This window comes from Streptomyces justiciae (assembly GCF_015163075.1).
In the GTDB taxonomy this organism is placed as follows: Bacteria; Actinomycetota; Actinomycetes; order Streptomycetales; family Streptomycetaceae; genus Streptomyces; species Streptomyces justiciae.
The window spans coordinates 57,107-109,009 of the sequence record NZ_JADDXU010000028.1 but is presented as its reverse complement, the minus strand read 5'-3'; the positions used below and the strand labels follow the sequence as shown (position 1 = coordinate 109,009).

The 51,903-nt window shown below is 70.3% G+C and carries 46 protein-coding genes and 1 pseudogene (1 of these 47 running past the window's edge); 9 read left to right on the top strand and 38 right to left on the bottom strand.

All coding sequences use genetic code 11. The annotated features are described in order from the left end of the window. Positions 1 to 114 precede the first annotated feature (114 nt). From IQ210_RS43995 to proS, 18 genes and pseudogenes are all read right to left on the bottom strand, one after another. On the bottom strand, positions 115 to 672 hold the full coding sequence (locus IQ210_RS43995) for a TetR/AcrR family transcriptional regulator (RefSeq protein ID WP_194084858.1): 558 nt from the start codon (positions 670 to 672) through the stop codon (positions 115 to 117). Between the two features lie 94 nt (positions 673 to 766). After that, positions 767 to 1,609: an RNA polymerase sigma factor WhiG gene (gene whiG / locus IQ210_RS43990; RefSeq protein ID WP_059198024.1), complete on the bottom strand. Its 843-nt coding sequence runs from the start codon at positions 1,607 to 1,609 to the stop codon at positions 767 to 769. A gap of 322 nt (positions 1,610 to 1,931) precedes the next feature. Next, positions 1,932 to 3,092 carry a DNA-processing protein DprA gene (dprA, locus tag IQ210_RS43985; RefSeq protein ID WP_194084856.1) on the bottom strand — a complete coding sequence of 387 codons (1,161 nt, stop codon included), beginning with the start codon at positions 3,090 to 3,092 and terminating at the stop codon, positions 1,932 to 1,934. Continuing rightward, positions 3,089 to 4,714: a YifB family Mg chelatase-like AAA ATPase gene (locus tag IQ210_RS43980; protein WP_194084855.1), complete on the bottom strand. Its 1,626-nt coding sequence runs from the start codon at positions 4,712 to 4,714 to the stop codon at positions 3,089 to 3,091. The genes dprA and IQ210_RS43980 overlap by 4 nt, the downstream gene beginning before the upstream one ends. A gap of 1 nt (position 4,715) precedes the next feature. After that, on the bottom strand, positions 4,716 to 5,078 hold the full coding sequence (locus IQ210_RS43975; RefSeq protein ID WP_079309729.1) for a YraN family protein: 363 nt from the start codon (positions 5,076 to 5,078) through the stop codon (positions 4,716 to 4,718). 118 nt (positions 5,079 to 5,196) lie between these two features. Beyond that, the gene (locus tag IQ210_RS43970; protein WP_003965949.1) at positions 5,197 to 5,505 is read right to left on the bottom strand and encodes a DUF2469 domain-containing protein; all 309 of its coding nucleotides are present in this window, start codon (positions 5,503 to 5,505) and stop codon (positions 5,197 to 5,199) included. A gap of 56 nt (positions 5,506 to 5,561) precedes the next feature. After that, on the bottom strand, positions 5,562 to 6,077 hold the full coding sequence (locus tag IQ210_RS43965) for an NUDIX hydrolase (RefSeq protein WP_194084854.1): 516 nt from the start codon (positions 6,075 to 6,077) through the stop codon (positions 5,562 to 5,564). Further along, positions 6,067 to 6,849: a signal peptidase I gene (gene lepB, locus IQ210_RS43960; protein WP_194084853.1), complete on the bottom strand. Its 783-nt coding sequence runs from the start codon at positions 6,847 to 6,849 to the stop codon at positions 6,067 to 6,069. Before lepB (IQ210_RS43960) ends, IQ210_RS43965 begins: the two co-directional genes overlap by 11 nt. Positions 6,850 to 6,957: 108 nt before the next feature. Further along, complete coding sequence (gene lepB, locus IQ210_RS43955; RefSeq protein WP_407699748.1) at positions 6,958 to 7,920, bottom strand: signal peptidase I; 963 nt, start codon at positions 7,918 to 7,920, stop codon at positions 6,958 to 6,960. Beyond that, a pseudogene (gene lepB / locus IQ210_RS43950) lies at positions 7,817 to 8,902 on the bottom strand (signal peptidase I); the annotation flags it as partial. The gene lepB (IQ210_RS43955) and the pseudogene lepB (IQ210_RS43950), both read right to left, overlap by 104 nt. Continuing rightward, positions 8,895 to 9,611: a signal peptidase I gene (gene lepB / locus IQ210_RS43945; RefSeq protein ID WP_194084850.1), complete on the bottom strand. Its 717-nt coding sequence runs from the start codon at positions 9,609 to 9,611 to the stop codon at positions 8,895 to 8,897. The pseudogene lepB (IQ210_RS43950) and the gene lepB (IQ210_RS43945), both read right to left, overlap by 8 nt. Before the next feature lie 47 nt (positions 9,612 to 9,658). Beyond that, positions 9,659 to 10,009 carry a 50S ribosomal protein L19 gene (gene rplS / locus IQ210_RS43940; RefSeq protein WP_079309735.1) on the bottom strand — a complete coding sequence of 117 codons (351 nt, stop codon included), beginning with the start codon at positions 10,007 to 10,009 and terminating at the stop codon, positions 9,659 to 9,661. A gap of 133 nt (positions 10,010 to 10,142) precedes the next feature. Beyond that, on the bottom strand, positions 10,143 to 10,976 hold the full coding sequence (gene trmD, locus IQ210_RS43935; protein ID WP_194084849.1) for a tRNA (guanosine(37)-N1)-methyltransferase TrmD: 834 nt from the start codon (positions 10,974 to 10,976) through the stop codon (positions 10,143 to 10,145). Continuing rightward, positions 10,973 to 11,518, bottom strand: coding sequence for a ribosome maturation factor RimM (gene rimM / locus IQ210_RS43930; protein ID WP_194084848.1), 546 nt, complete (start codon positions 11,516 to 11,518; stop codon positions 10,973 to 10,975). The genes trmD and rimM overlap by 4 nt, the downstream gene beginning before the upstream one ends. Positions 11,519 to 11,795: 277 nt before the next feature. After that, entirely contained in the window at positions 11,796 to 12,035 is a 240-nt protein-coding gene (locus tag IQ210_RS43925; protein ID WP_003973401.1) for an RNA-binding protein, read from the bottom strand. Positions 12,036 to 12,037: 2 nt separating this feature from the next. After that, positions 12,038 to 12,457: a 30S ribosomal protein S16 gene (gene rpsP, locus IQ210_RS43920; RefSeq protein ID WP_059198036.1), complete on the bottom strand. Its 420-nt coding sequence runs from the start codon at positions 12,455 to 12,457 to the stop codon at positions 12,038 to 12,040. Positions 12,458 to 12,733: 276 nt separating this feature from the next. Then, on the bottom strand, positions 12,734 to 13,330 hold the full coding sequence (locus tag IQ210_RS43915) for a hypothetical protein (protein WP_059198037.1): 597 nt from the start codon (positions 13,328 to 13,330) through the stop codon (positions 12,734 to 12,736). 261 nt (positions 13,331 to 13,591) lie between these two features. Further along, positions 13,592 to 15,007, bottom strand: coding sequence for a proline--tRNA ligase (gene proS, locus IQ210_RS43910; RefSeq protein ID WP_194084847.1), 1,416 nt, complete (start codon positions 15,005 to 15,007; stop codon positions 13,592 to 13,594). Between the two features lie 199 nt (positions 15,008 to 15,206). Here proS and IQ210_RS43905 point away from each other — a divergent pair, with 199 nt between their 5' ends. Both IQ210_RS43905 and IQ210_RS43900 read left to right on the top strand, forming a co-directional pair. Beyond that, on the top strand, positions 15,207 to 16,064 hold the full coding sequence (locus tag IQ210_RS43905) for an SAM-dependent methyltransferase (protein ID WP_194084846.1): 858 nt from the start codon (positions 15,207 to 15,209) through the stop codon (positions 16,062 to 16,064). Positions 16,065 to 16,146: 82 nt separating this feature from the next. Continuing rightward, positions 16,147 to 16,716, top strand: coding sequence for a hypothetical protein (locus tag IQ210_RS43900; protein WP_194084845.1), 570 nt, complete (start codon positions 16,147 to 16,149; stop codon positions 16,714 to 16,716). Here IQ210_RS43900 and ftsH read toward each other — a convergent pair. The 6 genes from ftsH to nsdA form a co-directional block, all read right to left on the bottom strand. Next, on the bottom strand, positions 16,713 to 18,650 hold the full coding sequence (ftsH, locus tag IQ210_RS43895; RefSeq protein ID WP_194084844.1) for an ATP-dependent zinc metalloprotease FtsH: 1,938 nt from the start codon (positions 18,648 to 18,650) through the stop codon (positions 16,713 to 16,715). The two genes, IQ210_RS43900 and ftsH, sit on opposite strands and share 4 nt — an antisense overlap. A gap of 103 nt (positions 18,651 to 18,753) precedes the next feature. Continuing rightward, positions 18,754 to 20,307 carry a signal recognition particle protein gene (gene ffh, locus IQ210_RS43890; RefSeq protein ID WP_132803625.1) on the bottom strand — a complete coding sequence of 518 codons (1,554 nt, stop codon included), beginning with the start codon at positions 20,305 to 20,307 and terminating at the stop codon, positions 18,754 to 18,756. An 81-nt stretch (positions 20,308 to 20,388) separates the two neighbouring features. Continuing rightward, entirely contained in the window at positions 20,389 to 22,836 is a 2,448-nt protein-coding gene (locus tag IQ210_RS43885) for a [protein-PII] uridylyltransferase (RefSeq protein WP_194084843.1), read from the bottom strand. 23 nt (positions 22,837 to 22,859) lie between these two features. Next, positions 22,860 to 23,198, bottom strand: coding sequence for a P-II family nitrogen regulator (locus tag IQ210_RS43880; protein ID WP_003997576.1), 339 nt, complete (start codon positions 23,196 to 23,198; stop codon positions 22,860 to 22,862). Continuing rightward, the gene (locus IQ210_RS43875) at positions 23,195 to 24,529 is read right to left on the bottom strand and encodes an ammonium transporter (RefSeq protein WP_194084842.1); all 1,335 of its coding nucleotides are present in this window, start codon (positions 24,527 to 24,529) and stop codon (positions 23,195 to 23,197) included. Before IQ210_RS43875 ends, IQ210_RS43880 begins: the two co-directional genes overlap by 4 nt. Positions 24,530 to 24,853: 324 nt before the next feature. Then, complete coding sequence (nsdA, locus tag IQ210_RS43870) at positions 24,854 to 26,347, bottom strand: transcriptional repressor NsdA (RefSeq protein ID WP_194084841.1); 1,494 nt, start codon at positions 26,345 to 26,347, stop codon at positions 24,854 to 24,856. Between the two features lie 433 nt (positions 26,348 to 26,780). Between nsdA and IQ210_RS43865 the strand changes: the two genes are divergently transcribed. Further along, positions 26,781 to 27,446: a bifunctional DNA primase/polymerase gene (locus IQ210_RS43865; RefSeq protein ID WP_194084840.1), complete on the top strand. Its 666-nt coding sequence runs from the start codon at positions 26,781 to 26,783 to the stop codon at positions 27,444 to 27,446. A 145-nt stretch (positions 27,447 to 27,591) separates the two neighbouring features. Here IQ210_RS43865 and ftsY read toward each other — a convergent pair whose 3' ends face one another. Continuing rightward, entirely contained in the window at positions 27,592 to 28,803 is a 1,212-nt protein-coding gene (ftsY, locus tag IQ210_RS43860) for a signal recognition particle-docking protein FtsY (protein ID WP_194084839.1), read from the bottom strand. A gap of 199 nt (positions 28,804 to 29,002) precedes the next feature. Here ftsY and IQ210_RS43855 point away from each other — a divergent pair, with 199 nt between their 5' ends. Together IQ210_RS43855 and IQ210_RS43850 are read left to right on the top strand one after the other, a co-directional pair. Then, positions 29,003 to 30,244, top strand: a complete 1,242-nt coding sequence (locus IQ210_RS43855; RefSeq protein ID WP_322658325.1) for a cytosine permease — start codon at positions 29,003 to 29,005, stop codon at positions 30,242 to 30,244. 47 nt (positions 30,245 to 30,291) lie between these two features. After that, positions 30,292 to 31,263: an LLM class flavin-dependent oxidoreductase gene (locus IQ210_RS43850; RefSeq protein WP_194084838.1), complete on the top strand. Its 972-nt coding sequence runs from the start codon at positions 30,292 to 30,294 to the stop codon at positions 31,261 to 31,263. Positions 31,264 to 31,386: 123 nt separating this feature from the next. Here IQ210_RS43850 and IQ210_RS43845 read toward each other — a convergent pair whose 3' ends face one another. From IQ210_RS43845 to IQ210_RS43830, 4 genes are all read right to left on the bottom strand, one after another. Further along, positions 31,387 to 32,802, bottom strand: coding sequence for a sugar porter family MFS transporter (locus tag IQ210_RS43845; protein WP_194084837.1), 1,416 nt, complete (start codon positions 32,800 to 32,802; stop codon positions 31,387 to 31,389). Between the two features lie 165 nt (positions 32,803 to 32,967). Beyond that, the gene (gene smc, locus IQ210_RS43840; RefSeq protein ID WP_194084836.1) at positions 32,968 to 36,552 is read right to left on the bottom strand and encodes a chromosome segregation protein SMC; all 3,585 of its coding nucleotides are present in this window, start codon (positions 36,550 to 36,552) and stop codon (positions 32,968 to 32,970) included. 216 nt (positions 36,553 to 36,768) lie between these two features. After that, positions 36,769 to 36,972 carry a hypothetical protein gene (locus IQ210_RS43835; protein WP_059198049.1) on the bottom strand — a complete coding sequence of 68 codons (204 nt, stop codon included), beginning with the start codon at positions 36,970 to 36,972 and terminating at the stop codon, positions 36,769 to 36,771. A 383-nt stretch (positions 36,973 to 37,355) separates the two neighbouring features. After that, positions 37,356 to 37,637 (bottom strand): acylphosphatase, encoded by a 282-nt coding sequence (locus IQ210_RS43830; RefSeq protein ID WP_059198050.1) that lies wholly within the window; start codon positions 37,635 to 37,637, stop codon positions 37,356 to 37,358. Positions 37,638 to 37,810: 173 nt separating this feature from the next. On the opposite strand from IQ210_RS43830, the gene IQ210_RS43825 reads away from it, so the two are divergent. After that, the gene (locus tag IQ210_RS43825; RefSeq protein ID WP_194084835.1) at positions 37,811 to 39,001 is read left to right on the top strand and encodes a CAP domain-containing protein; all 1,191 of its coding nucleotides are present in this window, start codon (positions 37,811 to 37,813) and stop codon (positions 38,999 to 39,001) included. 77 nt (positions 39,002 to 39,078) lie between these two features. Here IQ210_RS43825 and IQ210_RS43820 read toward each other — a convergent pair whose 3' ends face one another. Then, complete coding sequence (locus IQ210_RS43820; RefSeq protein WP_194084834.1) at positions 39,079 to 39,669, bottom strand: flavodoxin family protein; 591 nt, start codon at positions 39,667 to 39,669, stop codon at positions 39,079 to 39,081. A 108-nt stretch (positions 39,670 to 39,777) separates the two neighbouring features. Here IQ210_RS43820 and IQ210_RS43815 point away from each other — a divergent pair, with 108 nt between their 5' ends. Next, the gene (locus IQ210_RS43815) at positions 39,778 to 40,179 is read left to right on the top strand and encodes a winged helix-turn-helix transcriptional regulator (RefSeq protein WP_194084833.1); all 402 of its coding nucleotides are present in this window, start codon (positions 39,778 to 39,780) and stop codon (positions 40,177 to 40,179) included. Here the strand turns inward: IQ210_RS43815 and mutM are convergent. From mutM to IQ210_RS43775, 8 genes are all read right to left on the bottom strand, one after another. After that, positions 40,152 to 41,012, bottom strand: a complete 861-nt coding sequence (gene mutM, locus IQ210_RS43810; RefSeq protein WP_194084832.1) for a bifunctional DNA-formamidopyrimidine glycosylase/DNA-(apurinic or apyrimidinic site) lyase — start codon at positions 41,010 to 41,012, stop codon at positions 40,152 to 40,154. The genes IQ210_RS43815 and mutM overlap by 28 nt on opposite strands. A gap of 72 nt (positions 41,013 to 41,084) precedes the next feature. Then, entirely contained in the window at positions 41,085 to 41,888 is an 804-nt protein-coding gene (gene rnc, locus IQ210_RS43805; protein ID WP_194084857.1) for a ribonuclease III, read from the bottom strand. 19 nt (positions 41,889 to 41,907) lie between these two features. Continuing rightward, positions 41,908 to 42,081, bottom strand: coding sequence for a 50S ribosomal protein L32 (gene rpmF / locus IQ210_RS43800; protein WP_003951102.1), 174 nt, complete (start codon positions 42,079 to 42,081; stop codon positions 41,908 to 41,910). Positions 42,082 to 42,083: 2 nt separating this feature from the next. Further along, positions 42,084 to 42,734, bottom strand: coding sequence for a YceD family protein (locus IQ210_RS43795; RefSeq protein ID WP_059198056.1), 651 nt, complete (start codon positions 42,732 to 42,734; stop codon positions 42,084 to 42,086). Between the two features lie 142 nt (positions 42,735 to 42,876). Then, positions 42,877 to 43,923 (bottom strand): DivIVA domain-containing protein, encoded by a 1,047-nt coding sequence (locus IQ210_RS43790; protein WP_194084831.1) that lies wholly within the window; start codon positions 43,921 to 43,923, stop codon positions 42,877 to 42,879. Positions 43,924 to 43,980: 57 nt separating this feature from the next. Beyond that, positions 43,981 to 44,460, bottom strand: coding sequence for a pantetheine-phosphate adenylyltransferase (gene coaD / locus IQ210_RS43785; protein WP_322658354.1), 480 nt, complete (start codon positions 44,458 to 44,460; stop codon positions 43,981 to 43,983). A 26-nt stretch (positions 44,461 to 44,486) separates the two neighbouring features. Then, positions 44,487 to 45,104, bottom strand: a complete 618-nt coding sequence (gene rsmD / locus IQ210_RS43780; RefSeq protein ID WP_265584761.1) for a 16S rRNA (guanine(966)-N(2))-methyltransferase RsmD — start codon at positions 45,102 to 45,104, stop codon at positions 44,487 to 44,489. Between the two features lie 77 nt (positions 45,105 to 45,181). After that, positions 45,182 to 48,406, bottom strand: a complete 3,225-nt coding sequence (locus IQ210_RS43775) for a helicase-related protein (RefSeq protein ID WP_194084828.1) — start codon at positions 48,404 to 48,406, stop codon at positions 45,182 to 45,184. A 170-nt stretch (positions 48,407 to 48,576) separates the two neighbouring features. Here IQ210_RS43775 and IQ210_RS43770 point away from each other — a divergent pair, with 170 nt between their 5' ends. Beyond that, positions 48,577 to 50,400: an HSP90 family protein gene (locus IQ210_RS43770; RefSeq protein WP_194084827.1), complete on the top strand. Its 1,824-nt coding sequence runs from the start codon at positions 48,577 to 48,579 to the stop codon at positions 50,398 to 50,400. After that, positions 50,400 to 51,903 carry the 5' portion of a tetratricopeptide repeat protein gene (locus IQ210_RS43765; RefSeq protein ID WP_194084826.1) on the top strand. Its footprint extends 1,445 nt past the window's final position, so only the first 1,504 of its 2,949 coding nucleotides appear in the window; the start codon lies at positions 50,400 to 50,402; its stop codon lies beyond the right edge, outside the window. The genes IQ210_RS43770 and IQ210_RS43765 overlap by 1 nt, the downstream gene beginning before the upstream one ends.

Sequence of the window (51,903 nt, the reverse complement as noted above, 5' to 3'; positions counted from 1 at the left end):
ATCCCCCTGCCATGACTGCGGGCAGTCGTGCCGCTGGGGCGGCACGGGTGGGCGCAGGCGGCACCCCGCCGGCGCGGGCGAGCGAAACCGCCCCCGCAGCAACCCCCACCAACCTCAGCCGCGAACGCCCCGCAGAGCCATCGCCACCGCAGCCTCAGCGATCGCCGCAGGATCCTCCGCCGCCCCCAGCTCGATCCGCCGCACAGCAGCGTCCACAACCCCTTGCAGCAACATCGCCGCAAGCCGAGGCTCCGAATGCCCCATCTCCTCCAGCGCCTCACCGATCATCGCGACCAACCCCCCGTGCGCGGCCCGGATCTTCTCCCGAGCCCCCGCATCGAGCTCACTCGCGGAAATGGCGACCACGGCCCGATGCCGCCGATCCCCCACCAGCGCCAGCTGCCGCCGCACATACGCCTCGACCTTGGCCTCTGCCCCGTCCGCCGCGCCCATCGCCGCAGCGACCTCCGCCGCCCAGACCGGGAAGTCGACCTCGCACAGCTCCTCGACGACCGCGGCCCTCGACCGGAAGTACTCGTACACGGACGACCGCGCCAGCCCCGTCCGCTCCGCGAGAGCCGGGAACGTCAGCGCCTCCGTCCCACCCTCGGACAGCAACGACCGAGCCGCGTCCAGCAGGGCGGCTCGCTGCATCGACCGGTGCTCGGCCACGGAGGCCGCTCGAATCCTTGGCACGTCCACCACTTTACGGACGCACCGCCCCGGACGGGAGTCACTCTCGACCACGACCGTCCATCCGGCCAGGTCACCGACCGAAGCTCGCCAGTTTCGCCCGCAGTTGCAGCACCGACTTGGTGTGGATCTGACTGACCCGGCTCTCGGTCACCCCCAGCACGTTCCCGATCTCCGCGAGGGTCAGCCCCTCGTAGTAGTAGAGCGTGACCACGGTCTTCTCCCGCTCGGGCAGCGTGTTGATCGCCCGCGCCAGGAACCGCCGCAGCTCCCGGTCCTCGGCCACCTCCACCGGATTGTCGGCGGCGGTGTCCTCCAGCGTGTCCATCAGGCTCAGCCGGTCGCCGCCCTCACCCCCGACATGCAGCAGCTCCTCCAGCGCGACCACGTTGGCCAGCGACAACTGACTGAAGACCGCGTGGAGTTCATCCACGGCGATCCCCATCTCGGTCGCCACCTCACCCTCGCTGGGCGTCCGCCGCAACCGCGCCTCCAGCGTCGCGTACGCCCGCTCGACGTTCCGCGCCTTCTGCCGCACCGACCGCGGAATCCAGTCCAGCGCCCGCAGCTCGTCGATCATCGCGCCCCGGATCCGGGTGATCGCGTACGTCTCGAACTTGATCTCCCGGTCGATGTCGAACTTCTCGATCGCGTCGATGAGCCCGAAGACACCGGAGGAGACGAAGTCGGCCTGCTCGACGTTGGGCGGCAGCCCCACGCTGACCCGGCCCGCCACGTACTTCACGAGCGGCGAGTAGTGCAGGATCAGCTGCTCCCGCAGCCGTTCGTCCCCCGTCGCCTTGTACGACCGCCACAGCTCGTCGAGCGTCGAGGGAGCGGGGGGCCGCACGCTGCCACCGTCCCGGGCGGCTGGGGGGACCGCCGCCCGGTCGGACCCGGAGGTGTGCTGGGGCATTCGTCGCCTTGTGCCGTTCTGCCGTGAAGTGGGGATGGCTGGGTGACCTGTCGGTCTGATGCGGATCTGGAATCTCTGATGTGGATCTGGAGTCTCTGGTGTTGATCTGTGGTCGAGTCGCCGTTCCGTGCCGGAATCCCCGTGAGCGTAGCGTGACTGGAGTGTCGCGGTGTGCGAAGGAGCGGCCCCGAGCCGTGCGCAGATACGTTCCTCTCGACGCCCCGCCGAGTCACGCCGACGACTCAGCGTGACCGCGGGGAAACTCCAACTGCGGGAATTCCCAAGGCTGTAGGGGTTCCCCCGGACGGCCGAACACGCTCGGTCAACTCGGAGCGCGAGCACCACGGACGGAGATCATCGCCTGGCGTGTCAACTTCCAGCCGTCGCCGTGTCGTTCGACGTAACCAAGTGATCGGAGCTCGTACAGTCTCGCGACCGCCTCGTCCTCCGTCGTCTGCGCGCCCAGCCCGATGTCGACCGCGCTCGCCGCACGGCGTGCCGGCAGCGCGTCGAGAACTCTCCGCGCACCTGGTTCGAGAAGATCGCGCGGCAGCACAGGCCCTTTCCGCTCCGGCGCGAGCTCGCCCATGTCCCCGACCACCTCGACGACTTCCTCGGCGTCGGTGACGAGTTCGGCGTCGCCGCGCAGCAGTTCGTGCACCCCGGCCGAGAGGCCGCTGGTGGCCGGCCCGGGCACGCCCATGGTGTGCCGCCCGAGCCGTTGCGCGGCGCGCGCGGTGACGAGCGAGCCGCTGCGGTACGCCGCCTCGACGACGACGGTCCCTCTGGTCAGCGCGGCGATGACGCGGTTCCGCAGCACGAACCGGCTAGGCGTCGGATGGTCCCCCGGCGGCAACTCCCCCACCACCAGCCCCTGTTCCGCGATCCTGGTGATCAACTCGGTGTGCCCGCGCGGGTAGGGTCGATCGACGCCGCAGGCCAGCACGGCGACGGTGGCACCGCCGGCGCCCAGCGCCCCTCTGTGGGCGGCCCCGTCGACGCCGTACGCACCCCCTGACACGACCACCCACCCGCGCTCGGCGAGCCCGGCGGCGAGGGTGGCCGCCATGTGGGCGCCGTACTCGGTGCAGGCCCGAGCCCCCACCACCGCGACGGACCGCAAGGCCCACATCCGCAGGCTGGGCCGCCCCCGCACCCACAGCCCGAGCGGCCGGGCGTCTCCAAGATCGTCCAACTGCCCGGGCCACTCACCGTCCCCCGGACAGACGAACCTCACGCCGGCCTCGGCCGCGACCGCGAGATCGCCCCGCGGCTCGGCCCGCGCCGCGCGAGCCACCAGCCCGGCCCACCGCTTCCCACTCACCCCGGGCAACACCTCCCGCCCGTCCCGCAACCTCCGAGCCACCTCCCCCACCCCGAACTCCCGCACCCACCGCCCGGCAACCTCGTCACCGGGCTCGATGACCCGGGCGAGAAAGACTCGGGCGAGCAGCTCGCGGCCCGGGTCCTCCCCTCCGTTCATGTGAGCGCTCCGATGGCCATGGGGACGCCCCTGGGAACCCCGGTGCGCAGTTGCAGGGCCAGGGCGACGTCGGTGGCGTCGGGCCGTTGGTGTCCCAGCAGGTCGGCGACCGTCCAGGCGACGCGCAGCACACGGTCGAGTCCGCGGGCCGTCAGCACACCGCGTTCGAGGCTGCGCTCGGCCTCGTCCATCGCCCCGGGTAGCGCATGCCAGCGGCTGCGCAGCTCACGGCCGGGCACCTCGCTGTTGGTCCGCCACGGGGTGCCGACGAGCCGTGCCGCCGCGCGCTCCCTGGCGGCCCGCACCCGGTCGGCGACCACCGCCGTCGACTCCCCTCTGGCCCCGCGCTGGGCCAGCTGCGCCCGGGTGACGCGGTCGACCTCCACCCGCAGGTCGACCCGGTCGAGCAGCGGACCGGAGAGCCGGGCCTGGTACCGGCGGATCGCCGAGGGCGGGCATTCACAGAAGTCGTCGGTCTGGGAGAAGCGCCCGCAGGGGCACGGATTGGCCGCGAGCACCATCTGGAACTTCGCCGGGAACCGCACGACACCCGCGCTGCGGGCGATCACCACATGCCCCGCCTCCAGAGGCTGGCGGAGCGCGTCCAGCGCCTGGCTGTTGAACTCCGGGGTCTCGTCCAAAAAGAGCACCCCGCGATGCGACAGCGACACCGCGCCGGGCCGGGCGATGCCGGGGCCACCGCCGACGAGCGCCTGCATGGTGGCCGAGTGGTGCGGGGCGCAGTAGGGCGCGGTGTCGATCAGGGGCTTGCCCGGTGGCAGCAGCCCGGCCACCGAGTGCACCGCCGTGACCTCGAGCGACTCCTGCCGGGTCAGCCGGGGCAGCACCGCGGGCAGGCGTTCCGCCAGCATCGTCTTGCCGGCTCCCGGCGGCCCCTCCAGGAAGAGGTGGTGGCCGCCGGCCGCCGCAACCTCCACGGCGGTGCGGGCAGAGAGCTGGCCCACGACGTCGGCCAGGTCATGACCCTGGTCCTGCTGCGCGGCGCCCATGCTGTGCATGCCGGTGGCCGCGCCCGTGCCCGGCACCCGCAGCCCGGCGAGCAGCGGATCGGGACGGCCCTCCTCCTCCGGCTCCTCGTCGGGCACGGGTTCGTCCGCCAGGACGGCGATCAGCTGGCGCAGGTTGCGGATGCCCAGGACCGAGATGCCGGGCACCAGCGAGGCCTCTGCGGCGGCGCACTCCGGCACCACCACCTGCTCGTAACCGGCGTCGGCGGCCGCGATCACCGCCGGGAGGATGCCCCGTACCGGCCGCACCCGCCCGTCCAGCCCCAACTCCCCGATCATCACGATGTCCGCCAGCACCCGCGGATCGATCCGCTCGGCCGCCCCCAACACCGCGGCCGCCACCGCGAGATCGAACCCGCTCCCGCTCTTCGGCACCGACGCCGGGCTCAACCCCACCGTCAGCTTCTTGGCCGGCCAAGCGGCGCCCGAGTTGACCACCGCGGCCCGCACCCGGTCCTTGCTCTCGGTCAGGCTCTTGTCCGGCAGCCCTACCAGCGTGAACGCCGCGACCCCGGGCTCCAGATCCGCCTGGACCTCCACCACCACACCCTCGACGCCCACCAGCGCCACCGAGCACGTCCGCGCGAACCCCATCTCAGGCCACCCCCCGCGCATGCTCGACGACGGGTGCGCCGCGCTCCGGCAGGAGGACGCCGACCAGGTCGATGCGGACGCCACCCGGTGGCGCCCCTCCGTGGGCGTGGATCCAGCATTCGGCGAGGCCCCGCAGCCGCTCCGCCTTCTCGGGGGTCACCGCGGCCATCGGGTGCTCGAAGGCACCCGCCCGCCGTGTCTTGACCTCGCAGACGACCAGGACCTCTCCGTCCCGCGCCACGATGTCGATCTCACCGGTCCTGCCACAGCGCCAGTTGCGCTCCAGGACGGTCATCCCGGCCTCCGCCAGCCGCCTCGCGGCCAGCGTCTCGCCGTACTTGCCGAGTGCACTGCGTGCGTTCATGTCGGCACCACCTCCGGCGCCAACGATCACGCAGCCGAGCCACCCTTGTTGATCTTGGTGGACTACCCGGCGGTTGTGGAAAACTCAGCCACCCACACGAGCGGCCCCACTACCGCCCTCACCCGCCCGGCAGCTCCAGGTCACTCTTGTTGAGCTCCTCGATGTTCACGTCCTTGAACGTGAGCACCCGTACCTGCTTCACGAACCGAGCGGGCCGGTACATGTCCCAGACCCATGCGTCGGCCATCGAGACCTCGAAGAACACCTCACCCTGGACCGAGTGCACCTGCATCTCGTAGTCGTTGGTGAGATAGAAGCGCCGCTCGGTCTCGATCACGTACTTGAACAGACCGACGACATCGCGGTACTCCCGATAGAGCTTCAGCTCCATCTCGGTCTCGTACTTCTCGAGGTCCTCGGCGCTCATGGCATGTTCCCCTTCAGCCGTGCGATCCCACCATTGTGCGCCAGTCCCGTCAGCCCCTAGACGATTTCGGTGTCGAGGGTCACGGGCCCGGCCGGGGGACCTTCGTCGAGCAGCCTGCGGAGCAGCTCGGCGAGTCTGGTCGGATACACCGTCTCATGTGCCCGGGTCAGTTCCTGACACGTCCACCAGCGCGCTCCGGCGACACTGCGCCGTTCCAGATCGGTGAGGGCCGTCGCCGCCGTCGCCGTCTGCGTCGTCCGGGCCAGGAAGTACCACTCGTCCTGGTCCCAGCGGCGCCCCGCGAACGGGAAGGAGCACATCCGCCGCCACAGCACCGGCCCGAGCTCGACCTCGGTGATTCCGGTCTCCTCGGCGAGTTCCCTGAGAGCGGCCGCTTCACGAGTCTCGTCGCCCTCGACTCCGCCGCCGGGCGTGAACCACCAGTCGTCGCTCGGATCGTCCGGCTCATGGCCGTGCAGGAGCAGGATGCGGTCGTCGGGGTCGAGCAGCACCACCCTGGCGACCTTGCGCAGTCCGCCCTCGTAGGTGTCCGCCGCGGCCTCAGCGCGCACCCACGGGCTCCGTCCGGGTCCGAGCGGCACGACGCTTGCCGAGGCGCTTGGCGATCGGACCGTAGGCGCCACCGCCGAGCACGAGCACCGCGCCGCCGATGATCAGGGCGGTGATCGTCCGCAGCGGTCCCGGCGCGGACAGCGCACCGAGCTCCTTGAAGCCGCTCGGCTCCTTCAGCATGCCGTCCATGGGCCAGACGACGGCGTCGACGCGGGCGGTCACGGCGCTCACCGCGACCGTGCCACTGGCCGCGTCCGTGAGATGGGCGGAGGAGTCCAGGGAGCCCTGCCGCTCGTCACCGAGCAGGAACAGCCGGCCCTTGGGGACGGTCACCTCGGGGATGTTCTTCCACTCGGCCAGGCTGTCCTTGGGCAGATACGGTTCGTCGATCTGCTTGCCGTTGACGGTCAGCTTGCCCTTCGTGCAGCAGGAGACGGTGTCCCCGCCGACCGCGACCACGCGCTTGACCACGGGAGCGTTGCTCACCCAGGTCTTGTCGGTGAAGACGACCACGTCGCCCCGGCGGATGTCGCCGCCGTCGATGCGCTGCGCCAGCACCCGGTCGCCGGCGTCGATGGTGGGCGCCATCGAGCTGGTGGGCACGGTGTACGGCCGGTAGACCACCGCTCCCCAGGCGAACCCGCCGAGGAACAGCACCAGGCCCAGCGCGACGGCCAGCCCGGACAGTCGCTGTCCGGTCCGGCTGCCCACCGGGCCCGTGTTGGTGCCACCGCTGCGCGGGGCCGTACGTGTCGTGCTCTCGCCACCCATGGGTCCGCACCCTACCCGGCGGTACCGGAACCGGTCAGCCCCCTTCGGGGACCAAGGTCACCGGCTCCGTAAAGGTTTGCCTAGGTGAACCCGGTGCCTCGACGAAGGTCAGCGCGTCTCCACCGGCGCGATCCTGCGCCGCCGCCACAGCACCACCGGCACCGCGCCCGCGAGCGCCAGCCCCTGCGGGGCCACCGTCAGGGCGGTGGACGCCGAGGACTGGGTGTTCAGGCCGTCCTGGTCGAAGGTGTCCGGCACCGGCAGGGTGCCCCAGCGGTTGATCGGCCAGGCCTTGACGATGGCCCGTCCGACGACCTCGTCGACCGGGACCATGCCGTGGTACTTGTCGTCCTGGTTGTAGCGCGAGTCGCGGGAGTTCTGGCGGTGGTCGCCCATGACCCAGATGAAGCCCTTGGGCACCTTCACCTTGAACTGGCCGCCCATGTCGTCGACCGTGCAAGGGGTGTTGCCGGCGTAGACGTAGTCGCTCTCGTTCAGCGCCTTGCCGTTGACCTTCACCGGACCGGTGCCCTTGCACTCGACGGTGTCGCCGCCGACGCCGATGACCCGCTTGATGAGGTCCTTCTCCTCGGCGGACGGCATCAGACCGATCCAGCTGAGGAACGTCTGGACGGCGTTCGGCTCGGCGGTCGGTTCACCCGCCAGCCACTTGGTCGGGTCGTGGAAGACGACGACCTCACCGCGCTCGGGCTCGGAGCCGAACCACGGCGTCAGCTTGTCGACGAGGACCCGGTCACCCTGCTGGAGGGTGTTCTGCATCGAGTCGGACGGGATCGAGAACGCCTGCACCAGGAACGTCTTGATCAGCAGCGCCAGCACGAGCGCGATACCGATCAGGATCGGCAGTTCCTTCCAGAAGGAACGCGGCTTCTTCGGCGCGGGTTTCGACTCTTCCTGGCCCTGATCGGTCCTGGTCCCGTCCCCGTCTCCACCGGAGCCGTCGTTCGAGGTCACGACGCTGTCCGCGGCAGGGTCGGCCGCGTCCACGGGGCGTCCGCGGTGCTCCTCGCCGTCGTGTCCGGACCGTGCGCCAACCGCCACATCCCCCACGCCAACTCCTTACTCTGTGCCGCCGCCTGCCCATGACACGGTGCAGGCCCACCACTCCCATAACGAGCGGGAGTTCCGCAGGGGTCGGGAGTTGGACAGGTCCATTCGGATCGTCGGAGGCAACCCTATGCGACAGCGGGGGAGCAGCGGTCGACCCGGTCGCCGAGTCGGACACGGAAGCGTAGGTTTTCGGCTCCTTCAAGGTGGTCCAGTGCCCCAGGGGCCAGGCGATGACCATCGCCCGTCCCACCACCGAGTCCTCGGAGACCGTGCCGCCGTAGTCGGTGTCCTGATGGACGCGGGAGTCCGCGGAGTTGGCCCGGTGGTCGCCCATCACCCACAACCGCCCCTGGGGGACGGTGATGTCGAACTGCTGCGTGGAGGGAGCGTTGCCGGGATAGAGGTAGTCGCCCTCGGTGAGCGGGACGCCGTTGACGGTCACCCGCCCCTGTGTGTCACAGCACTTGACGCGGTCGCCGCCGACGCCGACGACGCGCTTGATGAGGTCCTTCTCGTTGTCGGACGGCAGCAGGCCGATGAAGGTGAGCCCTTCCTTGATCTGCTTGACGACGACGGGGTCCTCCTTCTTCACCGTCGTCTGCTCGTCCTTGAGCCAGCCGCCGGGGTCCTTGAAGACGACGACGTCCCCGCGCTGCGGCTTGGAGCCGAACCACGGGGTGAACTTGTCGACCAGGACGCGGTCGCCGATCTGGATCGTCTGCTCCATCGAGCCCGACGGGATCACGAAGGCCTGCACCAGGAAGGTCTTCAGCACCAGGGCTATGAGGACGGCGACACCGACGAGGAGCGGTATCTCCTTCACGGCGGAGCGCCTGCGGCGCCGCTTGACCTTGCGCTGGAGCTTGCGGCGCTCCGCGCGCGTACGGCCGCCCGCGGGGCTGGCGGCGCGCCGGACGCCGGTGGGGAGCAGGTTGTCGGCGGCGTCGCCGGGCACCCCGCGCGGTTTGCCGCGGTTACCCATGCGCACCGCCCGCGGCGGGCACGCGCGCGTAGGCGGCGGAAGGCTTGAGCCGGGTCCAGTGCGCGGTCGGCCATACGATCCAGTCGGCGCGGCCGATGACCTCGTCGACCGGGATCATGCCGCCGCCGGGCGAGCCCAGATGGTCGCGGGAGTCGCTGGAGTGGCTGCGATGGTCGCCGAGGACGAAGAGGGTGCCGTCGGGCACGACGACGTCGAAGGCCACCGTCGACGGGCTGTCACCGGGGTACAGGAACGTCGACTCGTCGACCGACCGGCCGTTCACCTCGATCCTCCCCTTCTTGTCGCAGCAGACCACGTGGTCTCCCCCCACACCCACAACGCGCTTGATGTAGTCCGCATCCCCGAAATACCCGGATCCGTCGAACACGACCACATCTCCGCGCCGCGGCTCGGCACCGAAACGGTACGCCAACTTATTTACGAGAACGCGGTCCCCGATCCTCAATCCGTTTTCCATGGATCCGCTGGGAATCTGGAAGGGTTGGGCCACGAAAGCATTGAGGAGCAGCAAAAACAGCAGGCAGACCAGCACGCTCAGGGTGATCCGCCCGCCGGGGAGCCACTCGGTGATCCGCGCCGGCAACGCGAAACGCGACCGTCCCTCCTGACCCTCTGTGTCCGAGATCTCCTCGGAGTCGGAAGGGCGGGAGGAGCGGTCGCGCTCCGTCTGCTGTGCTTCGGTGTCCATCGGGGCCAGATGCTATCCGGCCCCTCTGTGGAGCCCCGAACGCGAGATCAGCTCTCGCGCTTCTCCTTGATCTTCGCGGCCTTGCCGCGCAGCTCGCGCAGGTAGTACAGCTTCGCGCGACGGACGTCACCGCGGGTGACGAGCTCGATCTTCTCGACGATCGGGGTGTGCACCGGGAAGGTGCGCTCGACGCCGACGGAGAACGAGACCTTGCGGACCGTGAAGGTCTCGCGGACACCGGCGCCCTGGCGACGGATGACTACGCCCTTGAACTGCTGCACACGGGAGCGGTTGCCCTCGATGACGCGGACGTGGACGTTGACGGTGTCACCCGGGCGGAAGGCCGGGATGTCGCTGCGCAGCGACGCGCTGTCGACGGAGTCGAGCAGGTGAGACATTTCGTCTGCTTTCTTCGCCCATGCCACAGGTCATAGGCGGGAGCTAGGTGTATCGGAGGATGCTGTCCATGTCGGGGCGGGCGTCGTGTCCCCCTGTGGCAGGGGCGCACGCCGGACGACGCACAACAGCGACCTATTCTTCCACGTCGTCGACCCGACGCCAAAATCGGCCGTACGGCTCCCCTGCCGGGTCCGGCGCCCAGCCCAGGATGGAGAGCATCTCGCGGTCCTTCTTGTCGAAGGCCTTGGGGTCGCAGCGCTCGATGAGGTCGGGCCGGTTGGCGGTGGTGCGCTTGAGTGCCTCGTCGCGCCGCCAGCGGGCGATCCTGCCGTGGTGGCCGCTGAGCAGCGTCTCCGGGATCTCCCGGCCGCGCCAGGCGGGCGGCTTGGTGTAGACGGGGCCCTCCAGGAGGTTCGCCATCGCGCCGGGCGCGAAGGAGTCGTCCCGGTGGGACTCGGCGTTGCCGAGGACGCCGGGCAGCAGCCGCGCCACGGCCTCGGTGACGACCAGGACGGCCGCCTCGCCGCCGGCGAGGACGTAGTCGCCGATGGAGACCTCGTAGACGGGCATCCGGGTCGCGTACTCGTCGATGACCCGGCGGTCGATGCCCTCGTAGCGGGCCGGTGTGAAGACCAGCCAGGGCCGCTCGGACAGCTCGACGGCGAGTTCCTGGGTGAAGGGGCGCCCGCTGGGCGTCGGGACGATGAGAGCGGGTGCGTGCGAGCCCGTCTCATAGCCGTCGGCCAGCACGGAGTCCAGCGCGTCCCCCCAGGGCTCGGTCTTCATGACCATGCCGGGGCCGCCGCCGTACGGGGTGTCGTCGACGGTGTTGTGGCGGTCGTAGGTCCACTCGCGCAGGTCGTGGACGTTCACCTGAAGCTGTCCACGCGCGCGTGCCTTGCCGACGAGGGAGACGTTCAGCGGTTCGAGGTACTCGGGGAAGATCGTGACGACGTCGAGTCTCATGCGCCGTCTTCCTTCGAGGACGCGATCTCGGCCTGGTCGTCGATCAGCCCGGGCGGCGGCGTGATGACCGCCTTCTGCTCCTCCAGGTCGATCTCGGTGACGATCTCCTCGACGAACGGGATCATCACCTCGCTGCCGTCGGGCCGCTCCACGATGAAGAGGTCCTGCGAGGGCAGGTGCGAGATCTCGGTGATCCGGCCGACCTCCACGCCGTCGGCGGTGACCACGTCCAGGTCGATCAGCTGGTGGTCGTAGTACTCGTCCTCGTCCTCCGGCAGCTCCTCCGGGTCGACCTCGGCGATCAGGAGGGTGTTGCGCAGGGCCTCGGCGGCGGTGCGGTCCTTGACGCCCTCGAAGCGCAGGAGGAGCCGGCCGCTGTGCACCCGGCCGGTCTCGATGGTGAGGGGGCCGGTGGCGGCGGGGTCCGTGAGCAGGACGGCACCGGGGGCGAGCCGGAGCTCCGGCTCGTCGGTGCGGACCTCCACGGTGACCTCGCCCTTGATGCCGTGAGCACGGCCGATGCGAGCGACTACGAGCTGCACTTTTCGAAGATCTCCTGATCGTACGTACGACTACGGGCCGGGGACGGCCCCAAGGCCCTCCCCGGCCCGTGGGCCTGTCCAGCGGATCCTGTCGCAGACGCGGGGCTTGGCACGCACATCTGCCGCGTTGTCGTCAGTCGCCGACGCTCCGCGTCGACTCCCTCCTCCGCCTTGCAGCTGCACGCACCAAGCCCCGCTCGCCTGCGCTATTGAAGAAACCGCTGATTCCCTGCGACCTGATCCGCCGGACAGGCCCACGCCGGTGCTGCGATTGGCGTCAGCGGACGTGGTCGACGTCGACGAGGTCGACGCGGACACCGCGGCCGCCGATGGCGCCCACGACGGTACGCAGAGCGCGTGCGGTGCGGCCGTTGCGGCCGATCACCTTGCCGAGGTCGTCGGGGTGGACCCGGACCTCGAGCACGCGTCCGCGGCGCAGGTTGCGGGATGCGACCTGCACATCGTCAGGGTTGTCGACGATGCCCTTCACGAGGTGCTCGAGAGCCTCCTCGAGCATGCTCAGGCCTCGGTCGACTCGGACTCGGCGGCAGCCTCGTCCTTCTTCTCAGCCTTCTTCTTCTGGGTGATGGCCTCACCCTTGCCCTCGTCGTCGCCACCAAGGGCCTCGAACGAGGGGCGAGCCTTCTTGGGCTCGGCCACGAGCAGCGGAGCCGGGGCGGGCTCGCCCTTGAACTTCTGCCAGTCGCCGGTCTTCTTCAGGATGGCGAGCACGGGCTCGGTCGGCTGCGCGCCGACACCCAGCCAGTAGGCGACGCGCTCGGCGTCGACCTCGATGCGCGACGGGTTCTGCACCGGGTGGTACAGACCGATCTCCTCGATCGCACGGCCGTCACGACGGGTGCGGGAGTCGGCGACGACGATGCGGTAGTGAGGCGAACGGATCTTGCCCAGACGCTTCAGCTTGATCTTGACTGCCACGGGAGTGGATTCTCCTGGTTTTGACGTGGTTGGGCACGGCGAGATTGCCGCGTGGGGTTGCGGTACCCGAGTGCCCGATGGACGCGTCAGCCGGAGGAGAGAGGGGTCCTGTGCGACTGTCGAGTACAGCTAGACATTGTGCCACACCCCTCGGCTCGCCTCGGACCGAGGCCGGCGCAGGGCATGCCTGACGGGCACCCGGCGGTCCGGGTGCCCGTCAGAGGTGCCCCCACGACACCGGTCCCGGCACCCACGAGACGCCGGCACCGCGCGTGGCTAGGCCGCCCCGACGACCTCCGGGATGCGGAACGGCTTGCCGCAGCCGCCGCACACGATCGGCGCCTGCGCCAGCACCGACGGGACGACCCGTACGTTGCGCCCGCAGTCGCAGACCGCCTTCACGCGCACGCCGCCCCCGGAGGAGCCGTGCCGGGCGGCGGGGCCGCGGAAGGTGCGGGAGGTGTCGGCGGAGGTGGCTGCCGTGTGCGCCTTCAGGGCGCGCTGGAGGCGGTCGATCGTCGGCCGGTAGCGGCGCTTCGCCTCGGGGTTGAGGGTGACCAGCGAGAAGCCGCTGCTCGGGTGCGGCTCCTCGGGGTGGTCCAGGCCCAGTTCCTCGGCGATCGCGAGGAATCTGCGGTTGTGGTAGCGGCCGGCGCGGGAGGTGTCACGGACGCCGCGGGCGGCGGCGATCCCATGGACTGCCTCATGGAGCAGTCGCTCGAAGGAGAGTTCGTGCCCGCACGCGGACGACGACTCCCCGATCAGGGACTCTGGCGCGGCGAGATCCGGCAGCTCGGGGTGGTACCGCTGAATGTCGGCCCACGCCTGCGCCAGCTCGGCGGCGAGAACAGGTGGTGTCTGTGTCGTGCTCACGTAATGACAACGAGCCGGAGTGCCCCAGTGTTCCGATTCCGGGCCATCCCAAATAATTTGCACGTACCCGTCAGTTGCCGCTGATGCGTCCTGACGAGGGCGGGTGCGCTGATCTGCGGAGAAGCCTCACAGCTCGTACCAAGGCGGTACGTAGTCCGATATACGCACCGCCCTGTAGACGATGTCTGCGCGTCGCGACGAGTGGGGTCCTCGGATGCGCAAGAGGCGTTTCGGTCGCTCTCCCGCCGGAAGGGCGCTACCTCAGTAAGCGCGCGCGACGACCGCGACGTTACCCGGCGCGTCGTCGGCGTCCGGCACCGACCCGTCCTCGGCGACCAGACACCGTACGGTCAGCGCGTGCTCGGCCAGTCTGGCCTCGCCTTCTTCGCCGAGCGTCGCCCACGGCACGCGCGCCCAGCCGCCGGCGGTCGCCGCCTCGACGGCCTCCTCGACCGTCGCCACGTCCGCCGTCCGCGACTCCCGGCGCTCCCGCGCCTGGGTCAGCAGCAGCGCCTGATCCTCTTCGAGGATCGTGGGGAGCAGTCGTACGAGGGAGTCGACCGCCACCGGCTCCTTGCCGCCGGGGATGCGCCGCGCCAGCATCGCGGTGCCGTTCTCCAGGTCACGGGGCCCGACCTCGACGCGTACGGGCACACCCTTGAGCTCCCAGTCGACCGCGCGGCGTCCGAAGGGGACGTCCGTGCGGTCGTCGACCCGGACGCGGACGCCCGCCGCCGTCAGCTGATCGCCGAGCTCGCGGACCTTGGCCAGAACCGCCTCGTCGCCCTTGATCGCGAGGACGACCACCTGGATCTGCGCGAGCCTCGGCGGAACCCGCAGGCCGTCGTCGTCGCCGTGCATCATCACGAGCGCGCCGATCATGCGGGTGGTCGAGCCCCAGGAGGTCTGCCAGACCAGTTCCTGCGTGCCGTCCATGGACAGGTACCGGGTGTCGAAGGCCTTGGCGAAGTTCTGGCCCAGCTCGTGGCTGGTGGCCATCTGGAGGGCCTTGCCGTCGCCCATCATGCCTTCGAGCGTGAGGGTGTTGACGGCCCCCGCGAACCGCTCCCGGGCGGTCTTGCGGCCGGGGACGACGTCCATCGCGAGGACGTTCACCATGAAGTCCTCGTAGACCTCGCGGTGGATGTGCGCGGCGAACTCGCGGGCCTCCTCGTAGGTGGCGTGGGCGGTGTGACCCTCCTGCCACAGGAACTCGGTCGTGCGCAGGAACAGCCGGGGCCGCAGCTCCCAACGCACCACGTTGGCCCACTGGTTGATCAGCAGCGGCAGGTCGCGGTAGCTCTGCACCCACTTGGAGAAGTACTCGTTGATGATCATCTCGGAGGTGGGCCGGACGACCGCCGGCTCTTCGAGTTCCTTGCCGCCGCCGTGAGTGACGACCGCGAGTTCGGGCGCGAAGCCCTCGACATGGTCGGCCTCTCGGGTGAGGTACGACTGCGGGATCAGCAGCGGGAAGTACGCGTTCTGGGTGCCCGTCTCCTTGATGCGGGCGTCCATCTCGGCCTGCATCCGCTCCCACAGCCCGTACCCGTACGGTCGGATGACCATGGTGCCGCGCACCGGACCGTTGTCGGCCAGTTCGGCCTTGGCGATCAGATCCTGGTACCAGCGCGGGAAGTCGTCCGCCCGGGGGGTGAGAACAGGTGCCTTTGCCATGGCGCGATGTTACGGGCGCACATTGCCGGGATGTGAATTCTTTTCCCCGGCACAGCCAACCCACAAGCAGGGCCCTTCAGCCTCTGGACGAGCGGTCGAGTGCGGAGTTACCTGGCATACGGGGGGAGTGCGAGCGCACGTCACGGGGGCTACGTGATCGGGCACAGAGGCAACTCTCGGCGGATTGGGGCGCTTATCCATGACACCTACGCTCGTGCGGCAGCACCTGTCCTCGGCGGGCGAGACCTCCCGCGCGGACCTCGGTGCACGCGCGCGTGACTGGTCCGAGATCCAGGAGCGGATGCTGGTCCCGCTCTACGAGGCCGTCTACGAGCGACTCGATGTAGGACACGGCACCCGGCTGCTCGGCCTCGGCTGCGGCAGCGGGCTCGCCCTTCTGATGGCCGCCTCCAGAGGGGCCGCGGTCACCGGCGTCGACGCCTTCTGCCCCGAACGGCTGGCCCTGGCCCGGGAGCGGCTGCTGCCCGAGGCATGGGGCACGCGCGCGCGTGGGGACACACGGTTGGTCGACGGCACACCACAGGACGCGGCCGACGCGGAGACGCCCGCGTACACCCTGGTGACCGCTTTCGAGCCCATCGGGTGTCTCGCGGGCGACTCGGAGGGGCTCGGCGAGCTGTTGCGGGCAGCGACCCCGCTCGCCGAGCGCGGGGCGCCCGTGGTGCTCGCCGGCTGGGGTCCGCCGGAGCGCTGCACCACGTCGTCCGTGCTGCGGGTGGCCACGAAGCTGGCGGATCCGCTGCGCGGCACGGGCAGTTGGCGCCCCGCCCTTCGCGACGACCTGGAGGAGGTCGCCCAGCGGGCGGGACTGAAGCCGGACGGTTCCGGGCGGGTGGCCTGCCCGTTCGGGTACGCCGATCTGGACAGCGCGGTCAAGGGCCTGCTGTCGACCGGTCTCTTCGACGCGGCGATCTCCGCGACGGACCAGGCGCAGGTCGACAAGGAGGTGGCGGAGGCGCTGCATCCGTACCAGCGGCGGGACGGGACGGTGTGGATGCCGAACGTGTTCCGGTATCTCATCGCGCGCGTGCCGTGACCAACATGGCCTGAACCAGGCGCTGCGGTCCGCGGCCCGCTTCGTTGCACAGGGTCCGTTTCCCCTGTGCACAGGAGCTGTTGTGCCGTACCGCAAGACCGCGCTGCCCGTCGCCCTCCTCGCCCTCGCCCTCACCGCCGGCTGCGGTGGCGGCGACGGCGGCGTCGACGCGAAGAGCCCGGCGAAGCCGTCACCGTCAGCCACTGAAGCGCTCGCGCCCGGCGAGAGCGTCACCGGCAAGGTCGCCGAGGACCCCGGCACGGTCACCTACACGATCGCCGCCGAGAAGGTCGACGTCGGCACCGAGGCCGAGGCGCGCAAGGCGGTCTCGGAACCGGAGAAGGCCAAGGGCCTGGTCCTGGCCACCGCCCACGTCACCTACACCCACCGAGGTGGCCCGGCCCTCACCGACTCCCCCGAAGTCGGCGACGGCACCACGCTGTTCGCGGACGGACAGCGCGGCGCGATCCTCATCGGCGCGGCCGAGGACGCCCCGGGCTGCGAGGACCCGTACGACGTCGAGAGCTGGAAGCAGGGCGAGAGCCACACGTTCTGCGAGACCTATCTCGTGCCCGCGCACGCCGAGAACGTGGAGGTCCACTGGGCGGAGGAGGACGGGGAGCCGCACATCTGGACGTTTGCGGGCGCCTAGGCCTCGTCCTTGGTCAGCCGGGTGATCCCCGCGATGCGGTAAGCGTCCGCCTCCTCCAGCGTCTCGTTCTCCAGGAGCGCCTCGGCGAGGTCGTCCAACTGGCTGCGGTGGTCGAGGAGTTTGCGGCAGGCCTCCTCGTAGCACTCGTCGACGATCCGGCGCATCTCGCCGTCGATGACGTCGAGGGTCTGCGGGGCGGCGGCCAGCCCGTAGGCCTGCTGGGCGTCGTTGGGGAGCGCGGAGAGCCGGCCCACCCGTTCGCTCATGCCCCACCGGGCGACCATGCCGCGTGCGATGTTGGTGACCTGTTCGAGGTCGTTCTCCGCGCCGGTGGTGACGACGCCGTAGACGACCTGTTCGGCGGCCATGCCGCCGAGGGCGCCGATGATCCGGCCGCGCAAGTACTCCTCGGTGTACGCGTACTTGTCGGCGTCCGGCGTCGACAAGGTCACGCCGAGCGCCCGGCCGCGCGGCACGATGGTGATCTTGCGGACGGGGTCGGCGCCCGGTTGCAGCATGCCGAGGAGGGCGTGTCCGCTCTCGTGGTACGCCGTGCGGCGGCGTTCCTCCTCAGGCATCACCAGCGGGCGTTCGGCACCGAGTTGGACCTTCTCCAGCGCCTCCGAGAGGTCGCTCTGCGTCACCTGCTCCTGCTGTCGCTTGACCGCCAGCAGGGCAGCCTCGTTGGCCAGGTTGGCCAGTTCGGCGCCGGTCATGCCCGGGGTCGTCCGGGCGACCTGGGCGAGGTCCACGGTGTCGGCCATCGGGATGTCACGGGTGTGGATCTCCAGGATGGCCTCGCGGCCGCCCCGGTCCGGGGGCGAGACCATGACCACCCGGTCGAAGCGGCCGGGACGGGTCAGGGCCGGGTCCAGGACGTCGGCGCGGTTGGTCGCCGCGATGACGATGACGCCCTCGGAGCCGGAGAAGCCGTCCATCTCGGTGAGGATCTGGTTGAGGGTCTGTTCGCGCTCGTCGTGGCCGCCCATGCCGGAGCCGCCGCCGCGGGCCCGGCCGATGGTGTCGATCTCGTCGATGAAGATGATCGACGGGGCCACCTTGCGGGCCTCCGCGAACAGTTCCCGCACGCGTGAGGCGCCGACGCCGACGATCATCTCGATGAACTCGGAGGCGGACGCGGAGAAGAACGGCACCCCCGCCTCACCGGCGACCGCGCGCGCGAGCAGTGTCTTGCCGGTGCCGGGCGGACCCGCGAGCAGCACACCGCGCGGCATCTTGGCGCCCATGCGCCGATAGGCCTCGGGGTTCTTCAGGAAGTCGACGACGTCGTTGAGCTCGCCCTCGACCTCGTCGATGCCGGCCACGTCCTCGAAGGTCGTGCGCTTCTGACCCGCCTCCAGTTCGACCGGCTTGGGCGGCGCCTTGCGGCCGAGCATCCCGCCCGCACCGCCCATCGCCCCTCGCATCCGCCGCGCGATGAAGATCCACAGCACGATCAGCAGCAGCATCGGGGCCAGCGAGATCAGCAGGTTGGCCAGGAAGCTGCGGTGCTGGACGACCGGCTCGGCCGTGACCGTGACGTTGTGCTTGGTCAGGTCCTCCCAGAGCTGGTCGTCCGCGAAGGTAGGCCGCTCGGTGTTGAACTTGGTGTACTTGCCGTCGCCCTCGGGGTTGTCCTGCTCCTTCTTGAGCTGGCCCTGGATCGCGTCGCCCTTGGCGTAGATCTTGCTGACGTTGCCGGCGTCGACCTGCTTGCTGAACTCGGTGTACGAGATCGTCGGCTCGTCGCCCTCGTTGAAGAAGGACAGCACGAGGTTGGCGATCAGGAACACGACCAGCGCGGTGACGACGAGACTCCACCAGCCGCCACGCGGCCGCCGCCCACCGGGGGACGGCTTCTGCGGCTCCTCCGGGGTGCCCTCGGTGCGCCAGAGCTGGTCCGGCGACTTGCGGGGCGGCGCAGGGTTGGTCATATCCGGACGTTACGACAGGAAAGCCGCGCCAGCATGTGCGCTTACGACGCCGGGGGCACCCCTCCGAAGAGGGGCGCCCCCGGGGACGTACAAGAGAAAACCGTCAGCCCATGAACTTCTTGAACTCGTCCGGCAGCTCGAAGTCCTGCGGAGCCTGCTGGCCCGGGACGCCGAAGGCGTTGCCGCCCTGCGCGGCGGCAGCGCGGCGCGCGGCCTCCTCCTGCTCCTGCTGCTTGCGCTTCATCGGGTTGCCGGAGCGCTGCTTGCCCTTGGCCTTCTTGGGCTGCTTCTTGGCGCGGCCGGGGCCGCCACCCATGCCCGGCATCCCCGGCATGCCCGGCATCCCGCCGCCCTGGGCCATGCGGGACATCATCTTGCGGGCCTCGAAGAACCGCTCGACCAGCCCCTTGACCGCGCTGACCTCGACACCGGAACCGCGCGCGATACGGGCGCGACGGGAGCCGTTGATGATCGTCGGGTCCTGGCGCTCGCCCGGGGTCATCGACTTGATGATCGCGGCGGTGCGGTCGACGTCCCGCTCGTCGAGGTTGTTGATCTGGTCCTTGATCTGCCCCATGCCGGGCAGCATGCCGAGCAGCTTGGAGATGCTGCCCATCTTCCTGACCTGCTCCATCTGGGCCAGGAAGTCGTCCAGGGTGAAGTCCTGGCCCTTCTTGGACGCCAGCTTGGAGGCCATCTTCTCGGCCTCTTCCTGGCTGAACGTCTTCTCCGCCTGCTCGATCAGGGTGAGCAGATCACCCATGTCGAGGATGCGGGAGGCCATCCGGTCAGGGTGGAAGGCGTCGAAGTCGTCGAGCTTCTCGCCGTTCGACGCGAACATGATCGGCTTGCCGGTGATCTGCCGGATCGACAGGGCGGCACCACCGCGGGCGTCGCCGTCGAGCTTGGAGAGCACCACGCCGTCGAAGCCGACGCCGTCGCGGAAGGCCTCGGCGGTGTTGACCGCGTCCTGACCGATCATCGCGTCGACGACGAAGAGGATCTCGTCGGGAGAGACCGCGTCACGGATGTCCGCGGCCTGCTGCATCATCTCCTGGTCGATACCGAGGCGGCCCGCGGTGTCGACGATGACGATGTCGTGGACCTTGGACTTCGCGAAGTCGATGGAGTCCTTGGCGACCTTGACCGGGTCACCGACGCCGTTGCCCGGCTCCGGCGCGTACACGGCGACGCCGGCACGGTCGGCGACGACGCTCAGCTGGTTCACGGCGTTCGGGCGCTGGAGGTCGGCGGCGACCAGCAGCGGGGAGTGGCCCTGGCCCTTGAGCCAGTGGCCGAGCTTGCCCGCGAGGGTCGTCTTACCGGCACCCTGGAGACCGGCCAGCATGATCACGGTCGGCGGCTGCTTGGCGAAGCGCAGACGCCGGGTCTCGCCGCCGAGGATCGTGACGAGCTCGTCGTTGACGATCTTCAGGACCTGCTGGGCGGGGTTCAGCGCGCGGGAGACCTCGGCACCGAGCGCCCGCTCCTTGACGTTCTTGATGAACGTCCGGACGACCGGCAGGGCCACGTCCGCCTCGAGGAGCGCGATACGGATCTCGCGCGCGGTGGCGTCGATGTCCGCCTCGCTCAGACGCCCCTTGCCGCGCAGATTCTTGAAGGTCGCTGAGAGGCGGTCGGAGAGAGTATCGAACACGGCGGCGTCGGTCCTCGGAGTCGGGGGCAGTATGAGCGTCTTCCAGGGTATCCCGGCGCGGCGGCTGGCCGGGATCCCCCGTCAGCCCCGCAACGTCTCCTCCAGTTTCCGCGTCACCGAAGCCACCTCGTCACCCGGCAGCGGGGCGCCCTCGGGGCCGGTGACGTAGAAGGCGTCGACGGCGTTGGCGCCCAGCGTCGAGACGTGCGCGCTGCGCACCCGTACGCTCGCGTCCTCCAGCGCCCGCCCGATCCGGAACAGCAGCCCCGGGGCGTCCTGCGCGCGTACCTCGATCACCGTGGCCAGCCGGGACGCGGCCGGGGCGACCGTCACACGCGGCGGCGGCGCGACGACCCCCCGGCGGCGCGGGTAGGCCGCGTCGCGCTCGGCGAGGCGGCCCGCGATGTCCAGGGACCCGTCCAGTGCCCGCACCAGATCCGCCCGCAGCCGCGCGGCCTGCGGCAGGGAGCCGTACTCCGCCGCCACCCGCCAGTTCAGCAGCAGCACCGAGCCGTCGACGCCGTCCGGCAGGTCGAGGGCCCGCAGCTCGGCGGTCCGGACCGTCAGGCGGTGCATCGCCAGCACGCCCGCCACCGCCGGGAGGACGCCCGGCTGGTCGGGCACCGCGATGAGCAGCTCCACGCCCAGCGGCTCGGGGTCCCCGGACGGCTCCTCCCCCGTCGGCGGTTCGGTCTGCGCGCGCAGCGACAGCACCGGGCTGCCGGTCGCGACCGCCTCGATCGCCAGCCGTTCCTGCTCCGCCGTGGGCGCGGCGGCCTCGGGCTCGTCCAGGTCGTCCCCGGCGAGCACGGCCGCGACCCGCTTCACCAGGTCGGCGACGAGGGAACCCCGCCAGGACGACCAGGCCGCCGGGCCGGTGGCCAGCGCGTCCGCCTCCGTCAGGGCGTGCAGCAGCTCCAGCGTCGACGGCGTGCCGACCGCCTCCGCGACCGACCGGACCGTCTCCGGGTCCTCCAGGTCACGCCGGGTGGCGGTGTCGACGAGGAGCAGGTGATGCCGTACGAGAGCCGCCAGTACGGCGACGTCCTCGCGGTCGAAGCCGATGCGCGCGGCGACGTCCTTCGCGATGATCTCGCCGGCCACCGAGTGGTCGCCGGGCCAGCCCTTGCCGATGTCGTGCAGCAGCGCGGCGACCAGCAGCAGGTCGGGGCGGTGGACGCGGCGGGTGAACTCCGAGGCGCGGACCGCCGTCTCGATCAGGTGCCGGTCGACGGTCCAGATGTGCACGGCGTTGCGCTGCGGCCGGCAGCGCACCCGCTCCCAGTCCGGGAGCAGCCGGGTGATCAGGCCCTCCGCCTCCAGCGCCTCCCAGACGTCGATGGTCGGGGCGCCGGAGCCGAGCAGCGTCACGAGCTGCTCGCGGGCCTCGGCGGGCCAGGGCGTGGGCAGGGGGCGCGCGTGGGCCGCCATGCGCCGTACGGCGTGCAGCGAGAGCGGCAGCCCGGCCTGTGCGGCGGCAGCCGCGGCGCGCAGCGGCAGGACGGGGTCACGCTCGGGGCGCGCGGCGCGGGCGAGCACCACCTCGCCGTCCATCTCGACGACGCCCTCGGCCAGCGGCGACCGCTCCGCGACGGGCTTCCCGCCGCCGAGCATGGCGCGCAGCCGCGGCCGCACGGCGCGCGATCGCAGCACGCGCCCCACCTCGCGCCAGGTGACGTCACTGGCGTACGACACGACCCGCGCCGCCTCGTACACCTGCCGCAGCAGCGTGTCCGCGTCGAGCAGGCCGAGCTCGGCGGCGACCTGGTCCTGCTCCTGGAGCGCGAGCCGGTCGGTGGCGCGCCCGGTGGTGAGGTGAAGCGCGTCGCGGACGTCGAGGAGCCGGCGCCGGGCGTCGTCGAGGCCCTCGCGCGGGGCGTCGGCCAGCCAGGACGCGGCGACGGCACGCAGGGCGGTGGCGTCCCGCAGGCCACCGCGGGCTTCCTTGAGGTCCGGTTCCAGCAGGTACTGCAACTCGCCCTGGCGTTCGGCGCGTTCTGCGCAGAGTTCCTGGAGTTCGGGGAGGCGTTTGGGCGCCTGGTTGCGCCAGTCGGCGAGGACGGCGGTGCGCAGTCCGGCGGTCAGGCCGAGGTCGCCGGCGAGGTGGCGGGCGTCGAGGAGGCCGAGCTGGACCTTCAGGTCCTCGCCGGCGGTCTTGCGGGCCTCCGCCGGGGTCCGTACGGAGTGGTCGAGGGCGAGGCCCAGGTCCCAGACGGGGTACCAGATGCGGTCGGCCAGGGCGGCGACCGCGCCGGAGTCGCTGCCGTCGTGCAGCAGGAGCAGGTCCAGGTCGCTGCGGGGCGACAGCTCGCCGCGTCCGTAGCCGCCGACGGCGACCAGGGAGACGCCGCGCAGCCCCTCGGCGCCCGCCGTGAAGAGCCCGGTCAGCCAGTCGTCCGTCAGTTCGGAGAGGGCCGAACGGCGCGGCGGCCCGGACTGCGCCCCCTCGGTGAGGAGACGCAGCCGGGCCGCCGCATAGCCGCTGGGTCCGGAGTCCTCTGCTTCTTTACGCACGTCCGTACTCGACACCCAGCAGCTCCTGTTCTTTTCTGTCAGAGCGCGTCGGGACCGCGCTCGCCGGTCCGGACCCGTACGGCCGTCTCGACCGGCAGGGACCAGACCTTGCCGTCACCGATCTTGCCGGTGCGGGCGGCCTTGACGATGACGTCGATCAGCTGCTCGGCGTCGTCGTCCTCGGCCAGGACCTCGATACGGATCTTCGGGACCAGGTCGACGGTGTACTCGGCACCGCGGTAGACCTCGGTGTGGCCCCGCTGACGACCGTAACCGCTCGCCTCGGTGACCGTCAGGCCGTGCACCCCGAAGGCCTGGAGGGCTTCCTTGATCTCGTCGAGCCGGTGGGGCTTGACGACTGCGGTGATGAGCTTCATGCGTCCACCTTCTTGCTCGCAGCGGCGGCGGCCGGGGCGGCGACGGCGGCCTTGGCGGAACCGCCGCCGGCGCCGCTGAAGTCGTATGCGGTCTCGGCGTGCTCGGCCTGGTCGATGCCCGAGACCTCCTCGTCCTCGCTGACCCGCATACCGATGGTCTTGTCGAGGAGGAAGGCGAGGATCGCGGAGGCGATCAGCGAGTAGGCGAGGACCGCGAAGACACCGGCGCACTGCTTCCAGAGCTGGTCCGCGTTACCGCCGTAGAAGAGGCCCTTGACGTCGGACTGGCCCTTGCCGCTGGCGAAGAAGCCGATCAGCAGGGAGCCGATGACACCGCCGACCATGTGGACGCCGACGACGTCGAGCGAGTCGTCGTAGCCGAACTTGTACTTCAGGCCGACCGCCATGGCGCACAGGACACCGGCGATGACGCCGACGCAGATCGCGCCGATCGGGGTGACCGCACCACCGGAGGGGGTGATGGCGACCAGACCGGCGACCGCGCCGGAGGCGGCGCCCAGCGTGGTGAACGCGCCGTGGCGGATCTTCTCGTAGAGCAGCCAGCCGAGCATGGCGGCGGCGGTGGCGATCTGGGTGTTGACGAACATCAGGGAGCCGACGCCGTCGTCGTTGCCGAGCCACGAGCCGGCGTTGAAGCCGAACCAGCCGAACCACAGCAGACCGGCACCGAGCATGACCAGCGGGAGGCTGTGCGGGCGCATCGGGTCCTTCTTGAAGCCGACGCGCTTGCCGATGACCAGGATCACGCCGAGCGCCGCGGCACCCGCGTTGATGTGGACCGCCGTACCACCGGCGAAGTCGATCACACCGAGCTCGAAGGCCCAGCCGCCGGTGCCCCAGACCCAGTGGGCGACCGGGAAGTAGACGACCGTGGCCCACAGGACGACGAACAGCGCCCAGGCGGAGAACTTCACACGGTCGGCGATCGCACCGCTTATCAGGGCCGGCGTGATGATGGCGAACATCATCTGGAAGACGGCGAAGGCGAAGACCGGGATCGTGTACCCGGACCAGATGTCGCCCTTGTCGATGCCCGTCCAGCCGAAGAAGTCGTTCTCCCAGCCGATGATCGAGCCGTGGTCCGTCCCGAACGCCATGGAGAAGCCGTACAGCACCCACAGGATGGTGACGATCCCCATGCTGATGAAGCTCATCATCAGCATGTTCAGGGTGCTCTTGACGCGGACCATGCCTCCGTAGAAGAAGGCGAGGCCCGGGGTCATGATCAGCACCAGGGCGGAACAGATGAGCATGAAACCTGTGTTGGCCACCGACAGCTTGTCTGCGGCGAGCGTGATGGCTGGTGCCATCGGCGTCTCCTCGTCGTTGGTACGGCCCCGTGCGGGCGAAGCCTGAGCGGATTGAGGGGTGGGCCGGTTATGCGCCATGAGATTGGCGCAGCGCGGTTTCGGTGGAAGCCCCTCGTTGTTTCGCCGCCGTGACGAAGGCGCCTTACGTGTTACGCGTCGATGAACTGCCGGATGTTCGCCGAATGGATCGTTATCGTGGCGCAACCTTCGATGAAGGAAAGAAACCGGCCGCGGGCGGCCTTCCGATGACCTGGCATGGGGGAGCCGAGTCGGGCAGTTCGGGAGGGCCGGCCGCGGCCGGGGTTCATGGGTTTCCCGCGGGTGTCAGACGGCCTCGGCCGTCTCGGGCAGCTCGATGGCGAGCTTGTCCGTGAGATCCACGACCTCGGCGAGATCACCGAAATCGCGTACGGCCGTGTCGACCGTCTTTCGGATACGAGTGTTCACCCGCTCGGAGCGGACCTTCTTGGCGATGGCCATCGCCTCCTCGGCCAGGACGGTGCTCCGCTCGGGCTCGCGCTGGAGCAGGTGCACGGTGGCCATGCCGATCAGGTTGAGTGCGTACGACCGCTGGTGCTCCTGGTCCTTGGCGAAAAGCTCCACCGCCCGCTGCATCAGCGGCTCGGCCAGGGAGGCGTACGTCGGGCTGCGGCCGGCGACGTAGGCGAGGTCACGGTAGGAGTGGGAGTTCTCGCCGTACAGCTCGGCCTCGGAGAAGAAGCGGATCCAGTCGGGGTCCGGCTCGTCCCAGTCGTCGGCGTCGGCGAAGGTGTCCTCGGCCATCCGGACGGCACGCTTGCACTTGCCGGGCTGGCCCATGTTGGCGTAGGCGCGGGCCTCCATCGCATACAGCATCGACTGGGTCCGCGGGCTCGCGCAGTCGCGGCTGCCGTACTGCGCGAGGTGGATCAGCTCCAGGGCGTCGTCGGGCCGGCCGAGGTGGATCATCTGGCGGCTCATGCTGGAGAGGATGTACGAGCCCAGCGGCTTGTCGCCCGCCTCCTTGGCGGCGTGCAGCGCAAGGACGAAGTACTTCTGCGCGGTGGGCTGGAGTCCCACGTCGTACGACATCCAGCCCGCGAGCTCGGCCAGCTCGGCGGCGACCTTGAACAGCTTGCGGGTGGTGGTCTCGGGCTGGGGTTCCTGGAGGAGGTCGGTCACCTCGTGCAGCTGGCCGACGACGGCCTTGCGGCGCAGGCCGCCGCCGCACTGGGCGTCCCACTGCCGGAACATCACGGTGGTGGACTCGAGGAGGTCCAGCTCGGGCTTGGAGAGGCGGCCGCCGCGGCGGGCGGCGGCCGAGGGCTCCGGCTCGTGGTGCGCGGTGGACGGGGCGGGGACGAGCCAGCGCTGCATGGGCTCGATGAGGGACGGGCCCGCGGAGAGGGCCAGCGAGGTCCCGAGGAAGCCGCGCCGCGCCAGCATGAGGTCGCTGCGCGAGAACTCGCTGAGCAGGGCCACGGTCTGCGGGCCCGTCCAGGGCAGGTCGACCCCGTGTGCGGAGGGTGACTGGCGGGCGGCGCGCAGGCCGAGGTCCTCGACCGAGACGACGCAGCCGAACCGCTCGGAGAACAGCTCCGACAGGATCCGCGGGATCGGTTCACGGGGGTTCTCGCCGTCCAGCCAGCGGCGGACGCGCGAGGTGTCGGTGGAGATGTGGTTGGCGCCCAACTGGCGGGCCCGGCGGTTGACTTGGCGGGCGAGCTCGCCCTTCGACCAGCCGCTGCGCACGAACCATGAGGTGAGCAGCTCATTGGGGCGCTTGTCGCCGTTGACCGCGCTGCCGGCGCCCGTTCCGCTTCCGCCGTTGCCGCTCACTGGAACGCCCCCATCCCTGAGACCACTTGTCGCTGAGTGCGCCAAGCCCTATCAGAATGCCGGTAAATACGGCTTCCTGTCCGACGGTTGTCACCCTTCGAACGGGATGCCGAGTTGCCTCCGGCATACCCACGAGTGCATGTGCCCCCAGGACTCGTGCACTCAAAGTAATCCTACGATCACCCGTCCAGCCATGGCGATCCCGGAAACGCCACCATTCGCCACCCCTTCGAATGAACTCACAGTCGCCCGCACGCGATTCACTTGACATAGGACAGCCGGGAGTGGGCGGAGCGGTGCACTCAGGGGCGCGCGTCATCGGGCGCACCACCCGGGGCGCAACCGGGCGCCGAGTGGACGGGCACGGCATCGCTCAGGTCACTTTCCGTGCGCGTCTCGTAACCACCGGTGCGCCGGACCCGTTGGAGGGGGCATGGGCTTCACGATCGGCAGCAGTCGGGGGATCCGCGACATCCGGTCCTCTTCTCGTCGCCGCGGCCGCTCGTCGGAGTGCACCGCCGTGGCCGAGTTCACCGGCCTGTGGGGCTGGGACGTGGTCCCGGGCGCCCGGGCCGCCGCGGGCGCGTGCTCCTGCGGGCACTCCGACTGCCGGGCGCCGGGCGCGCATCCGCTCGACTTCGCGCCAGAGGTGCCGGCGGGCGCGACGCTGGACGAAGTGACCGGCGCCTGGGCCGAGTTCCCGGGCGCCTCGGTGATGCTGCCGGTCGGTCGGGCCTTCGACGTGATCGAGGTGGCCGAGCCGGCCGGGCGCCGCGCCCTGGTCCGCCTGGAACGCATGGGCCTCCCCCTCGGCCCGGTGACCGCCACCCCCGAAGGCCGCGCCCACTTCTTCGTCGCCCCCGGCGCCGCCGCCGAACTCCCGGAACTCCTCTACCGCATGGGCTGGGACGACCCCACCTCCCTGGACCTGCGCGGCCTGGGCCCGGGCACCCACATCACCGCTCCCCCGTCCGACCGAGGCGGCCTGGGCCCGGTGCACTGGCTCCGCCCCCCGGCCCTGGACTCGGCGACGAAGCCACCGGCGGCGCGCTTGCTGCTGGGGACGCTGGCTTACGTGGCACATCGATCAAGGGCATAGCAAAGCGAAGTGCCCGCTCCCAACTGCACCTTGGGGGCGGGCACTTCTTGGTATGCGGGTTCCACTAGGGGCGCGGGGAACTGCGCGACAAGCCACAACGGCGCCGCAGACGCTCACCGGCCTGTCGCGGCAACCCAGTAGGCGCTCAGTCCCCGATCAGCGCATCCACGAACGCCTCTGGCTCAAAGGGCGCCAAGTCATCCGCACCCTCACCAAGCCCCACCAGCTTCACCGGCACCCCCAGCTCCCGCTGGACCGCGACGACGATGCCGCCCTTGGCCGTGCCGTCGAGCTTGGTGAGGACGATGCCGGTGATGTCGACGACCTCGGCGAAGACCCGCGCCTGCACCAGACCGTTCTGCCCGGTCGTCGCGTCCAGCACCAGCAGCACCTCGTCGAGCGGCGCCTGCTTCTCCACGACCCGCTTGACCTTGCCGAGCTCGTCCATGAGGCCGGTCTTGGTGTGGAGGCGGCCGGCGGTGTCGATCAGCACGACATCCGCGCCGATCTCCTTGCCCTCCTTCACCGCGTCGAACGCGATGGAGGCAGGGTCGCCCCCCTCGGGACCGCGCACGGTGTGGGCTCCGACCCGCTCGCCCCAGGTCTGCAGCTGATCGGCGGCGGCGGCACGGAAGGTGTCGGCGGCGCCGAGGACGACCGAACGCCCGTCGGCCACGAGCACGCGGGCCAGCTTGCCGGTGGTCGTGGTCTTGCCGGTGCCGTTGACACCGACGACCATCACGATGCCGGGCTTGCTGGTCTCCGGCTCGGTCTTCACCGTGCGGTCGAAGTCGGTGCCGACCAGCTTCAGGAGCTCCTCGCGCAGCAGCCCGCGCAGCTCCTCGGGCGTACGCGTGCCGAGCACCTTCACGCGCTCGCGCAGGCCCTCGACCAGCTCCTGGGTCGGCGCGACGCCGACGTCGGCGGTGAGGAGGGTGTCCTCGATCTCCTCCCAGGTGTCGTCGTCGAGGTGCTCGCGGGACAACAGGGTCAGCAGACCCTTGCCGAGCGCGTTCTGCGAGCGGGAGAGACGGGCGCGCAGCCGCACCAGGCGGCCGGCGGTGGGCTCCGGGACCTCGATCTCGGTCGGCGGGAGCTCTTCGACGACGGGCGGTTCCTCGACGGCGACACCGGTCGAGCCGTCGGGCAGGTCCACCTCCTCTATCGTCCGGCGCGGTTCGTCGCGGGGCGTCTCGGCCTCGTCGCCGATGTGCGGCTCGGCCGGGGGGGCGGTGATGTCGGGCGCTGCGGGAGGCGGCGGGGGCAGCGGCTTCTTGCGTCGGCTGCCGACGACGAGCCCGCCGAGCACACCGAGCACGACCACGGCGATGACTACAGCAAGGATGACGGTTTCCATAACTCGTCCAGTATGGCGTGACCTCTCACTCCACCGTTCGTTGTCCACGCGGGGCTGCGCCCCACCGGGCCGGGCTGGCCCGCCGTCCGACCCCGCGTCGGCCGGGAAGCCTCTCAGAGGCGGAGTCACAACGGGTCCAGTATGCGGAGCCCGTCGGGTACGCGAAGGAGCGGACCCAGGGTGTGTCACGGCCCATGCAGTGGGTCGCGACACACCCTCGTACGGCCTGGTGGGGCTGATCGGGATCGCCGGCAAGCGGGGTGGTGCCCCGGGCATGGCGCTGTCTCGCGCGGTGTTCGGGCAGCGGGGCAATCTGCTGCCGGGCTCGCTCATCTGGATCGCCCGCTGGGGCTGGGAGACGATCAACGCGGTGACCGGCGCCTGCGCGCTGCTGACCGTGCTGGACATCCTCCTCGGCGTGAAGACCAACACGGCCCTCGTCGTCGCCACCCTCCTCCTCTTCGTGATCACCACGTTCGCGATCTCGGGCCTCGGCATCAGGGCCGTGCAGCGGTGCAACACCTGGGCGACCTGTCTCTTCGGCGCCTTCTCCGTCCTCGTGCTCGGCCATCTGATCGTCGAGACGGACTGGGGCACGGTCTTCGGGCAGGACGCGGGGCCGGCCTCGGCGATGGTCGCGGGCGTGGGGCTGATCGCGGCGGGCGGGATCAGCTGGGTGCCCTCGGCTCCCGACTTCACGCGCTACCTGCCGCCCTCGGCGTCGTCGGCGGCGATCGTGCGCAACACGGTCGGCTGCGCCGGGATCGTCGTCCTGCCCCTGGTCCTGATGGGTGTGGTGATGGCGTCGGCCACCCCCGACCTGGCCTCCGCCACGGACCCCGTCTCCTTCCTCGGCGAGATCCTGCCCCTCTGGCTCGCGGTCCCCTACCTGCTCATCGCCCTGGTCGGCACGCTGCTGATCAACTCGATGTCCATGTACTCGGCGGGCTTCACCGCACAGACGCTCGGCTTCCGCGTCCCGCGTCACTGGGCGGTCTCGATCAACGCGGCGATCTCGCTGATCTTCGGCAGCGTCCTGATGCTGGCGGCGACCGGCTTCATGGGCCCCTTCGTCACCTTCCTCTCCCTCCTCGCGGTGGCCTTCTCGGCGTGGCTCGGGGTCTTCGGCGCCGACATGCTGCGGCGTACGGAGTACGACACCGAGGCCCTGCTCGACACCACGCCGACCAGTGCCTACTGGTACCGGGGCGGCTTCAGCCCGGCGGCGGTCGCGGCCTGGACCGTGGGCCTCGGCACCGGACTGCTGTTCACCAGCTCGGACTGGTTCACCGGCCCCTTCGCCGACGGCAACCCCATCGGCGAGTACGGCCTGGGCTGGGTGGCGACGATCGCCGTCTCGGGTGTGCTGTACGCGGCGCTGCCGAAGCCACCCGTCCACCGCCCGGCGTCCACCAAGGCGCCCGCAGCCATGGCCATCTGACGCTCCGTCAGCTAGCGTCCCCCACCACCGACTGAAGGGGGACCCCCATGCCCGTCACGGTCGTCCGCTTCAACCTCGTCGAGCCCGCCGCCACCCCCGCCTCCCTCCGCGCCCGCTACCAGGCCGCCCTGGAGATGGCCGCGTACGCCGACGAACACGGCATCACCACCGTGCAGACGGAGGAGCACCACGGCGTCGCCAACAACTGGCTGCCCTCCCCCTTCGCCTTCGCGGGAGCCGTCTTCGGCGCCACCCGCCGCATCGCGGTCACCGTCTCGGCGATCATCGGCCCGCTCCACAACCCCCTGCGGCTGGCCGAGGAGATCGCGGTGCTGGACCTGCTGAGCGGCGGCCGCCTGGTGACGGTCGCCGGGATCGGCTACCGGCCCGAGGAGTACGCCCTGTTCGACGTGGAGTGGAAGCTCCGCGGCAAGCTCCAGGACGAACTGCTGGAGACGCTGCTGAAGGCGTGGACCGGCGAGGAGTTCGAATATCAGGGCCGTACCGTACGGGTCACCCCGCGCCCCTTCACCGACCCGCACCCCCTGCTCCTGGTCGGCGGCTCCTCGCAGGCCGCCGCCCGCCGGGCCGCCCGCCTCGGGCTGCCCTTCTTCCCCAGCGCGCATCTGCCGGAGCTGGAGGCGTACTACAAGGAGCGGCTCGTCGAGTACGGCACGGACGGCTGGACGATGATGCCGGCCGCCGAGACCCCGCTGCTGCACATCGCGGAGGACCCGGACGAGGTGTGGGCCACGCACGGGGAGCACTTCCTGCACGAGGCCCGGACGTACGCCTCCTGGCAGTTTGGGGACATCCGGTCGGCGGTGAAGTCGGCGGCGACGGATGTGGCGGAGCTGCGCGCCGAGGGCGTGTACCGGGTGCTGACGCCGGACGAGTGCGTGACCCAGGGCCTCGACAACCTCGTACTGCATCCGCTGGCGGGTGGGATGCCGGTCGCGGAAGGGTGGCGGAGTCTGCGGCTGTTCTGCGAGGACGTCCTGCCGAGGCTCGAGGGCTGAGCCCCTCGGCGGCACGACACCGCCGCCCAGGCTCGGGCAGTGGCCGAGCCGGGGCGGCGGTGAGGGTTACGGGGAGAGGGGCAGCGGGGTTTGAGCCCTTCCCCCCGAGTTCATACGGGCTGCTCAGCCCATCTCCTCCAGCGCCTTGCCCTTCGTCTCCTTGACGTACTTGAGGACGAACGGGATGGAGAGCGCGGCGAAGACCGTGTAGATCACGTAGGTCACCGACAGGTTCCAGTCGGCCAGCGACGGGAAGCTCGCGGTGATGGCCCAGTTGGCGATCCACTGCGCGGAGGCGGCGACGCCGAGGGCGGCGGCGCGGATGCGGTTCGGGAACATCTCGCCGAGGAAGACCCAGACGACCACGCCCCACGACAGGGCGAAGAAGAGGACGAAGACGTGGGCCGCGATGAGGGCGGTCCAGCCCTGGGCGGCCGGGAGCTTGCCGTCGACCAGGTCGAAGCTGAACGCCCAGGCCTCCAGACCGAGGCCGATGACCATGCCGACCGAGCCGATGAGCGCCAGCGGCTTACGGCCGATGCGGTCGACGAAGATCATGGCGATCACGGTGCCGACGATGTTGATGATCGACGTCGTGAAGGAGTAGAAGAACGAGTCCGTCGGGTCGACGCCGACCGACTGCCACAGCGTCGAGGAGTAGTAGAACGCGACGTTGATGCCGACGAACTGCTGGAAGACCGACAGGCCGATACCGACCCAGACGATCGGCTTGAAGAAGAAGCCGCCGCCGAGCAGGTCCTTGAACGTGGACTTGTGCTCGCTGTGCATGCCGTGCTCGATCTCGGCCACACGGGCGTCGAGGTCGACGTTCTCGCCCTCGACCTCCTTGAGGATCTCGCGGGCGCGCTCGTGCTTGCCGACCGAGATGAGGAAGCGCGGGGACTCGGGGATGGCGAAGGAGAGCAGGCCGTAGAGGACGGCCGGGATCACCATGACGCCGAGCATGACCTGCCAGGCCTCGAGCCCCATCAGCGTGCCGCGCTGGTCGCCGCCGGCCGCGTTGAGCAGACCCCAGTTGACCAGCTGCGAGATGGCGATGCCGATGACGATCGCGGCCTGCTGGAAGGAGCCGAGACGGCCGCGGTAGGCCGGCGGGGCGACCTCGGCGATGTAGGCGGGGCCGATCACGGACGCCATGCCGATGGCGAAACCGCCGACGATGCGCCAGAAGGCGAGGTCCCACAGCGCGAAGGGCAGCGCCGAGCCGACGGCGCTCACCGTGAACAGCACGGCGGAGATCTGCATGCAGCGGATACGGCCGATGCGGTCGGCGATCCGGCCCGCGGTCGCGGCGCCGATGGCACAGCCGATCAGGGCGATGGCGATGACCTGCGCCAGCGCCGCCGAACCGATGTCGTACCGGTCCCGGATGGCTTCGACGGCGCCGTTGATCACGGAGCTGTCGTACCCGAAGAGGAACCCGCCCATCGCGGCGGCCGCCGCGATGAAGATGACATGCCCGAGATGATCGGGATGAGCCGTCCTGGCTCCTGACTTGGGTGGCGCAGTGCTGGTCACGTTCAACTCCTAAGGCCATCGGCAACGCTGCCTGAAGGCAAGAACAACGATGCAGACCCTATGCCTTCAAGTTGTGAAGTCAACAGACGAAGCGATGTGAGAAAACAGGCACCACTGAGGAGGTTGAGTTCAAGGATTGAAGAAGTGGAGACCGGGTAGACGGGATCAGCGCAGCCGCTGGCTGATGACCTTCGAGACGCCGTCGCCCTGCATGGAGACGCCGTACAGGGCGTCGGCGACCTCCATCGTGCGCTTCTGGTGCGTGATCACGATGAGCTGCGAGGCCTCTTGCAGCTCCTGCATGATCCGGATCAGCCGCTGAAGATTGGTGTCGTCCAGCGCGGCCTCGACCTCGTCCATGACATAGAACGGACTCGGCCGGGCCTTGAAGATCGACACCAGCAACGCTACGGCCGTGAGGGACCGTTCGCCACCGGACAGCAGGCTGAGCCGCTTGACCTTCTTGCCGGGCGGACGTGCCTCGACGTCGACGCCCGTGGTGAGCATGTTGTCGGGGTCGGTGAGGATCAGCCGACCCTCACCACCCGGGAAGAGCCGGCTGAAGACGCCCTCGAACTCCCGGGCCGTGTCCCGGTAGGCCTCGGTGAAGACCTGCTCGACGCGCTCGTCGACCTCCTTCACCACCTGAAGCAGGTCGGCGCGGGTCTTCTTCAGGTCCTCCAGCTGCTCACTGAGGAACTTGTGCCGCTCCTCCAGCGCCGCGAACTCCTCCAGCGCCAGCGGATTGACCTTCCCGAGCTGCTGGTACGCCCGCTCGGCCGCCTTGAGCCGCCGTTCCTGCTCCGCCCGGTGGAACTGCTTCGGCTGGTTCCGCGGATGCTCCGGGTCCTCCGGCAGCTCCTCGCCCTCGGCGGGCGGGGAGGGCGGTACGAGCTGATGCGGGCCGTACTCGGAGACCAGCCCGGCGGGCTCGACCCCCAGCTCCTCCAGCGCCTTGGTCTCCAGTTGCTCGATCCGCATCCGCTTCTCGGCGCCGAGGACCTCGCCGCGGTGCACGGAGTCGGTGAGCTTGTCGAGCTCGGCCTTGAGGTCGCGGCCGGTGGCGCGAGCAGCGGTCAGCTCCTGCTCGCGGAGGGCCTTGGCGGCGTCGGCGGCGGTCCGCTCGGCGTCGGCGCGCGCGAGCGACACCTCCACGTGGGCGAGCAACTGCCGGGCGCCGGAGGCGACGGCCTCGGCAACGGCCGCCTCGTGGCGCAGCCGTGCCCGCCGCTGCTCCGCACGCGCGCGTGCGTCGCGCTCCGCGCGGGCGGCACGGTCGAGGGAGTCGGCGCGGCCGGCTAGGCCCTTGACGCGCTCCTCGTGCGTACGGACCTGGAGGCGGGCCTCCATCTCGGTCTGCCGGGCGTTGGCCCCGTCGGCGGCGAGCCGGTCGCGTACGGCGGTGTCCGGCTCCTCCTCGACGGGCATCTCCTCGGCGACGGCGAGCCGTTCGGCGAGTTCCTCGACGTCCTGGAGCGCCTTGTCGAGCGCGTCCTGCGCGCGGGCCGCGGCCGCGGTCGACCGCTCGGCCTCCCCCGCGGCGCCCTTCGCCTGGCCGGCGAGCCGGCCGAGCTGCTGGGCGACGGCCGACTTCTCCCGGTCGGCGGCGCGGCGGCGTTCGGCCAGTTCCTCGACGAGGGCGGTGCATTCCTTACGTCGTTCCGCTGCCGCGTGCTGTGCCTCGGTGAGCGTCTCGCACTGGACGGCCAGCTCTTCCAGCTCCGCGGCTGCCTCGTCGACGGAGGCCTGCACTTCGAGAAGGCTCGGGGCGCCTGCGGAACCGCCGTGGGCGAAGTGGGCGCCGAGGAGGTCGCCTTCGGCGGTGACCGCGGTGAGGTGGGGGTTGGCGTAGACGAGGTCTTCGGCGTCTTCGAGGGTGCTGACGATGACGATGCCGGTCAGTAGGCGGCGTACGGCTGGCATGAGGTCGGAAGGGCCGCGGACGAAATCTGCCGCGTACTGTTGGCTGGCGTCTGCGGGTTCGTTGTGACTGGTCGCGCAGTTCCCCGCGCCCCTGGGGGGCGTCTCCGGGGACCCTGCCAAGAGGAGTGACGCCCTGCCCGCGTCCTGCTTGCGCAGCAGTCGGATCGCGTCCGCAGCCGCTGACGGGGAAGTGACCGCCAGCGCGTCCGCCGCCGCGCCGAACGCCGCCGCCAACGCCACCTCGTAGCCCGGGGTCACGCTCAGCAGTTCCGCCGCGGGACCCAGCAGGCCGCTCAGCCTGTCCTTCGCGCCAAGCAGCGCGCCCGTGCCGTCCTTTCTCCGCAACCCCAGCGCCAACGCCTCGTGCCTCGCCTGCGTCGCCGCCCGCTTGCGCTCCGCCGCCGTCGCCGCCTCCCGCGCGGCCGTCAGTGCGGATTCCGCCTCCGCCAGGGCCGCCTTCGCCGCGTCATGTTGTTCGGCGAGTTCCGCGTCGCCCGCGTCCAGGCCGTCGACCTCGGCCTTGAGCGTCTCGTACTCCTCCTGTGCGGCGACCGCCCGCTCCTGGGCCTCGTCCCTCGCGGCGGCCAGGCGGTCGATCTCGGCCTGGGCCGAGGCGGCACGGGAACGGGCCGCGTTGACTTGGCCGTTGAGGCGGGCCAGGCCCTCGCGGCGGTCGGCGATGGCGCGGGCCACGTCCTTCAGACGCCGTTCCTCGTCGGTCAACGCGCGTTCCAGCTCGGCGCGGTGGGCGACCGTGTCCTCAAGGGCCCGCTCGGCCGCCTCCAGGGCGGCCTCCAGCTCGGCCTCCTGCTCACGGATGCGGGCGGCCTCGCGCTCCATGTCCTCGGGGTCGCGACCACGCCGTTCCTCGGGCGGGGCGGAGGTGGCGCTCTTCACGCGGGCGTCGGCGAGCGAGACGGTGCCGCGTACCCGTTCGGCGAGTTGGGAGAGTTCGTACCAGGTCTGCTGGGCGCGCTGGAGGCGTGGCGTGAGCTGCCGTACCTCGTCCTCCAGGAGTGCCTCGCGCTGGAGGGCCTTCTTCAGCTCCTGCTCGGCGGTCTCCTTGCGCTCCTTCAGAGCGGCCTCGTCGGCCACTTCGGCCTTGAGCGCCTCGCGCAGGCGCACGAGGTCGTCGGCGAGCAGCCGGAGGCGGGCGTCGCGCAGGTCGGCCTGGATCACGGCGGCCCGCCGCGCGACCGCGGCCTGGCGGCCGAGGGGCTTGAGCTGCCTGCGGAGTTCGTCCGTGAGGTCCTGCACGCGCGCGAGGTTGGCCTGCATCGCGTCCAGCTTGCGGAGGGCCTTCTCCTTGCGCTTGCGGTGCTTGAGGACGCCCGCGGCCTCTTCGATGAAGGCACGGCGGCCCATCGGATCGGCGTGCAGGACGGAGTCGAGCTGGCCCTGGCCGACGATGACGTGCATCTCGCGGCCGATGCCGGAATCGGAGAGGAGTTCCTGGATGTCGAGGAGGCGGCAGGTGTCGCCGTTGATCTGGTACTCGCTGCCGCCGTTGCGGAACATGATCCGCGTGATGGTGACCTCGGCGTACTCGATGGGCAGCGCCCCGTCGGAGTTGTCGATGGTCAGGGACACCTCGGCGCGGCCCAGGGGCGGACGCCCGGTGGTGCCGGCGAAGATGACGTCCTCCATCTTGCCGCCGCGCAGCGACTTGGCGCCCTGCTCGCCCATGACCCAGCTGAGGGCGTCGACGACGTTGGACTTGCCCGAGCCGTTCGGTCCCACGACACACGTGATGCCCGGCTCGAACCGGAGCGTGGTCGCCGAGGCGAACGACTTGAACCCGCGGAGGGTCAGGGCCTTGAGGTGCACGCCGCTGGACTCTACCTTCCGGGGTTGTCTCACTCCATGAACGTGCGGTTGCCCGCGGTTTCACCCATGAACGTGCAGGGCACATCAGACGTTAAAGAAGGTGAGGGGAGTGCGGGGGAAAGAAAGAAGGGACGCCGAAGCGTCCCTTGCAACTCTGACAACTTAGCGGTTGACACGGACAGCCCAACCACTGCTTGTCGTGGTGCGATGCAGTGATCAGGTGAGCGCAGGCTCCGCCTGGTGTGCGTCGATGCTCTCCAGAAGCGAGTCCTGAGAAGCGGCAGCCGCGAGCGCGTCGTTCTCGGCCTGGATCCGTACGAGCTCGGATTCGAGGTCCTGTACACGCTGCTGGAGCCGTCGCATCTCGGCAATGAGTCGCGGGTCGGAGCCGCCGACGTAACCGAGAAGCGCCTTTGCCATGATGGATGGTCCTCCACAATGAGTGACCGACCGAAGCGGTGTGGGTCGTGAGGGATTCGCACCCGCGATGCTTGACACTGTTGAGTTACTGCTGCCGTTCAACCATGCCAAACAGCTAAGGTGCGCGGGGTGTATTCAGCGTCTCACCAAAAAGTTTGACGGTCAACACGATCACGCCCCGTATTGGCGGGCAACCCGGTGGCGCGCGGCCGGGAAACGGCGGCGCAGCGACTCCTGCGGGGCCCTCGGGGCGTAGCGATCATCCTTAAGTGCGGAGCCTCCCACGAGAACCCATTCTTGGCAACCACCAGCGTCTTTCTGCTTCGGGCAGCTGCCGGTGGCATGTCCCTCCGCTTCCACCAGGCGTGGTTTACAGAACCGGTTCAACGGATGGCGAAGCCGTCGTAACCCCCACGGGGTGTGTCCCAGATCTCGGTGACACCGTCCACGCGCCCGGGCGTGTCGTCACCCAGAAGCCATGCGAGGAGCCCTTCGCATCGCTCGCGCGGGCCCTCGGCGACCACCTGGACCCGTCCGTCCCCCAAATTGAGAGCAAAACCACTCAGCCCACCGAGCTCCAGGGCCTTGGCCCGCGTGAACCAGCGGAAACCCACACCTTGGACGCGTCCCCGCACCCAGGCGACCAGTCGTACATCCTCGCTCATGGGTGCAACCTAACCAACCAATGTCTCTCTGGGCGCTCCCTCCCCTGGCGCCATGCGGTACCGTCCCCTGCCAATGAATCTCATACGAAACTCACTCGATCGTGTGAGTTTTGTGAGTTCGGTCCGACCGCCGGGGACGAGTCGGCCACAAAGGACGAGGAAGGCCAGGACACATGGGACGCCACCGACGCTCCGCCGCCGGCCGCGCCGCCACGGGCCGCGCCACGGGGGTCACGGAAACAGACGGCTCGTACACGAGCGGCTACGACCCGCAGGACTCGTACAGCTTTGACCAGCAGGACTCGTACGGCTTCGACCAGCAGCACGCGTACGGCATCGACCGGCAGTTCTCGTACGACTTCGAGGCCGACGCCCGGGGTCCGCACAGCGGCGAGTACCCCACGGTCGGCATCGCGCCGTATCTGAACCCCGAGGCGCACGCCCGCAGCGAGGCCTACCTCTACGCAACCGACGACGAGTACGCCCAGGTCAGCGGCACCGCCATGTTCCCGAGCGAGGGTTTCTCGCCGGGTGACGGGCCGCGCCGCGGCGGGGGCTCTCGCCGGCGTCGTAAGAAGAGGGTCGTGACGCCGGTCAAGACCGGTCTGCTCGGGGTCTCCGCGGCGGTCGCCATCGGCACCGTCGCGGTCGCCACCGGTGTGGTGCCGGGCCTCGACAACTACAAGATCGGCGGCGGCAGCGGCGGCGACAAGGTGCAGGCCGCGGACACCCCGACCAACTCGGCGACCGAGCAGGGCGGCACCTCCGGCAGCGCCGACGCCGGCCGGGACGACGAGGCAGCCAGCCGCGGCGGCGCCCGTACGGCCTCGCCGACGCCGTCCGCCTCGGCCTCGACGGCGGCGCCGACCAAGACGCCGACCGAGGAGCCGACGAAGACGCCGAGCAAGGAGCCGGAAGCGAAGCCGTCGAAGACGGCCACGAAGGCGCCGCAGCACTCCACCGCGCCGGGCATCACCATCTCCGCGGAGGCGCAGGCCGAGGCAGAGGTTCTGAAGCTCGTCAACGAGGAGCGGGCGAAGGTGGGCTGTAGCGCGGTCTCCGCGAACAGCGCGCTGGGCAAGCTCGCCGAGGACTTCAGCGACGCCATGGCCGACCAGGGCTTCTTCGACCACACCGACCCCAGCGGCAACACCCCCTGGGACCGGGCCGAGGCGGTCGGCATCAGCAACCTGGGCGGCGAGAACATAGCCCGGGGTCAGGCCGACGCCGCGGCGGTGATGGAGGCCTGGATGAACAGCGAGGGCCACAAGGCGAACATCCTGAACTGCGACTTCAAGACGCTGGGCGTCGGCGTCCACTTCGGGGCCGGCGGCCCCTGGTGGACCCAGGACTTCGGCTACTAGCGGCACAAACGACGAGGGGCTCCCATCCGGTGACCGGGTGGGAGCCCCTTCGTATGTCCCGATGTCTACACGGCTGTTTACGCGGCGACGGCGGCGCGGCCGTGCGCGAACACCTTCGCCGTCTCAGCCAGCCGGCGTCCGAGGTGCTCGGCGGTCGCCACGTCGGCCTTGTGAACGGCGTCCGGACCCTCGTCGACGTTGGTCTGCGCGGCGGCGCCCGCGAAGACGCCGAGGCGGTTGAGGTCGTGCTCGGAGCCCTCGCTGTTGTTCCAGCCCGGGTGCAGACCGAGGTTGACCCAGTGCATGCCGTGCTGCGCGGCGAGGATCTGGAAGAACTGCAGGGTGTGCAGCTTGTCGCCGCTCTTGGAGCCGGAGTTGGTGAAGCCGGCGGCTAGCTTGTCCTTCCAGTCCTGTCCGAACCAGCGCTTCGAGGTGGCCTCGGCGAAGACGTGGAAGGGGCCGGAGGCGGTGCCCATGTAGGTCGGGGAGCCGAAGACGATCGCGTCGGAGCGGTCGAGAACGGCCCACTCCTCGTCGGTGATCTCGGCGACGTTGATCAGATGCACCTCGGCCCCGGCCTCCTGCGCACCGGCGCGGACGGCCTCGGCGAGGACGGCGGTGTGGCCGAAGCCGGAGTGGTAGGCGATGGAAACGACAGGGCTGGTCACGATGCGTACTCCTGGGATGCGCAGGTCACTAACAATGAGAAAAGGAAAGCACTAACTTCTAGTTAGTGCAACCTACCGGTTAGCGCTGCGTTCGAGTACGCTTGAGGTATGGACATCACGCAGGAGCGCGAGGCGGAGTGGGATCTCCCCTTCGACGTGTTCGCCAAGGCCTGCCCGTCGCGGGGCACGCTGGAGCACATCACCGGCCGCTGGGGCGCACTCACGCTCGGCGCGCTGCACGAGGGCTCGCTGCGCTTCAACGAACTGCGGCGCCGTGTCGACGGCGTGAGCGAGAAGATGCTGTCCCAGACTCTGCACGCGCTGGAGCGCGACGGCCTGGTGCACCGCGAGGCCCAGCCGACCAACCCGCCCCGCGTGGACTACGAACTGACGCCGCTGGGCCAGGAGATGGCCACGCGACTGCTCGGCCTCATCCACTTCCTGGAGGGCCGGATGGACGACGTGCTCGACGCACGCCGGCGCTACGACGAGACGCGCGGCGCCCTCTGACACTTCGGGCAGAAGTAGCTCGACCGGTTCATCCACGGCCGTCGGCGCATCGGCGTACCGCACCGCTTGCAGGGCAGACCCTCACGGCCGTACGCGTCGAGGGAGCGGTCGAAGTAGCCGGACTCCCCGTTGACGTTGACGTACAGGCTGTCGAAGCTGGTGCCGCCGACCGCGAGGGCCGCGTTCATCACATCCCGCACGTGGCCCAGGAGTTCGGCCGTGCGCGGGCGCGTGAACCCGGCGGTGGGGCGCTCGTAGTGGATGCGGGCGCGCCAAAGCGCCTCGTCCGCATAGATGTTGCCGACGCCGCTGATCAACGACTGGTCCAGCAGGGCCCGTTTGATGGTGCTGCGCTTGCGGCGGAGGTTCTGGTGGAAGGCCTCGTCGTCGAAGAGCGGGTCCAGCGGGTCGCGGGCGATGTGCGCGATGACGTCGGGCAGCCCGTCCTCGGTGTTGTCGTGCAACGACAGTCCACCGAAGGTGCGTTGGTCGACGAAGCGGAGCTCGGTGCCGAGGCCGTCGGCGAACCTCACCCGGATTCTGAGGTGCTTCTCGTCGGGTGACTCCTGCGGCTGGACCAGGAGTTGGCCGCTCATGCCGAGGTGGGCCAGGACCGACTGGTTGGTGTCCTCCAGGGGCAGCCACAGATACTTGCCGCGCCTACTGGGCACGCCGATGCGATGGCCCTTGAGGCGGTGCGTGAAGTCGTCGGCGCCGGCGATGTGCCGGCGTACGGCGCGCGGGTGCAGCACCTCGGCCTCGGCGACGGCACGGTGGGCGACCCACCGCTCCAGACCTCGGCGTACGACCTCTACCTCGGGCAACTCGGGCATCGCATCCCCCGGTCCATGAGCCGAGCGCCCGCCCCGGGGCGGGACGGGCGCTCGGCGTACTGCGCTGTTCTGTCAGGCGGAGGCGGACGCCTCGTCGGCACCCGCGTCGGCCTCGACGGCCTTCGCGGCGGCCTGGGCAGCAGCCTTGGCGCGCTCGTCCGCCGCGGCCCGGATGGACCGCCAGGCGGACTCGGCGGCCTGCTGCTCCGCCTCCTTCTTGCTGCGGCCGGTGCCGGTGCCGTACGAGACGCCTCCGACGCGGGCGGCAGCAGTGAAGGTCTTCTCGTGGTCGGGGCCGGTCTCCGAGACCTGGTACTCGGGCACGCCGAGTCCTTCGGTCGCGGTGAGTTCCTGGAGACTGGTCTTCCAGTCCAGGCCGGCACCGAGGTTGGAGGACTTCTCGATCAGTGGGTCGAAGAGCCGGTGGACGAGTTCGCCCGCCGCGTCCAGACCCTGGTCGAGATAGACCGCGCCGATCACCGCTTCGAGGGTGTCGGCGAGGATGGACGCCTTGTCCCGGCCGCCCGTGCCCTCTTCACCACGGCCGAGCCGGATGAAGGAGCCCAGGTCGAGCCCGCGGCCGACCTCCGCCAGCGCACGAGAGTTGACCACCGCGGCCCGCAACTTGGCCAGCTGGCCTTCGGGCAGGTCGGGGTGGGTGCGGTACAGCGTGTCCGTGACCACGAGGCCGAGGACGGAGTCCCCGAGGAACTCCAGGCGCTCGTTGGTCGGCAGACCGCCGTTCTCGTACGCGTAGGACCGGTGGGTCAGCGCACGCACCAGAAGGGCGGACTCGAGCTTGTACCCGAGCCGCCCTTCCAACAGCGTGTGGGACGAGGCCGTGTTCTCCGCAGAGTTCTTCTTCGGCGTGGACACAGTGCCTCTCACCAGCCGCTCAGACCTCGAGGACCTGGCGCTTGTTGTAGGTGCCGCAAGACGGGCACGCGATGTGCTGCTGCTTGGGCTCGTGGCAGCGCTCGCACGCAACCAGGGTGGGGACCGCAGCCTTCCACTGCGACCGGCGGTGGCGCGTGTTGCTGCGCGACATCTTCCGCTTCGGAACAGCCACGGCTACTTCTCCTGCTTCTCGTCGACGCCCGCTTCCGCTTCGGCGCCGCTCATCTCGTCCTTCTCGCCATCTTCGAGTGAACCGGCGAGTCCCTGCAGTGCCGCCCAACGGATGTCGACGGCGTCGTGGTGGTGGTCCGGGTCGTCCGCCAGCCGGGCTCCGCACTCGGAGCACAGGCCGGGGCAGTCGTCCTGGCACACCGGCTGCATCGGCAGGGCAAGCACCACCGCGTCACGCAGCACTGGTTCGAGGTCGAACAGGCCGTCCTCGATGAAGAGCCTGTCCTCGTCTTCCTCGGCGTCGTCGGTCGGCTCCGCCTTGGGGCGGCCCCGATCGTCGGCGTCAGGGTACGAGAACATCTCCTGGAAGTCCGCTTCGAGCTCCAGCTCGAGCGGCTCCAGACACCTTACGCACTCCCCCTCGGCCTGTGCACGGGCGGTGCCTGTGACAAGCACCCCTTCCATGACCGACTCGAGCCGGAGTTCGAGCTCCACCGGGGCGCCTTCCGGCACTCCGACGACTCCCGCGATCCCCAGATCCTTGGGAGCGTCGATCTCGCGGGTCAGGCGCTGCAGCGCACCGGGCCGCCGCCCCAGCTCGTGCGTGTCGAACACGAGAGGCTTGCGGTGGTCGAGGTGTGCGTTGGGAGCCATTCCTGCTTTCGATCTTCGAGCTCAGAGGGACGCCGCCCTTCGGTGTTCCCGGGCAGCGTTGATCGCGGACGTACGCGCGACCGAAGAGCCAGGATACTGGACCTTTCGCTCACGGCCCAATCCGGTGGTCCCGCGCTGGTTCTTATTGGCCGCGACCCTGCTCGTAGGCCCTCAGCTGCTCCGGCGTGATCATGCCGGTGTCGAAGAGGCTGGTCTCGTCGAGGGCGTACGACTGCTGGGCGTGCTGCGCCTGCTGGGCCTGTCCGGCGTCGTAGGCGGCCTGCTGGGCGTCGTAGCCCTGGTACGCGTACGGGTCGGCCTGCTGGTAGCCGTAGGGGTCCTGCTGCTGGGCGTAGGCCGGCTGCTGCGGGTAGCCGCCGCCGTAGGTGTCCTGCTGCTGGTAGCCGTAGGCGGGCTGCTGGTCGTACTGCTGCTGGTGCGGTACGGCCGCCGCGGCCGGGGTGTCCTGTTCGGCCAGGGCCGCGAGGTCGGCGAGGTAGTCGGCGTCGCTGGAGTGCTGGACGGTGCTGTCGTCGTCGGCGAGCGCGCCGAGGTCGTCCGTGGCGATCCGGCCGTGCAGCTTGGCGCGGCCCTTGCCGACGGCCTCCAGGGTCTTGGCGAGCACCGCCTCGAAGGCGCCGAGCTTGGTGTCGACGTAGGCGTCGGCGTCGCGGCGCAGGGTCTCGGGGTCGTGGCTGCGCTCGGGGGCGTCCTCGTCCTCGTAGCCCTGCTCGTCCAGGCCCGGGCCGGTGCCGAGGAGCTTCTCGCGGCCGCGGCCGACCGAGCCGAGGGTCTTGGTGAGGACGACCTCGAAGTTGGCGAGCTTGGAGTCGACGTAGTCGTCGGCCTCGGCGCGGACCTCCTCGGCCTCCCTGCGGGCCTCGTTCAGGATGCGGTCGGCCTCGGCCTGGGAGCGGCGGGCGACCTCGGTGTCGGAGATCAGCGAGCCGCGCTCGGCGTGCGCGCCGGAGATGATCCGCTCGGCCTCCTGGCGGGCCTGCTCGACCATCGACTCGCGGTCGCCGATCAGCTCCTGGGCCTGGGCGAGGGAGTCGGGCAGCGCGGCCCTGACCTCCTCCAGCATCGCGAGCAGTTCGGCGCGGTTGACCACGCACGAGGCCGACATGGGCATCGACCGGGCGCCGGAGACCGCGGCGACGATCTCGTCGAGCTTCTTCTGCACGTCCACCTGTGCTCGCCACTCTCTACAGCTGTGTTGGAGACGGACGGGACGACTGTAGCCCCATCAGTCCTTGCGCAGGCGCTCGTTGAGGGCCCGCAGCACCACCGGCGGCACCAGGTGCGCGATGTCGCCGCCCCAGGTCGCGACCTCCTTGACGAGCGAGGAAGACAGGAAGCTGTAGGTGGGGTTGGTGGGGACGAACAGGGTCTCCACACCGGACAGCCCGTTGTTCATCTGGGCCATCTGGAGTTCGTAGTCGAAGTCGCTGACCGCGCGCAGGCCCTTGACGATCGCGGGGATGTCGCGCTGCTTGCAGTAGTCGACGAGGAGTCCGTGGAAGGCCTCGACCTTCACGTTGCCGTACTCGGCGGTGACCTCGCGGATCAGCTCGATCCGCTCCTCGACCTCGAACAGGCCCTTCTTGGACTTGTTGATCATGACCGCGACGTAGACCTCGTCGTACAGACGGGAGGCGCGGGAAATGATGTCGAGATGTCCGTTGGTGATGGGGTCGAACGACCCGGGACAGACGGCGCGGCGCACTTGAGATCCCTCGCTCTCCGGTCCGGTCATCGTGCGTCTTCGCACGTAGAGGCGGCGCGACCGTACCAAAACGTTCCCTCGCCGTAACGACGGGACCGGAGTGCTTCAAAACCCTCCGGCCACCCGAATTCACCGCCTCTGGTGCTGCGCTCCACGGTGACGAGCGCGTCCGTCGCGAGCCAGCCCCCCGAGCGGAGTGTGAGGAGAATCTCCCGAAGATCGTGATCTGTGACTCGGTACGGCGGGTCGAGGAAGACGATGTCGTACGGCTCGGTCGGCGCCGGTTGCTGGATGATCTGCTCCGCTTTGCCGGCCCGGACCTCGGCGCCCGGGAGGGCGAGATTCCTGACGTTCTCGCGGATGGTGCGGGCGGCGCGGGCGTCGGCCTCGACGAGGAGGGTGTGGCTCGCGCCGCGGGAGAGGGCCTCTAGGCCGACGGCGCCTGAACCGGCGTAGAGGTCGAGGACACGCTCGCCGTCCAGGGGGCCGCCCAGGAGGGACTGCCAGGTGGAGAGGAGACCTTCGCGTGCGCGGTCGGAGGTGGGGCGGGTGCCGGTCCCTGGCGGGACAGCTAGGCGGCGACCGCCGGCTGCGCCGGCGATTACGCGGGTCATCTGTGGTCCTTGGTCTGTGGGCGGCTTCAGGTCTCAGTGTGGCTGGTCGCGCCCGCGCGGCGGTAGCCGCATATGGATTACAGCCCCGCGCCCCTAGGAAGTCTCCCTCAGCCCTTTTCCAGGTACTGCTCCCTCTCCTCGTCCAAGAGCGCATCGAGCGCCGTGCGCAGGCCCGGAAGGTTCTTGAGCTCCGGGTCCGCCTCCACCACCGCCACCGCTTCCTCCCTCGCCTCCGCGATGACCTCCTCGTCCTCGATGACCGCGAGGACCTTCAGGGAGGTGCGGGCGCCGGACTGGGCCTGGCCGAGGACGTCGCCCTCGCGGCGCTGCTCCAGGTCGATGCGGGAGAGCTCGAAGCCGTCCAGTGTCGACGCCACCGCGTTCAGGCGCTGGCGGGCGGCGCTGGCCTCCGGCATCTCGGTGACCAGGAGGCAGAGGCCCGCCGCGGAGCCTCGGCCCACCCGGCCGCGGAGCTGGTGGAGCTGGGAGACGCCGAAGCGGTCGGCGTCCATGATCACCATGGCGGTGGCGTTGGGGACGTTGACGCCGACCTCGATGACCGTGGTGGCGACCAGGACATGGGTCTCGCCGGCGGCGAAGCGGCGCATGACCGCGTCCTTGTCGTCGGGATGCATACGGCCGTGCAGGACCTCGACCCGCAGCCCGCTCAGCGGGCCCTTGGTGAGTTGGTCGGCGATCTCCAGGACGGCCAGCGGCGGGCGCTTCTCGGCCTCGTCCTCCGCGGACTTGCGGACCTTCTTGGGGTCGTCCTCGTCATCGCCGATGCGGGGGCAGACGACGTACCCCTGATGGCCGTTCTCCACCTCCTCGCGCACGCGTTCCCAGGCGCGGGCCAGGAAGTGGGGCTTGTCGGCGGCCGGGACGACATGGCTGGCGATCGGCGAGCGGCCGGCCGGGAGCTGGTCGAGAACGGAGGTCTCAAGGTCGCCGAAGACCGTCATCGCGACCGTGCGCGGGATGGGCGTGGCCGTCATCACGAGGAGGTGCGGGGGCTGTTTGCCCTTGCCGCGCAGGGCGTCGCGCTGCTCGACGCCGAAGCGGTGCTGTTCGTCGACGACGACCAGGCCGAGGTCGTGGAACTGGACCTTGTCCTCGATCAGCGCGTGCGTGCCGATGACGATGCCGGCCTCGCCGGTGACGAGGTCGAGCAGTGCCTGTTTCCGCGCGGCCGCTCCCATGGACCCGGTCAGCAGCACCACCTTGGTGGCGTGCTCGGCCCCGCCCAGCATCCCGCCCTCGGCCAGCTCACCCATCATCTCGACGACCGAGCGGTGGTGCTGCTGGGCGAGCACCTCGGTGGGCGCGAGCATGGCGGCCTGACCGCCGGCGTCGACGGTGGCGAGCATGGCGCGCAAAGCGACCATGGTGTTGTGGGTGACCGTGAAGTTGTCGGTGACATAGGCATGGCTCGGGTGGGCGACGCTGATGCACTGGACCGGCTTGCGTCCCACGTATTCGACAGCCCGGATTCCCCGCCTGAAGGTGTTGTATTTCGGCCGGGGGTGTACGCGTGCAGCCTTACGGGCCAGCCGGAATGGCGCGTACTCCTCGGGCAGGGCCACCGAGACGTTGAAAGCGGCTCGCTTCGGCAGGACTCGTGCGCGGCCACCCAGCGAGCGCACGAGCCAGGCGACGTCGTCTGCGAGCCTGCGTGACGCCGAACAGAGCGAGATGCTCATGCCGTCCGCCTGGACAGTGCCGTCCGTGTCCAGCAGACCTTGCAGCAGGGACAGACGATTCTTGATCGACGTGTTCTTGAATTCGCAGGGCACGAACTTGTCGTGTGACGTCACGCCCCACAGGTTCAGGTCGCGCAAGATCTGGATCACGGGATTTCGGACACCGCCGGCACGTTGTGTCAGCTGGATCGTGTAGTCGCAGCCAGAGCCCTTCACCGGCACCAACCGGCATTCCGGCGCGACAGCTGCCGCCGCGGCATCACGGATCTCGTCGTCGATCGTGGACAACCGCAGGTTGTGCCGGAACGAGCCGTCACCCAGGAGCAGACCGAACAGGTAGGGATCCAGGGGCAGTCCTGTGTCGCCGCCGAGGTCGACGGGGGTCGCGGCCGGGATGTACCACTTCGAGGAGCCGTTCGCCTTGAACGTGTCCAGACGGATCTCCCGACTGGTCATGATCTTCGGCGCCTGCCCTCGGTGCCATCCGCAACTGGTACCGACGATCCAGAGATGTTCGTCGTCGCACTCGACAGAGCTGCCGTCGGACAGCACCAGCCGCCAGACGTCGCGCTCTCCTTGCGGGAAGACACCGTCGATCAGCGCGATCTCTCCGTCGGGCACGACAACTTCATCCCCCACCTTCAGGTCCCCCATACGACGGAAACCGGTGGGAGTCAGCACCAGCGAGTCAAGGGGTTGTGCCTTGCCCGATCCGACCTCGCCCTGCAACAGCCGGTGCATCGGATGCTCCGTCGCCAGGTCGTCGAAGATCTCCTTGGAGACCTTCTGCTGGCCCTCCGTGAGGGTGAAGGGGAGGCGGTCGTCGAAGGCCGTGAGGAGGCCGTCCGGCTTGGGGCGGCGGGCGACCGCCGGGAGCTGGGCGTCGGCGTGGCGGCGGCGGGCGAGGGCGACCTGGAGGACGAAGGCCTCGTCCCATTTGAGGCGGGAGCGGGCGTCCTCGATGTCGGCCTTGGTGTGCGGGCGGTGGATCTTGAGGAGGGCCTCCGGCAGCGGCAGGAGCCCTCGGCCCTCGCGGAGGGAGTCCGGGAGCGGGTCGACCGCCTCCTGGGCGCTCGGCAGGACCGTCTGGATCGCCTTGCCGATCTTCCAGGACTCCAGCTTGGCCGTGGCGGGGTAGATCGGGATGAGGGCGCCGGCCCAGGTCTCGACCGTCTCCGTCGCCTCGTCGTCGGCACCGCGCAGCAACTCGTACGCCGGATGTGCCAGTTGGAGTCGGCGGTTGAAGACGGAGACCTTGCCCGCGAACATCGCGCGTGTGCCGGGCAGGAGCTCCTTGTGGGGCTTGTGGACGCCGTTGCCGAAGAAGACCAGTTGGAGGCGGCCGTTGCCGTCCGTGATGGTCACTTCGAGGCGCTGGCCCTTGCCTCGCGGGGCCTTGGCGGAGGCGAAGGTGTGCAGGCGGGCGTCGGCGACCATCGCCACGACCGTGACGTGCTCGTCCATGGGGAGGTCGGCCAGGTGGGTGAGCTGGCCCCGCTCCTCGTATCTGCGCGGGTAGTGGTGCAGGAGGTCGCCGACGGTGTGCAGGCCGAGGTGCTCGGCCATCACCTTCGCGGTGGGTGGGCCGAGCACCTTTTTCAGTGGTTCTTCGAGTGCGGGCACGAGATCCATTGCACACCACGCCACTGACATTGCCGTATACGTCTTGCGAAACACCTGGTCAGGCGGGCTGTTCCGGCTTTAGGATGGCGCGCCTCCGGCCATCCCCTCCGCGGTCACCGCCCCACCGGGACCGCCCGACCCCGCGCCGTAGACCGTCCCCCGCCCACGGCGCCGTTGCGATGGACTCCCAGACCTCACAGGCATCCCAGGCTTCTCCGTCCCACACCTTCCAGGTCGACCTGCGTGGTCTGGTGGACCTGCTCTCCCATCACCTCTACTCCAGTCCGAAGGTCTATCTGCGCGAGCTGCTGCAGAACGCCGTGGACGCCGTCACCGCCCGGCGGGCCGAGGAGCCGGGCGCCCCGGCGGAGGTGCGGCTGTACGCGGCGGGCGGCGCCCTGCGGGTCGAGGACTCCGGCGTCGGGCTCACCGAGACGGACGTGCACGAGCTGCTGGCCACCATCGGCCGCAGTTCGAAGCGGGCCGACGGGATCCAGGAGGCGCGGTCCGAGTTCCTCGGGCAGTTCGGCATCGGGCTGCTCGCCTGTTTCGTGGTGGCCGAGCGGATCCGGGTGGTGAGCCGCAGCGCGCGTACGCCGGACGCGGCGCCGGTGGAGTGGACGGCGAGCGACGACGGTTCGTACACCGTGCGGACGTTGGCGCCCGAGGCCCGGCCCGAGCCCGGCACCACCGTGCAGTTGACGGCGCGGGCGGGGGCCGGGGAGTGGCTGGCGCCGGAGAAGGTCCTGGCGCTGGCGCGGGACTTCGGCGCGCTGCTGCCGTACGACGTGCGGGTGGACGGCGAGGCGGTCACCGAGCTGCCGGCGCCCTGGGACCGGTCGTACCCCTCCCCCGCCGGCCGGAGGGTGGCCCTGGCGCGGCACTGTCATGACCTGTTCGGGTTCACTCCGCTGGACTCGATCGAGCTGAACGTGCCGCTCGCGGGCGTCCGCGGGGTGGCGTACGTCCTGCCGTCGGCGGTCAGTCCGGCGCAGCGGGCCACGCATCGCGTCCACCTCAAGGGGATGCTGCTGACCGAGCGGGCCGAACAGCTGCTGCCGGACTGGGCGTTCTTCGTGCGGTGCGTGCTCGACACGGACAGTCTGCGGCCCACGGCGTCGCGGGAGGCGCTGTACGAGGACGAGACGCTGGCCGCCGTACGGGAGGCGCTCGGCGAAAGGATTCGGTCCTGGCTGACAGGACTCGCCGCGGGCGATCCGGAACGGCTCGCGGCGTTTCTGTCGGTCCACCACCTGGGCGTGAAGTCGCTGGCGCGGCACGACGCGGAGATGCTGCGCACGATGCTGCCGTGGCTGCCCTTCGAGACGACGGACGGGCAGGTGTCCCTGGAGGAGTTCGCGCGGCGGCACCCGGTCGTGCACTTCACGCGGACCGTCGAGGAGTTCCGGCAGGTCGCGCCGATCGCGTCCGCGCAGGGCATCGGGGTGGTCAACGGCGGTTACACGTACGACAGCGACCTGGTCCAGGCGCTGCCGTCAGTGCGGCCGGGGACGGTGGTCGCGGAGCTGGACGCGGAGACCGTGACCGCGCATCTGGACTCCGTCGACCCGGCGGAGGAGCTGGCGCTGGCCGGCTTCCTGGCCGCCGCGCGGGCCACGCTCGACCCGCTGGGCTGTGACGTCGTCCTGCGTGCGTTCCACCCGCTCACCGTGCCCGCGCTGCACCTGGACGACCGCGCGGCCCGCCACGAGCAGGCCCGCGCGGACGCCGAGGCGCAGGCGGACGACCTGTGGGCGGGCATCCTCGGCTCGCTGCGCGGCACCGCTCCCCGCGCGCGTCTGGTGCTCAACCACCTCAACCCGCTGATCCGGCGGATCAGTTCGCTGCGCGGGCCGGAACTGATCGGCACCGCCACGGAGTCCCTGTACGGGCAGGCGCTGCTGATGGCGCAGCGGCCGCTCAGGCCCGCGGACTCGGCGCTGCTGAACCGGGCCTTCATCGGACTGCTGGAGTGGGCGACGAACGGCGAGGAGGGGCACTGATGGGGGAGATCACGGACTTCGACGCACTGCGCCGGGCGATGGCGGAGAACGGCGAGCAGCCTGAGGGCCCCGCCCGCAACGCGCGCGCGGAGCAGCTGCTGGCCGAGGCGGAGAAGCTGAACATCCCGCTCGCCGTGATCGAGGCGCTCGGACACCAGCTGAAGGTCTACAACTACAGCTCCGAGAAGGACAAGATGTTCGTCCCCTTCGCGCGTCTGCTGCGCATGTGGGACGAGCGGCCCGAGGACTTCGACGAGTACGAGACCCATTCGCTGCACTGGGTCTTCAAGTGGATGTCGTCCGGGATGCTGGACCAGCCGCACATCCCGCTCGCCTCGATAGAGAAGTGGCTCGGCGAGATGGAGCACCGCTACCGGCTCGCCGGGCACTCCGAACGGGCGGTGCGCAGCGTCGAGTTCACCGTGGCCGCGCATGTCGGGGACACCGCGCGCGCGGAGCGGGCGTTCACCGCGTGGCTGGCCGCCGACCGGGACGCCATGGCCGACTGCCACGCGTGCGAGCTGAACGGGCAGGGCTGGTGGCGGGCGGAGCAGGGCCGGGACGCGGAGGCGCTCCGGCTGTGGGCGCCGGTCCTGGAGGGCGAGTTCACCTGCGCGCACGAACCGCACGCGGTCCTCGCGTCCTCCCTGGTCCCGCTGCTGCGGCTGGGCCGCCTGGACGCGGCACGGGCCAACCATCTGCGGGGCTTCCGGCTGGTGCGGGCCATGGAGAGCATGCGCACCGCGTACGCCGACCATGTGGAGTTCTGCGCGCTGACCGGCAACGAGGCCCGTGGCCTGGAGCTGCTCGCGGAGCGCCCGGCGTACTTCACGGATGCCGGGCATCCGCGCGGCAAGCTGGAGTTCCTGAGCGTGGTCACGCTGCTCATGGACCGGCTGACCGGCCTCGGCCTGGGCGACCGCCAGGTGCCGGGACCGGCCGGCCGGACGTGGACGGCCCGCGAACTCGCCGCACACGCGCGTGCGGAGGCCCTGGACCTGGCCGGCCAGTTCGACCGGCGCAATGGCACGACGTACGTCAGCGACCGGGCACGCGCGCGTATGGCGCAGGAACCGCTGGTCGAGCGGCTGCCGTTGGGCGTGCGCGCCGCCCGCCAGGCCACCGCCCCGGCCGCGCCTCCCCCGCCGGCCGCACCGGAGACCGACCTCACCGCCCTGATCGCCGAGGCACGCCGCCTCTCGGACGGCCTCCAGCCGAACGCCGTGGAGGCGTGGGCGGCGGTCGCGCGGGCCGCGGAGGGCGTCGAGCTCGACCCGCGTGACCAGGCGGAGATCGTCGACCACCGGGCGATGGACCTGGGCCCCGCGGGCCTCGACCTGTTCGAGCACGCCGCCGAGCTCTACGCGACGGCGGGCGATCCAGGGGAGGCGTTGGCGGCACGCACGCGTGGGGCGTTCATGCGGGCCCTCGCCGGTGACGTGGAGGGCGCGCTGGCCGCGGTCGCGGGGCCGTACGACGAGGCGCTCGCCCTGTACGCCGAGG

Excerpts from the sequence above, each read along its gene's own strand:
- whiG (WP_059198024.1), bottom strand. The coding sequence starts at position 1,609 with ATGCCCCAGCACACCTCCGGGTCCGACCGGGCGGCGGTCCCCCCAGCC.
- dprA (WP_194084856.1), bottom strand. The coding sequence starts at position 3,092 with ATGAACGGAGGGGAGGACCCGGGCCGCGAGCTGCTCGCCCGAGTCTTT.
- IQ210_RS43980 (WP_194084855.1), bottom strand. The coding sequence starts at position 4,714 with ATGGGGTTCGCGCGGACGTGCTCGGTGGCGCTGGTGGGCGTCGAGGGT.
- IQ210_RS43975 (WP_079309729.1), bottom strand. The coding sequence starts at position 5,078 with ATGAACGCACGCAGTGCACTCGGCAAGTACGGCGAGACGCTGGCCGCG.
- IQ210_RS43970 (WP_003965949.1), bottom strand. The coding sequence starts at position 5,505 with ATGAGCGCCGAGGACCTCGAGAAGTACGAGACCGAGATGGAGCTGAAG.
- lepB (WP_194084853.1), bottom strand. The coding sequence starts at position 6,849 with ATGGGTGGCGAGAGCACGACACGTACGGCCCCGCGCAGCGGTGGCACC.
- lepB (WP_194084850.1), bottom strand. The coding sequence starts at position 9,611 with ATGGACACCGAAGCACAGCAGACGGAGCGCGACCGCTCCTCCCGCCCT.
- rplS (WP_079309735.1), bottom strand. The coding sequence starts at position 10,009 with ATGTCTCACCTGCTCGACTCCGTCGACAGCGCGTCGCTGCGCAGCGAC.
- trmD (WP_194084849.1), bottom strand. The coding sequence starts at position 10,976 with ATGAGACTCGACGTCGTCACGATCTTCCCCGAGTACCTCGAACCGCTG.
- IQ210_RS43925 (WP_003973401.1), bottom strand. The coding sequence starts at position 12,035 with ATGCTCGAGGAGGCTCTCGAGCACCTCGTGAAGGGCATCGTCGACAAC.
- proS (WP_194084847.1), bottom strand. The coding sequence starts at position 15,007 with ATGGCAAAGGCACCTGTTCTCACCCCCCGGGCGGACGACTTCCCGCGC.
- IQ210_RS43905 (WP_194084846.1), top strand. The coding sequence starts at position 15,207 with ATGACACCTACGCTCGTGCGGCAGCACCTGTCCTCGGCGGGCGAGACC.
- ftsH (WP_194084844.1), bottom strand. The coding sequence starts at position 18,650 with ATGACCAACCCTGCGCCGCCCCGCAAGTCGCCGGACCAGCTCTGGCGC.
- IQ210_RS43880 (WP_003997576.1), bottom strand. The coding sequence starts at position 23,198 with ATGAAGCTCATCACCGCAGTCGTCAAGCCCCACCGGCTCGACGAGATC.
- IQ210_RS43875 (WP_194084842.1), bottom strand. The coding sequence starts at position 24,529 with ATGGCACCAGCCATCACGCTCGCCGCAGACAAGCTGTCGGTGGCCAAC.
- IQ210_RS43865 (WP_194084840.1), top strand. The coding sequence starts at position 26,781 with ATGGGCTTCACGATCGGCAGCAGTCGGGGGATCCGCGACATCCGGTCC.
- ftsY (WP_194084839.1), bottom strand. The coding sequence starts at position 28,803 with ATGGAAACCGTCATCCTTGCTGTAGTCATCGCCGTGGTCGTGCTCGGT.
- IQ210_RS43850 (WP_194084838.1), top strand. The coding sequence starts at position 30,292 with ATGCCCGTCACGGTCGTCCGCTTCAACCTCGTCGAGCCCGCCGCCACC.
- IQ210_RS43835 (WP_059198049.1), bottom strand. The coding sequence starts at position 36,972 with ATGGCAAAGGCGCTTCTCGGTTACGTCGGCGGCTCCGACCCGCGACTC.
- IQ210_RS43830 (WP_059198050.1), bottom strand. The coding sequence starts at position 37,637 with ATGAGCGAGGATGTACGACTGGTCGCCTGGGTGCGGGGACGCGTCCAA.
- IQ210_RS43825 (WP_194084835.1), top strand. The coding sequence starts at position 37,811 with ATGGGACGCCACCGACGCTCCGCCGCCGGCCGCGCCGCCACGGGCCGC.
- IQ210_RS43815 (WP_194084833.1), top strand. The coding sequence starts at position 39,778 with ATGGACATCACGCAGGAGCGCGAGGCGGAGTGGGATCTCCCCTTCGAC.
- mutM (WP_194084832.1), bottom strand. The coding sequence starts at position 41,012 with ATGCCCGAGTTGCCCGAGGTAGAGGTCGTACGCCGAGGTCTGGAGCGG.
- IQ210_RS43795 (WP_059198056.1), bottom strand. The coding sequence starts at position 42,734 with ATGGCTCCCAACGCACACCTCGACCACCGCAAGCCTCTCGTGTTCGAC.
- IQ210_RS43775 (WP_194084828.1), bottom strand. The coding sequence starts at position 48,406 with ATGGATCTCGTGCCCGCACTCGAAGAACCACTGAAAAAGGTGCTCGGC.
- IQ210_RS43770 (WP_194084827.1), top strand. The coding sequence starts at position 48,577 with ATGGACTCCCAGACCTCACAGGCATCCCAGGCTTCTCCGTCCCACACC.